The sequence below is a fragment of the Streptococcus sp. 449_SSPC genome (assembly GCF_001073005.1).
Classification (GTDB): Bacteria; Bacillota; Bacilli; order Lactobacillales; family Streptococcaceae; genus Streptococcus; species Streptococcus salivarius_F.
Window position 1 is genome coordinate 1 of record NZ_JVGR01000009.1, and the last position, 55,407, is coordinate 55,407.

Below are 55,407 nucleotides of genomic sequence, written 5' to 3' on the forward strand. Positions count from 1 at the left end.
CTAACTATTTATTGGGTACAAAAAAACAAGATCCAGAAAAGACCTTGTTCTTTTTTTCAACTAAGCTTTGTTTGCTGAACATAGTTGATTTATTCACCATACTTCCCATTACGCCGTAAAACGCTATATTTAAGATTTCAAACAACAATATTAATAGGAAGAGAACTTCATTATTCCTCTTAATTCTATAAAAAGTGTGGCTAATTTGAGGCAAAATATTAAATTGAATTTGCCACAAATTAATGGCTCCACTATTATTTTAAATCAAGAAGTAGTAAATAATCTTATTTTTTTACTACCAGACTGTCTTTAGATATTAGCTTTTCGTCACCCACTACAGTTGACATAGACCCACAAAAAACTCAAAAACCTTGTGATGTAAGACTGGCACGGAGAAGACCAATCTATCATCACAAGGTAAGAGTATTCAAATCTTATTGAAGACTCAAATAATAACAAATTTTAATTAAGGATAGTAATATCATAGATTTTTCTAGAAGTTTCTTGAGGTGAAATTTTCGTTACCTGTCTTTTATCTTCTAAGAAATTACCTTCTTCAAGTGAAGTGGAGAGACCACTCCAAGGTTCCAAAGCAATGAATGGACTTTTATTTGTTGTAGACCACAGAATCAAGTTCGGAAAATCATCAAAATCTACTCGAAGACCTTTACCAGACTTCCTTGACCGAAGCGTTACGCTACGAGACTTGAGCTGGTCAAGTGTAATGGCATCATGGGAAAAAAGTGAGTAGTCCAAATCGAGAATCTTTTGATTTTCCAAAAAAGGTGTCCGATCTTGCAAATCTAATAATCCTGTCTCAGGAAAACTCTTTGGTATCGAGCAAGACTCAACCTCACTAAATTCAATATAATAATCCTCATAGTTTTCACCTTCTACTAAAGGACAATTGAATGCTGGATGGGCTCCAATAAAGTAAGGCATTGTTTTTTCCATTTCCAAATTCGTTACCTGAAATTCGGTTCTAATTGATTTACCATTCAAGGTATAAACAACTCTTAGTTCAAACTGATAAAGGTAATTATCAAGCATCTCAGCATTTGGTTTAATACTGAAAGTCACGCTATTTTCATTAACTTCTTCAAGAGTAAATTCTTCTTTTCGAACAAAACCATGTCTACGAATTAGACCTGTAAAAAAGGGTCTTTCTTGAGGTCTATAAATAGCCCAATCATTACGTAAACTACCACAGATAGGAAATAGAATAGGTGCCTGCCCATTCCAATACTCTGGATCAGATTGCCAGAGATATTCTAACCCATCTTTGTCTTTAATCGAAGTCAGTTGACCACCAAGTGTTTTAAACTGAACCGTAAGATACTCGTTTTTTAATTCGATAGTCACAGTCAATTCCTTTCTTTTTGTTATTGGAAAGGCAAATAATCTACCTCGAAGTGAACAGTCTCACATATTGCTACATCGAGTAATTGTAAAACTTCCCATTCAAATTCGGATAATGCTAAATCAGAATGGCAAGTCCACTCTTTTCCAGGTGAAACATACCATTTACTACATTTTAGTAGTGAGGTAGCTTCAAGCTCAGGAATTATAGGACAATCTTCGAAATTAATAATATATACCTTTTCAAAGTCTGATCTAAAAATCGGATAACAATTATTACATTCTCAGGTGATATTACTCTATCACTTGAGTTTCTGATACTTTCTTATACCAATGTGCTGATTTCTTAGGATAGCGTTCTTGCGTATCAAAGTCCACATAGAACAATCCATAACGTTTTTCATAACCATTTGACCATGAGAAAACGTCCATAAGTGACCAAATGAAGTAACCTTTAACATTTGCACCATCCGCAATCGCGTCTGATAAAACTTCCAAGTGTTGCTTCACGTAATCAATACGACCATCATCATAAACAGTATTATCTACAAACTCATCTTTGTATCCAAGACCGTTTTCAGTGATATAAATCTTCTTGTAATTTGGATAATCATTTTTCACTCGCATGATTTGGTCATACAAACCTTCAGGATAAATAATCCAATCCCAGTCTGTACGTGGAACATAGTCAGGGGCTACTCGGCGACCAACACCTTTAATTTGGTACTTAGAGCTTCCTTTTTCACCCTTACCATTGTGAATGATTTCAGTTTCACCATCAAAGGCTTGCATCCAATCACTCATGTAATAGTTGATACCAAGGAAATCGTTCAAATCTTTAGCTGCTTCAAGTGCTTGGAAGTCTTCATCACGAAGATCAAGTTCTCCACCATTTTCAGCTAGAATATGGTTGACACCTTCCATCGTTTTATCTGAATAGCGTCCAAGGTATGTTGCATCCAAGATAAATTTGTTATGGATGATGTCTTCAAGTTCAGCAGCACGAACATCTGCTGGATTTTCCGGATCATAAGGGTATTTAGTTGGTAAAGCATGAACAACACCAATTTCACCTTTATAACCTTTATCCTTATACAATTTTACAGCACGTGCATGAGAGACCATCATGTTGTGGTGGGATTGGAAGACTTTGGCAAGATCATATTGAATGCCTGGAGGGAATTTACCAACCAAGTATTGACCATCACCAATTGGGCCAATTTCATTGAAAGTTGTCCAGTAGTTTACTTCTGGAAACTCTTCAAAACAGAAAGCGGCATAATCTACAAAGTGTTCAATATTTTCGCGGTTTAAGAAATCTCCATTAGAATGAAGAGCTTCTGGTGTGTCAAAATGATGCAAAGTCACAAATGGTTCAACATGACGCTTGTGGCATTCAGCAAATAGTTTATGGTAGAATTCAACACCTTTTTCGTTTACTTCGCCGTAGCCCGTTGGGAAAATACGAGACCAGGCAATAGAAATACGAATGCCATTAACACCATATTCTTCAGCTAATTCTAAATCAACTGGGTATTTATGGTAAAAATCACTTGCAGGCTCTGCTGTATACCAATAATTATCTTCAAGATACTTATCCCATGCTACTGGGCCCTTACCATCTGTGTGAGTTGCACCTTCTGCTTGATAAGCAGCTGTAGCACCACCAAAAATAAAATCTTTAGGAAGTGTTTTAGTCATAACTATAAATCCTTTCAAAAAAAGCATTTGAGACGATATTATGAGTTCCGAAAACCAAGGAAATGAAATGATATGGTTAACAATATTATAAGGAACTGAAAGAATGATCTCGTCTCAAATAACTTTTACAAATTTATTAATCAAACTGTTGTTGAACAAATGCAAGAGCACCTTGTCCATCACGTGTCAATTTGATATATTGAGCTCCTTCAGTTTTTGCAAGTTTAATGCCCAATTTATCTGTTTCAGCCTTCATATCATCGAAGTTTGAAGCGACCTGTGGAGCCAAGATAACCAAGTCAAACTCTGGCAACATTTCACGGTGAGCACCGTAACCACCCGCTGCCGCTTTGACTGGAACATTGTATTCTGCTGCTGCTTTGTTCAAGGCGTTGGCAAGCAATCCACTTGTACCTCCACCTGCACAAAGAACAAGGACATTAGTTTCTTTTGTGATATTATTGTTTGCTGCTACATCTTCTTTTTCAACACCAGCTTTTCCAAGAACGGCATCAGCTTTAGCAGTATTGAAGTTTGCAGCTACTTTTTCTTTAAGAGCATCGTTTGTTTTACCAGAACGTTCTTCTTCAAGAATTTGTTCATCGTATACCTTAACAAATGGGTAGTAAATAAGAGTATCAACAACTACCAAAAGTCCAGCTAAGATAAATGATAGAACTTGGAAGTTAGTACCGAGTACAATTCCCAACGGACCAGGAGTAACCCATGGAAGGTTGGCAGAGAATGAGTTCATGTTCAACGTATCAACGAAGAATTTGAAGATCCAAACATTTATAATTGGAGCGAAAATGAACGGTACGAAGAAAATCGGATTCAAAACGATTGGTGCACCAAACAAGATTGGCTCATTTACCCCAAAGAATGTTGGAACAACTGAGGCACGTCCGATAGCACGGTTACGTTCTGATTTACAAATCCACATGAACAAGAATGGAACAATCAATGTAGCCCCTGTACCACCCATGGTAACAATGAACATTTGAGTGCCAGAAGTGATAACTTTATCTGCATGTTGTCCAGCTTGGATAAGATGCAAGTTTGCATCGATATTGGCGTAAGTGATAGCGGCGATTGCTGGTTCAACGATTGAAGGACCGTGGATACCAACAAACCAGAAGAAAGCATAAGCACCAAAGATAAGAGTAATTCCAAGGTAACCATCTGCAGCTGAGAAAAGAGGAGCAAGAAGTGTACCAATTGATTCTGCAACAGTTACACCAAGAGTTCCCTTAACAAGGAGTTCAAGTCCATAAAGGAGAACAACTGAGACGGTGAACGGAATCAAGTCCTTAAATACTTGAGAGATATTTGGTGGAACCTCTTCAGGCATACGAATGGTAACATTATTTTTTACACAGACTTTATAAACATTAACTGTCACAAAGGCTGCGATAAATGCTGTCAAGAGACCTTTTGTACCCATGAAGGCTGTCAAGAAGCCTCCTTCTTTAGCAGGTTCAGCTGCCATCAAAAGGAAACCAACCATAGACGCTAGCATTGTAGACAAGAAGTTAATCTGATTAGTCGCAGGTAGGTCACGGTTCATCGAATCCGTCAAAGCTTTAGCGGTAGTACCACCAACAAAGAATGCTAGGATACCCATCGAATAGCTATAAGGAGTCATCAAGAAGGTCTCAATGTCTTTTGACCAGTGGAATCCCCAAGCATTTGGGACATAGGCAATAAGGATAAAGATAGATGAGAAAAGGATGACTGGCATACCAGCGATAAATCCATCACGAATAGCACGAAGATAGATGTTTCTAGAGATTTTCTCAAAGAATGGTTTCCCTTTCTCAATAAGTTCAATGAGTTTATGCATTATTTTGCTCCTCTTTTATAAAGTTCGATGAGGTGATGAATCACATCTTTTAATAAGACAGTAGTCATTAAGTGGTCCTGACCATGCATCATGGTAACGCTGTATGGAAGTTCCTCCCCAGAAGCTTCTCGAGCCAACATAGCTGTCTGAGAATTGTGAGCCTCTGCAATACAGCTTCCTGCTTCTACTACAAGACTATCTGCCTTAGCGAAATCACCATTTTCAGCTGCTTTAAGCGCTTCTAAAAGTTTAGAGCGAGCATCTCCAGCATAAGCAACAATTTCAAACCCTAAGAGAGTCATCTCTTCTCTGTTCATAACAATATCCTCCGTTTTATGTTTTTACTATACTTTATCAGTCCATGGACTAGCTGTTTTAACAAGAACTTTGTTAAGTTCATCAATATTTTCGAATCCAGTAGTACGCAACCATTCACGTGCTGCTTTTTCACCTTCTTTGATGTAAGGTTCTACAGATCCTGCCCAAGTAGCACGTCCACAAAGCACACCATTAAACTTGGCACCTGAGTCGTGAGCAAATTGCAATGTTTCTTGGAACAATTTAGCAGATACACCTGCACTTAGGTAGATGTATGGAAGGTTAGTCGCTTCTTCTTGTGCTTTAAAGAAGTCAGCAGCTTCAGCTTTACTGTAAACCACTTCACCATCAGCAAAACCTTCGACATATTTAACGTTAACTGGTACTTCTACTTTAAGAACATCAATGTTAAAGCGTGGATCAGAGAAAACTTTCATCGCTTCAATGACTTTGCGAGGTTTCACTTTTGCATATTCAACAGAACCTGCATCTGAGATTTCTTCATCATATGCAAGGATTTCCAAGAAGAAAGGAATATCTTCAGCAACACATTCAGAACCAACACGTTCAATATAAGCTTGTTTTTGTTGGTTAAGTTCATCTGAGCTGTCTACATCATAGTAAAGCAAGAACTTAACGGCATCAGCGCCTTGCTCTTTGATACGTTTTGCAGACCAAACATCCAAGCAGTCAGGCAAACGTTTTGTACTTGATGTATCATAACCTGTTTTTTCATAGGCAAGAAGAAGACCAGCTTCTTTATCCAATGCTTTTGTTGCTGGAAGTCCGTATTCAGGATCAAGCAACATTGATGATGCATATTTTGTAAGTTCATCAGCAACCAAAACCTTCAGTTCTTCCATTTGAGCTACAGTTGGCTCTGCATCTTGATATTGTGCCATCAAACGTTTCAAAGCACCACGTTGGTCAAATGCCAAAGCTGAGATAATACCATTTTCGTCTGAAAGCTTTTCCAAATACTTGCGTTTCTGTTCTGTAAGTCCCATTTTTTAAATACCTCTTTTATACTTTTCTTACTAAGTTCTTTTACAAGATGAATATCTCTAGTTAATACGTAAAAATTTTCAACTAATTATTTTATCTGATTACGAGATTTATAGATCTATTATCTAGTCGTGATACTCACCACGGTCCCATTTTTCAAGGAATTCTGTAAAGAAATCTTCATCTGCTTGATGTGCATTATGAGTTTCAACGTGTTCGATTTTTGCAATCAATTTTTTATTTTCTTCTGTTGGCTTGTACTCTGCTTCAATGAAAGCTTCAATGATGTCATTCATAAGAAGACCACCAGTAATCATTCCACCGAAACCGATAACATTCGCATTTAACTCTTCTTTTGCATATATAGCTGATGTCATATCACGAACCAACGCTGAGCGAACACCTGGAACTTTATTGACTGCATTGTTAATGCCGACACCTGTACCACAGATACATACTCCCAAGTCTGCTTGACCACTTACTACTGCTTCACCGACTTTTTTACCATAGATAGGGTAGTGAGTGCGTACGTGGTCATATGTCCCGAAATCAAGAACCTCATGTCCTTTTGATTTCAAGAATTCTGATACTGCCATTTTTTCATCTGTGACAATGTGGTCACATCCAATTGCGATTCTCATTCCTTAACTCCTTTTCTTAACACATCTTGTTAAGCATATCTACTCGGATTTGATGACGTCCGCCATCATATTTACCATTGACGAAACCTTTAGCGATGTTTTTAGCAAGCTCATCACCGACGATTTCAGCGCCAACCGTAATCATTCGTGAATTGTTATGTCCACGTGTCATATAAGCTGAGCGTTCATCTGAAACTTCTGCTGCAACCATACCTTTAATTTTAGTTGCTACCATGAATGGACCAGCTCCATAAGCATCAATTACAATACCTAAGTTTTGCTCATCTTTATTTACTTCAGAGGCAACTGCCAAGGTAACATCAACAAAATCTTGTCCGTCCTTAGTCACATCAATTACCTCAAAACCTTCTTCTACAAGAAAATTTTTCACAACATCTTTTAATCTCGTACCTTTGAGATCTGCACCAACAACAATAGCCATTTTGACTACCTCCTAAATTTTAGAAAGAAATGCTACGTAGAAGTAGAAAATATTTTGCAAAATGTTCGAAATAACGTTTTCATCATTTCTTTGTTTATATAATATCAAACATCTAAACAAAAAGCAACACTTTTTGTTTATTTTTTGTTTGTTTTTTGTTTGTTTTGTCTTGAAAAAATTGTCTTTTATGATACAATTAAAGGAGAATTATCTTTGGAAAAAAATTACTTTATGAAAGAAGAGTCTTCATATGAACAAAAAACGACGATTAGAAAAAATTTTAGATATGTTAAAGATTGACGGGACCATAACCATAAAAGAAATAATAGATGAACTAGATATTTCCGATATGACAGCCCGTAGAGACCTTGATGCTCTAGAAGCTGATGGACTTTTAACACGTACTCATGGTGGTGCACAACTGCTTTCCTCTAAAAAGCCACTTGAAAAGACACATATCGAGAAGAAAAGTCTAAATACAAAAGAAAAAATTGACATTGCTAAAAAAGCCTGCTCTTTAATCAAAGATGGCGATACTATTTTTATTGGACCCGGAACTACACTTGAACAACTGGCATTAGAATTGAAAGGTCGTAAAGGTTATAAAATTCGTGTCATTACAAATAGTCTCCCTGTGTTCTTGATTCTAAATGATAGCGAAACCATTGATTTATTGCTTCTTGGCGGTGAATATAGAGAAGTAACTGGAGCTTTTGTAGGTTCAATGGCTTCGACAAATTTAAAAGCAATGAGATTTGCCAAAGCTTTTGTTAGTGCAAATGCTGTTACCCACAATTCTATTGCTACATATAGTGACAAGGAAGGTGTGATTCAACAACTTGCCCTAAACAATGCTGTAGAAAAATTCTTATTAGTAGACAGTACTAAATTCGATCGATACGATTTCTTTAACTTCTATAATCTAGATCAACTCGATACCATCATTACAGATAATCAGATTAGCCCTCAACACTTAGAGGAATTTAGCCAGTACACTACTATTTTAAAAGCGGACTAGAATTATGACTTATAAAAATATTGTTTTTGACCTTGATGACACTCTTTATGACCATCAACTCCCCTTTAAACGTAGCGTTGAGAAATGTTTTCCAACGATTGATATCCAACAAATAGATAACATTTACAAACGTTTCAGATATTGGTCTGATGTTGCTTTTCCTAAATACACGAAAAAACTCATCAGTATTGAGGAGCTTAGAATTTTTCGCTGTCAGAAGACTATGGAAGAATTTGGCATCGATAGTATATCTAGGACAGAAGCTCTAGACTTCCAAGCTGACTATGAATATGAACTCGATCAGATTACGATGATTCCTGAAATACGTCAACTATTGCAGGCACTACATGAAAATCAGATCCCAATCGGTATCCTAACCAACGGTCCTGTTGACTTACAGAGTCGAAAACTTAAACTCATTGGTGCCTATCAATTTTTTAAAAAGGAAAATATCATTATTAGTCAGACCACAGGGTATAGCAAACCACAGCAAGAAATCTTTGACTATACTGCCAAAAAGTTAAATTTCTCACCTTCAGAAAGCCTATACATTGGGGATACCTTTATCAACGATATCGAAGGAAGTTATAACGCTGGATGGCACCCTATCTGGTTCAACCATCGAAACAGACAGATAGCAAAAGAGAAAGAAGAAATGCCTGCTTATGAGGTCTTTAGTGCAAGTGAACTTCGAGATTTAGTTCTTGGCCTATTTGATATTAATCATGACTTCAAATAGATCTAAGATTATGAAATATCATACTCCTTCATCTACTTAGGCAAAATAAGGGGCCATTTCGAATTAATACAAAAGAAAAAAACGCTGATTTCAAGCGTTTTTTTGCTAATCATATTAAAACTATGAGAGGAGAATACTGGCTTTCCCCTATTTTTATTTTCCTTCTAGGTTTAATAATAGTGACTATATTCAAATATCCCTACGTCTTTCATTTCTTTGCTTTACTCTAAAAATAAACTAATAACTTCTACTATCTTTAGTTGAATCCATAGTTATCTGCAAAAATACTATTTCAATATTTAAATCACTACGTTATTATAAAAGAGAACAGTCATCGAATCTAAAAACTATTTACCAAATGCTTTTTTTCGTTCTTCCATAAATTCAATTAACTCTTTTTTGAATATTTCTCTTTCTTCCTCCGTTAGACCTTTTGAATTCATACGAAAAAGAAGTTCTACATTATCTAAATCTTCATCATTCCCTGCAAGGTAGTCCATCGTAACTCCAAAAAAATTTGCGAATTTCTCTAAAGTTTCAGATGATGGTCTTCTTTTACCGCTCTCCCATTGCTGATAGTTAGGTTGTTTAATACCAAATTCTTCCGCAACTTCTTTTTGTGTTAATCCTTTTTTTAAACGTAGTTCTTTTAATCGCTCTGGAAATCCCATTTTGCTATCCTCAAAAAATCTAAAAATATTTTGCAACAATTTCTTGACAATATACTCATTCGAGTATATAATGTAAATATATTCAATAGAGTATACAACCTCTATAAATAATAACCTTATTTTAGAAGGTTTTGATCATTGACAACTAAACAAAAAGTGCGTCTGACAACCAGAGGACTGACTATCAAACTACACTAAACTTCGTACCTTTATTGTAATTGTTTTGATAAGTAAAGTCAAGTCCGTTGATGGTTGAAGTGAAGAGTTAAAATAAGTATTTTGTGGGCTTCCACGCATTTCGGACGATTAGCACTTTTGCCGAATAGTAAAGTGAACTGGTTGCGCAAGATTGCGTAAGAGAATCCCTAGGGTATGACAATGACTACCTAAAGAGATTGGCCGGGAAAGCGATGGTAATTAACGCAAAGCACCTTGCTAAACGTTACCACCGTGGAAAGAGGGATCTTTCCAACCAAACAACTTTTCTTTGCTGCTGTCTATCTTTTCTAGATGGACTTACTCTCAAGCTACTAAGTCTTCCTTATATCTTAGTAGCTTTTTTACGCTTACAATAAAGGAGAAATTATGACTAACTTTTTTCGCATTACAATGTAAACGCCTATACAATAACTATGAATTCACTTACGGTATGTTTAGCTACTCGCCTAAACTACAAGCTAAACTCTATACCCAAGCTCTTCTTGACCTAGATTATATAATCCAAGAAGCTCGTAAAAACAGCTATCCTAGCGGTGATATTCAATTCTATAGTCGACAGTTTAAACGTAAACTTTTCACACACTACTATTCAAGAGTGAAGCAACTGGCTTAACTCTTTTTCTTTTGCTTAAAATTAGAAAGGAAAATTCTATGATTCCAGAAACACTTGTCATGAAACCAGACTTTATTGGCCCTGCCTACTACGAAAAATTAGGGAATGCCCCTCGCTTTATCTTTGGAAAAGAAGGCAAATACCAACGCCATATTCTTAATAGCGAGAAGCACGGAGCTTTTCATGTTATTACCCCTGCTTCGACAACGGTCTTCCCAGAAGATGCTCTCGTAGAAGCTATCAACCCGATTTTTCTCTCAGATACAGCTCTAAACGGCAACTCCGTTGCCCCAGCCCTCAATGTCTTTGCGGAAAAGTTAGTACTTAAAAAATAAGAAAGTAAAGGAGAATAGACCTATGGCTAAAATTGGATTAAACTACGGAGAAAAACTACAAATTGCGGACAAGACCTATCGTGTCATTACAGATGGTCTAAACGTGCCAGAAGTCCTTGGAAAGCTATCTTTCCGTGGAATTGAAGGCCCTGATATCATCTATGAAGAAGATCGTACCCAACGAAACCCTGACGGCTCTTTCGTCCAAATCAATACAGGTGAAATCCGTGGGATTGTGGTGGCGATTCATTCTTCTGTCCAACATGAAACCCTCTTTTTCACCATTGCTGATATGGCTCAGTCTGAAATCGAAGACCTAGGGATTAAATACCGAGAAGAGGTAGAGCTAGAAGATATTGTCATCACCCACACTCACGTCAACCGAAATGATATTTACAAGCTATTTGCTTCTAAAATCAAGAAAAAAAGCGGAGGAACACCCATCAAGGAAAATAAACCTCTAGACAACAAGAAGGATAATTAGGGGAATCACCTGGTTTATCTGGTGGTTCCCTTCTTTGTTAGCGATTGGAAATTATTGCTATCTTAACCTAGAAGAATTTGAGGGCTTTGGAGAAGACCACCAACAACCAGAACCGATTGAACCAATAGAGGAGGAAGAAGCTCTAAACACTGAAGCCAATTTACGACCTCTCAAGGAATTTGCGGAGGAACAAGACTTCAAAATGGCGACACTTCGAAAGATCATTTATCTCTTACAAGAACAAGGGATTGTTTTTAAACGAACCGAATCTCCCATCCTAGTCGACCCTTTTCAAGAAGAACTTCTTCTTGAAATTCTCATCCACTTTGAGGAGGGAGGACGCAAATCTTATCCCAAAGCCGTTGAAGCGACGCTTGGTCATCATGGGCTAGGACAAGGGCAAGGGCAAGCCTGACCACAGGTCAGGCGCAGACCGTAGCCCGAAGTTCCTAGGCCATGATGAGACTTCAACCCCCGATTTCTAATAGGGGGGTTACATTTGGCAAAAGTGCCACGTCCACCCCTCCTCATTCCTTGTGGGAGTTGGGATTTCAGGATTTAGAAAGTGTGTCACTTTTGTCCAAAAAGTGTGTCACTTAGTCAAAAGGAGGTGTTCCCATGAATGACTAAAATGAGTCCCTTTCAGATCAAAAACTTCAGAAAACAAACAGGCCTCAACCAAAAAGCCTTTGCACAAGCCGTTAACTTACCCATAAGAACTTACCGCTCCTATGAATCAGGGGAAAGAGGCCTCACCATTGACAAGTTTCGAGAACTCAAAGAAAAACTTGGTTACTATCAAGAGTGTCACAAAAACAATCTCAGGGCTCACATCGACTACTTGCGACTAACCTTCCCTAGTTTGCGAGATTTAGAAGCTTTCTGTGAGAACTTTCTTTTTTGTCACTTAAGCGAATTTACTGACCAAGAAACACGGCTTATGAATTATACCCACTTGTGGCAACGGGGAAACATTTGGATTTTCGATTTCTTTGATAAGTCTGTGACTAATAACTACCAAACGTGTCTTCAACTCTCTGGTCAAGGCTGTCGGGAGATGGAACTCCTCTTAGAACACAAGGGAATTTCTTGGCAAACCTTTCTTCAAAACATTCTCTATGCCTACGAAGATGTCAGGGTAAAACGCCTTGATATCGCCCTAGACGAGCTCTATAAAGGCTATGGGCACGAGGATGAACATATCCAGATTCCCAAGCTCATTGGTAAGCTCTACGCCAAAGAAATTGTCCTAGATACCATTCGAAAATGGAATATCACAGGTGGGGGTTCCTTCACCGATAACGACGATATGGAAGCCAATCACGGTCTGTCCCTTTACTTTGGGAGCCGTCAAAGTCAGCTCTACTTCAACTTTTATGAAAAACGATACGAAATCGCTCGTATGGAAAATATCTCCTTGGAAGAGTCCTTGGAGATTTTTGGTATCTGGAACCGCTACGAGCTACGCTTTTCAGACCAAAAAGCCCAAGGGGTTGTGGAGGAATACATCAACGGTGTGGACCTCGGAGAAATCGCAAGAGGTATCGTGAACAAGGAAATCCAAGTCTATGATGGTGTCACTCGTTTTGGAGCCTATAAGCCTGATGAAAAATGGCAAAGTCTCTTTGGAGGGGTCGAACCCTTAAAACTCTCAACCAGTCCACAACCCTACAGTATCGAACGGACCATTCGCTGGTTAACCTATCAAGTCGCAAACTCTCTTGCACTCGTTTCTGAAGCAGACAAAATCATGCAAACAGAATACATGAAGATGATTCAAAATAGCGGTGAAATCACTGATCGTGGGAAGGCTATCTTAAGACTCCTCAAAACCAACAAACACTATGAACACTAGAAAGGAAAACTGATGATAAAATTAAAATATGTACCAGTTGAAAACTGTGAAGCTGAATGGGGAGATAAGTTAGCATTGATGAAAAGGTTTGAAGGATTAAAATTGAAGACTTTAAACAATCTGCTAACTGAGATGAGACTGAATCCCCAATTCAAAGTCTATGTGATTAATTCAGGTCATAGAACTGTTTGGATTAACTTTGAGGGGTTCTTAAATTTCCTACGTTATAGGCAAGATAAACGATTTAAGGAGTTTGGATAATGGAACAAGTAAAAATAGCTAACATTACTCAAAAATCAACGAGACTTGCTGATAAAACTGGATATATTGAAGTAAAATTTAGAACCTACTTCAATAACCCGTTAACAGATAAACGCAGAGAAATTCTATCTGATTGGTACACTATCGTCAATAAAAAGGATACCACAGGAAAAATAAAACTGTCTCCGCAAATTAAAGCTATTATCCATAAAGAACTTCAAGAGAAGGCCAATAAAGTTTATGAAGAGCTGACTAGAACAATTCTTCTAGAAAAATCAGATATCACGCTTGATGAGGTCTGGAACGAATGGCATAATGAACGAGTTGAAAGACAACTAGTTGCTCCTAAAACATTAGCAGGTGAAGATGGTAGATACCGTAACCATATTACTAAGCAAATCCCTAAGGATTCGATTTTAAAAAATATTCCATCTAGTTTAATAAAAAACTTACTTGATAATCTTTATCCTATAGGAAACCATAAAAGACTCGCACAAGGTGTGAAATCTGATTTAACATCAATCTATAAGTTTGCCATTCTTCATGATTATATTTCTCCTGACCAAAATCCCATGCCTTATATAACAATTGGTAAGAAAGGGCTTTCTGATGAATTAGAACGTTTAAAGAAATCGGATATAGAAGATCAATATCTTGAATCTTGGGAACTCAAAGAAGTATTATCCATTGTTCGTAAGTATAATGAACAGTATGCACGTATTTTTGAATTTCAAGCACTAACCGGAATGCGTATTGGTGAGGTACTCGGTTTAAAGGAGGAAGCTATTGATTTTAATAAAAATATAGCCTCAGTTATTAGAACTCGTGCTACTCATGGAGGGGCCTCAGAAGATAGCTATGAAGGTAATGTTAAAAACTTACAAAGTTACCGAAATGTCCAATTATCTAAAAGGGCTATAAAAATTCTTAAAGAGGAAATTGAGTTAAATCACCAACATATAAGATTCAATCCTGATTATAAAGATAATGGATGGATTTTCACCTCTAAGAGCATCCATAAACCTGATTACAATGGTACTCCTCTTCATTACAGTGTATTAAACAACTTCCTCAACTCTTCAGAAAATGGTAAACTAAACCGCAATGGAAACCCGAGACGGGCAGGAATCGATATTGACAATAAGCTTAGTTTCAAGAAACATATTACAACTCATATCTTCCGACACACGCATATCAGCTTCTTGGCTGAACAAGGAGTACCTTTAGAGGCTATTCAAGATCGTGTTGGACATTCTAGAGGTAGTCGAGTAACAGAAATTTATTTGCATATCACTAAAAAAACAAAGGATCAAATTATACCTATCCTTGATACCCTTACACAATAAGTGTGGCAAATATGTGGCAAAACATAAGAAAAAGGCTTGTCCATATTGGACAAACCCTTTATTTTCAAGCTTATATAGTCTAATTAAGCTTTGTTTGCTCCCAATCACAGATTGATTCGCAGACACTAACTATTTATTGGGTACAAAAAAACAAGATCCAGAAAAGACCTTGTTCTTTTTTTCAATTAAGCTTTGTTTGCTGAACCGAATACGTCGATACGTTCTTCAACAGCTTCTGTAATAGCTTCGAAACCTGGTTTCAAGAATTTACGTGGGTCGAAGAGTTTCTTCTTGTCGTATTCTGCTTCATTTGCTTCGTATTCAGCAACAAATTTACGTGTTGCGTTAGCAAATGCGATTTGACACTCAGTGTTAACGTTAACTTTAGCAACACCAAGTTTGATAGCTGCTTGGATTTGATCGTCAGGAATACCTGATCCACCGTGCAATACGATTGGGAAGTTAGGAACAGCTTCTGTCAATTTTTGCAAGTGGTCAAGGTGAAGTCCGCTCCAGTTTTCTGGGTAAGGACCGTGGATGTTACCGATACCTGCTGCAAGGAAGTCGATACCAGTTGCAACCATAGCTTTAGCATCTTCGATTGGTGCCAATTCACCATCACCGATGATACCATCTTCTTCACCACCGATTGTACCAACTTCAGCTTCAACTGATACACCGTTAGCGTGTGCAAATTCAACAACTTTAGCTGCTTTTTCAAGGTTTTCTTCAACTGGAAGGTGTGAACCGTCAAACATAACTGAAGTGTAACCTACACGGATACATTCCAAAGCATCATTGTAGTGACCGTGGTCAAGGTGAATAGCAACTGGTACAGTGATACCCATTGATTCAACCAATTCTTCGATGAGAACTTTACACAATTTGTAACCACCCATGTACTTAGCTGCACCCATAGAAGTTTGGATAAGTACTGGAGCTTGTTTAGCTTCTGCTGCACGCAAGATAGCTTGAGTCCACTCAAGGTTGTTTGTGTTAAATCCACCAACTGCGTAACCATTATCACGAGCTGCTTGGACAAATTTTTCTGCTGAAACGATTGCCATTATAAAGGCCTCCTATATTTTTTTGGGTTTGAACCCGTTTACAAGTTTATTCTATCACAATTAGACTCAAAAAACTAGCTTTTCTACAATTTGTAAGCGTTTTGATTTTTTAATACAAAAAAACCAGTCATCTGACTGGTTACTCTGCGGAAAGAGGGACTTGAACCCTCACGACCTAAAGCGGTCACAGGATCCTTAGTCCTGCGCGTCTGCCAATTCCGCCATTTCCGCTAACAACATTAGTTATTATATCAAGATTGACAACTTGTGTCAATACCTTTTTGAAAGTTTTTTTATAACTTTCTCTTGTCTCTTTCGAAACAACTACTATATAATACCATTTATTGTTTGCTGACGTCAATACTTTTTTGCCTTTTTTTAAATTTTTTAGCAAAAGTTATCTATTATATCTTATATCAAAGGTTAAACCAAACTCTTATTCAGCCTATCTAATCTCTCTCTAAGGGGCGCTAAGTAGACTTCTTCTCCAAAACCACGCGATTTTAAGCCATCCTCAGCACAAGACAATAGCGATTCTGTCAAAGGTAAAATCATTTTGAGGTCTGTATCAGAAATATCCTTTTTCGAATATAAACGACGAATTCTAGGAAAATCATAGTCAAATGCTTCAAAAAAAGGTGAGTCATTCAAAATATTTTCCAGATTTTCCAAATTGACTAAAAGACCAAGGTGAAAGGCTGCCGGAGCAAAGGTTGATGAGAAAGGTTGGGTACAAACACTGCGAAACTCAATAGTCCCTCGCGTCGTTAAATCTTGGAATTGATAAGAACGGTGAGTCTTAAAATCTTCCTCACTTGGCTCAATAGTGACTACTTCGCCATGAATAGAGTGTGCTTTGACAGATGGCGTACTTAGATAGTCTTTAGCACGTATTGGTTCAAAATAGTAGGTTTCATCACCACGCTTAGCAGTAAAAATAGCTGTCTCAGACAAGTAAGAAAAATAGTCATCTTCGCTCTTAAACATCTTGGGAAATACCCCTGCATTTTCCTCAAACACACCATGCATGGAATTCTCCCAGAAAACATCACGAGAAAGCGCTAAATCCCAATCAGAACCCCAAAAATCAGAGTTTGCCAATAAAACTGCCTTGGGTCCCTCTATTTGATTAAAAGCATTTAAGACCCTTAAATAGGACGTTTTTGAAACATCTAACTGTACCTGACTCCCACAGATGAAGGAACCATATTCTGGATAGTCATGAAAGAAAGGATCCTTCTTTGCTTTAGATAGCTCGAGAAAATCCATAAGCATCTCATAACGAGGAGATTTAACAGGTCTGTTATCATTTTTTGCCCAGTTCTGATTCACTCCCCAACCTTGCAACTCATGATTATGATTCTGCAGATAAGGTTGGATTATACCAAGGTAAGTATCCAAACGTTCCTCAACCTCAGAGATTCTTTCAGCCTTTGCAAAAGCAAACTCAATCGTATTGTAGGAGACTTCAAAAAGAATCATGTCTCCAGAAGCTTTATCGATAAGCTGAATAGGATTGTTATCAGAATCATACTTATCAGCTTGAAAATCAAAATTATCCAAGAGATAGAGTAGTAACTGTTTTGTAAGAGAGACATCTGTAGCATTACCACTCAAATTAACAACTGGGTATTCCAACTCAATCCCCACAAATAATTCCGGTTGCTCCTTAATTGGCTCATAATACCTTTGCTTAAGCAGTTCCTTGGCTGTTGTCAAAATAATGTCCCCCTTTTTGAAATAAGCTTATTTCATTATATCAAAATATTCAGACGATTTATAGCCCAAAAAAACGCCTGCTTACGAAAAATAACAGTATTACCTTTCGTAAACAAGCGTTACATGCTTATTTATTCCCATTTTTATGATGAGTGTTCCCGCTAGGCGTTTGCCCAGCGGTAGACCAGAGCTAGACTAAGAAAAGCTAAGCTATTCCATCATCATAACACTCAACAAAATTGATAAAAATTAAACAAGTTCGATGATTGCCATTGGGGCAGCATCGCCACGACGTGGTTCTGTTTTAAGGATACGAGTGTATCCACCGTTACGTTCAGCATAACGAGGTGCGATTTCTGAGAAAAGTTTTTGAAGAGCAGTTGTTGATGTATATTTATCAGTTGCTTCATCATAGCTTTCAGATGCAATTTCGTTACGTACAAATGCAGCTGCTTGACGACGTGCGTGCAAATCACCACGTTTACCAAGAGTGATCATTTTTTCAACTGTTTTACGGATTTCTTTAGCACGTGCTTCAGTTGTAACGATTGCTTCGTTAATGATAAGATCTGTAGTCAAATCACGAAGAACCGCTTTACGTTGTGAGCTTGTGCGTCCAAGTTTACGGTAAGCCATGTTATCCTCCTATATTATTATTTATCGTTTTTTAGTCCAAGTCCAAGATCAGCCAACTTAACTTTGACTTCTTCAAGAGATTTACGACCTAGGTTACGGACTTTCATCATTTCAGGCTCAGTTTTTTCTGTCAAATCATGGACGGTATTAATACCGGCACGTTTCAAACAGTTATATGAGCGTACAGACAAATCAAGTTCTTCGATGGTACGGTCAAGCACCTTTTCATCGTTCACTTTTTCAGTTTCTTTCATTACATCAGTAGCTTTAGCAACGTCAGTAAGGTCAGTAAACAAGTTCAAGTGTTCAATCAAAACGCGAGCCGAGAGACCGAGGGCATCTTCAGGGATGATTGTTCCGTTTGTCATGATTTCGATTGTCAATTTATCAAAACCATCGTTGCTACCTACACGGGCAGGTTCAACTTGATAATTGACTTTTTTCACTGGTGTGTAGATTGAATCTACAGCCAATGTTCCCACTGGTGCATCATCTTTCTTGTTTTCATCTGCTGGAACATAACCACGGTTTGTAGCTACTGTCATAGTCGCTTTCAAAGAAGCGCCGTCAGCGATAGTGAAAAGATAATGATCAGGGTTAACAATTTCAATGTCGCTATCAGTCAAGATGTCTCCAGCAGTAACTTCAGCTGGACCTTGGACATCAAGTTCAATTGTCTTTTCGTCTTCGACGTAAGATTTTACAGCAAGTCCTTTAATATTAAGGATGATTTGCATCACGTCTTCACGGACGCCTGGTACGGTATCAAATTCGTGGAGTACTCCATCAATCTTAATTGATGTTACGGCAGCACCTGGAAGTGATGACAAAAGTACACGACGAAGAGAGTTACCCAAAGTTGTACCATAACCACGTTCTAGTGGTTCGATGACAAATTTGCCGTAATCTTTATTTTCATCAATTTTTGTTATTATTGGTTTTTCAAACTCAATCATTTATTATACTCCCTCGAAACGAACCTTGTGTACTATTGTTATTAAAGATTACACACGACGACGTTTTGGAGGACGACAACCATTATGTGGTACAGGTGTTACATCACGGATTGCTGTTACTTCAAGACCTGCAGCAGCAAGAGCACGGATAGCAGACTCACGACCTGAACCAGGACCTTTAACAGTTACTTCAACTGTTTTAAGACCATGTTCTTGTGCAGATTTAGCAGCAGCTTCTGAAGCCATTTGTGCAGCAAATGGTGTAGATTTACGAGAACCTTTGAAACCAAGAGCACCAGCTGATGACCATGCTACAGCGTTACCATGCACATCTGTAATCATAACAATAGTGTTATTGAAAGTAGCGTGAATGTGAGCAATACCAGATTCGATATTCTTTTTCACACGACGTTTACGTGTTGGTTTAGCCAATGTTTTTACCTCCTATTTTATTTTAATTATTTTTTCTTACCTGCAATCGCAACAGCTTTACCTTTACGAGTGCGGGCATTGTTTTTAGTGTTTTGTCCACGGACAGGAAGTCCACGACGGTGACGGATACCACGGTATGAACCGATTTCCATCAAACGTTTGATGTTAAGGTTAACTTCACGACGAAGGTCACCTTCAACTTTGATTGCATCCACTTCGCGACGGATAGCGTCTTCTTGATCATTTGTCAAATCTTTAACGCGGATGTCTTCAGAAACGCCTGCAGCAGCCAAGATTTTCTTAGATGTTGCAAGTCCGATACCGTATACGTAAGTAAGTGAGATTACTACACGTTTATCGTTTGGAATGTCAACTCCAGCAATACGAGCCATGATTTCTCCTTTCTATATTATCCTTGACGTTGTTTGTGTTTTGGATTTGTTGGACAAATTACCATAACACGACCGTTACGACGAATAACTTTACAGTATTCGCAAATTGGTTTAACCGATGGTCTTACCTTCATGTTTCAATCCCTCCAATTATTTCGATTATTTAAAGCGGTATGTGATGCGTCCACGTGTCAAATCATAAGGACTCATTTCAACAGTCACACGGTCACCGACCAAAATACGAATGTAGTTTTTACGGATTTTACCAGAAACTGTCGCCAAAATTTGGTGTCCATTTTCCAATTCAACAGTAAACATAGCATTAGGCATAGTTTCTACAACTTTACCTTCAATTTCAATCACGTCTTCTTTTGCCACGCAAAAGTACCCCCTAAAATTTCGATTTGATTTCCTCTGAGCACAGAGGTAACAATTATAAGTCAGACTAAAGTATTATAACATGCTTAAGTCTGATACGCAAGTAAGATTATATAATTATTTAATTGCTGCAATCGCTTTTTTAACATCAGCGAATACATCGTCGATATCTTGGTTACCTTGAATATCTGATACAAGACCAAGCTCACGGTAATGTGCAATAATTGGCTCACCTTGAGCAATATTCACATCCAAGCGGCGTTTCACTGTTTCTGGTTTGTCATCTTCACGTTGGTAATAGTCTTCTTCCTTGTAGTCAGCTGGTGGGTTGAATACTTTATGGTAAGTTTCACCTGTTTCGCGGTGAATAATACGACCACTCAAGCGTTCAAGAAGGCAAGATGGATCCACTTCGATATTGATTACTCCCTCAAGCTCCAAACCAAGATCAACCAAGATTTGATCCAAGGCATGAGCTTGTTCGATCGTGCGAGGAAAACCATCCAAAAGGAATCCTTTTTCCTTAATGTCGTCTTGAGCCAAACGCTCTTTAACGATTCCGTTTGTTACTTCATCTGGTACCAATTCACCTTTATCGATGAATGATTTGGCCAAAACACCCATTTCAGTTTGGTTAGCCATAGCAGCACGGAACATATCACCAGTTGAGATGTGAGCTACACCAAATTCTTCAACAATTTTTGCAGCTTGAGTCCCTTTACCAGCACCTGGTAGACCCATAATTAAAAGATTCATCTTACGAACTCCTTATTTTTGTTTTCAAATAACTCTATCAAGGTTTTAACACATTGGTAGAGTTATCAAAAAACAAAAGAGAAGGGACAGAAAGTAACCTTTCTTTCCCTCTCAATTGTTCATGAGAAGACTTAGTCTTCAAGATTCATAAATCCAACGTACTGACGTTTCAATAGGTAACCTTCGAGTTGTTTCATACCTTCGATACCAGTTGAAATCAAGATCAAGAGAGATGTACCACCAAGCGCGATTGAGCTTGTAAGGTGCATAAACTGTTGAGCCGCAATTGGAGCCAATGAAATAAACGCGAGAAATACAGCCCCGATTGTTGCCAATCTCTTAAGCAATGAAGACATGTACTTTTCAGTCTCACGACCTGGACGAACACTAGGAATGTAAGACCCATTCTTTTGAAGATTTTCAGCCGTTTTTTCAGGATTTACTTGGACAAATGTGTAGAAGAATGAGAATAAGATAATCAATATCGCATAAGTAATCATTCCACTAGGTGTATTATACGAGAGTAGTCCTTGTAAGTGTGATAACCATGTAACCTTCGAGAAGAATGGAAGAATAGTACTAGGAATTGTTGTAATCGAGCTAGCAAAGATAACGGGAATAACACCAGCTGGATTTACTTTCAATGGAAGGTAAGAACTCGTTGGAGCCCCTTGAACCAATTTAGTATATTGAATTGGAATTTGATATTCTGCCTGTTGAACAAATGTCGTAAAGAAGACAATCGCCAAACCTACCACAATTAACAAAGCAACTATGATATATGAACGAGTCAATTCTCCTGAACGAACATTGACAAAGAAATCCTCGTAAATCGTTGAGAACATTTTTGGAATAGAAGCGATGATTCCTGAAAAGATAATCATTGACACACCATTACCAAAACCTTTATCTGTGATTTGTTCACCAAGCCATGTCACAATTATGCTACCAGCAGTTAGAATTGTCCCAATCAATAGGTAGGTTGAAACATTTGGTGTTTTAACCAATGAAATTGATGAGAGAGTATTAAAACTTGCTGTAATACCAATCGATTGAACAAAGGCTAAAACAAGAGTGATGTAGCGAGTCGCTTGGTTCAATTTACGACGACCAACTTCCCCTTGTTTGCCCCACTCCACAAATTTTGGATAGATATCCATCTGCAAAAGTTGGACAATGATTGATGCTGTAATGTAAGGACTAACCCCCATCGAGAAGATAGAGAAGTTATTCATGGCATTACCAGACACCAAGTTAAGCATGTTCAAGAAAGGTAAATCACTTAATTGTTTCAAACTTTCCGCATTGATACCAGGAACTGTTACATGAGTCCCTACACGAAAAACGAAAATAATGAAGATTGTAAATAAAATCTTATTACGAACGTTTTTGACTTTCAATGCGTCTTTTAATAGTTTAAAGAACATAATGAGTTACCCCTCATTAGATGACTTCGATTGAACCACCTTTAGCAGTGATAGCTGCTTCAGCAGATTTTGAGAATTTAGCTGCTTTAACAGTCAATTTCTTAGTCAATTCGCCGTTACCAAGAACTTTAACGCCTGATTTTTCAGCACGAACGATTCCAGCTTCTTTAAGAACTGCTGGAGTTACTTCTGTACCATCTTCAAAGACGTTCAATTGATCAAGGTTTACAAGTGCGTATTCTTTAGCGTTGATGTTAGTGAATCCGCGTTTTGGAAGACGACGGAACAATGGAGTTTGTCCACCTTCAAATCCTGGACGTACGCCACCACCGCTACGAGCTTTTTGACCTTTTTGACCACGGCCTGAAGTTTTACCGTTACCAGATGAAGTACCACGACCTACACGGTTGCGGACTTTACGAGAACCTTCAGCAGGTTTCAATTCATGAAGTTTCATTATTATTTTCTCCTCTTTTTGTAAAATGCTAGCGCCTCTAACCAAGTAAGGTAGCTTGATTAGAAACTCGCCTATACATGAAATTCAGTTTAAGTCGCAAGGTAACCCTCACGACTTAAATCAATTTTTATTTAACGTCTTCTACAGTTACCAAGTGAGATACTGCGTTGACCATACCACGGATAGCAGCGTTGTCTTCTTTAACAACTGAGCTATTCAATTTACCAAGTCCAAGAGCAACAACTGTTTTACGTTGTTCTGGTTTGCGTCCGATTGGAGACTTAGTCAAAGTAATTTTAATTTGAGCCATTGTTATCTCCTTTCTTATGCCAAGTCAGATACTGAGATGCCACGAAGAGCCGCAACTTCTTCAGCACGTTTAAGTTGTTTCAATCCTTCAACAGTCGCACGAACGATGTTGATTGGAGTGTTTGAACCGAGTGATTTAGATGTTACATCAGCAACACCAGCCAATTCGATGACGGCACGAACTGCACCACCAGCGGCAACCCCAGCCCCTTCAACAGCTGGTTTCAACAATACTTTCGCTCCACCAAATTCTGAACGAACTTCGTGAGGAATAGTTGTACCAACCATAGGAACTTCGATAAGGTTTTTCTTAGCTGCTTCAACTGCTTTACGGATAGCTTCTGGAACCTCTTGAGATTTACCAGTACCAAATCCTACGCGACCATTACGGTCACCAACAACAACAAGAGCAGCAAAACGCATGTTGCGTCCACCTTTTACAACTTTAGTAACACGGTTGATAGCAACTACGCGTTCTTCAAGTTCTACTGCATTATCTTTAAATGCCATTATTAAGTGTCCTCCCTATTAGAATTTCAATCCGTTTTCACGAGCTGAGTCAGCCAAAGCTTTAACACGTCCGTGATAGAGATATCCACCGCGGTCAAACACCACTTCAGAAATACCTTTAGCTACTGCGCGTTCAGCAACAAGTTTACCGACAACAACGGCTTGTTCTGTTTTAGTTCCTTTAGAAACTTCTTTATCAAGAGTTGATGCACTTGCGAGCGTTACACCCGCTACGTCATCAATAACTTGAGCGTAGATGCCTGTATTAGAACGGAAAATGTTCAAACGTGGGCGATCAGCAGTTCCAGAGAGTTTTCCGCGAACGCGACGGTGGCGTTTTTGGCGGAGTTTGTTTTTATCTGGTTTCGAAATCACAATTTTCACCTCTTAATTATAATGCTAGCTCATGAGAGCTTTTGGTAAAGAGACAATCCACAAAGAATTGCCATAAGGATAAAATCCTATTATTTACCAGTTTTACCTTCTTTACGACGTACGTATTCACCAACGTAACGGATACCTTTACCTTTGTAAGGTTCTGGTGAACGAAGGCTACGGATGTAAGCTGCTGTTTGACCAACAACTTCTTTGTTAATACCACTTACAACGATTGAAGTTGCAGATGGTACTTCAAAAGTAATACCTTCTGGAGCTTCAACTTCGTCTTGGTGAGATTTACCAACTGAAAGAACAAGTTTTGTTCCTTGGAGTTGCGCACGATATCCGACACCGCGCATTTCAAGTTCTTTTTTGAAACCTTCAGAAACACCAACAACCATGTTGTTCAAGTTTGCACGAGAAGTACCGTGGATTGTTTTGTTTTCTTTTGAGTCGTTTGGACGGTGAAGTGTAACTTCATTGCCTTCAACTTTGATTTCAATGTTTTTGTTAAACTCACGAGTGAGTTCGCCTTTAGGTCCTTTAACAGTAACAACGTTATCGTTGTTTGTTACTTCAACACCAGCAGGCAAAGTAATAACTTTATTACCAATACGTGACATAGTATTTAATTCTCCTGTTAGATTATCAAGCCACAAAGTGACTAGTTTTCACGGGGATGAGTTTCATAGAATATAATCAACGAAACTCGCACAAATCATTTGAGATAAGTGCTTAGTATCATCTTCTTACCAAACGTAAGCGATAACTTCTCCACCAACGTTCTTTTGACGAGCTTCTTTATCAGTCAAAAGACCCTCTGAAGTAGAGATGATCGCGATTCCAAGTCCGTTAAGAACTTTAGGAACATCTTCACGTTTAGAGTAAACACGAAGACCTGGTTTAGAAATACGTTTCAAGTTAGTGATAACACGTTCACCGTTTTGTCCGTATTTCAAGAATACGCGGATGATACCTTGTTTGTCATCTTCGATAACTTCAACATTTTTTACGAAACCTTCACGTTTAAGGATTTCAGCGATACCTTTTTTAATGTTTGATGCAGGTACTTCAAGTACTTCGTGTTTAGCTTGGTTAGCGTTACGAATACGTGTCAAGAAATCTGCAATTGGGTCAGTCATAACCATTTTATATTTTCTCCTCTTACTAGTAGTTTGAATAATTCACTTGCTAGTTAATGATTGAGCTAGGCTCAGATTGTGTTTAATACATTCAAATTAGGTGAAACTAACTTAAATGTACCATGTTTTTACCAAGAAGCTTTGGTAACACCTGGAATTTGACCTTTGTAAGCCAATTCACGGAAGCAAACACGGCAAAGTTTAAATTTGCGATAAACTGAGTGTGGACGTCCACAACGTTCGCAACGAGTGTAAGCTTGCGTAGAGAACTTCGCAGGGCGTTTGTTCTTAGCAATCATTGATTTTTTAGCCAATTTATTTACCTCCTAGATTATTTTGCAAAAGGCATTCCAAGGCCTTTAAGCAATTCACGACCTTCTTCGTCAGTGTTAGCAGTAGTTACGATAACGATATCCATACCACGTACTTTATCAACATCGTCGAAGTTGATTTCTGGGAAGATAAGTTGTTCTTTAACACCAAGTGTGTAGTTACCACGTCCATCAAATGATTTAGTTGGAACACCATGGAAGTCACGAACACGTGGAAGTGATACTGATACCAATTTATCCAAGAATTCGTACATGCGTTCACCACGAAGGGTAACTTTAGCACCGATCGCTACACCTTCACGAAGACGGAAGCCAGCGATTGATTTCTTAGCTTTAGTAATCAATGGTTTTTGACCTGAAATAAGTGCCAACTCAGCAGCAGCTTTTTCAAGAGTTTTAGCGTTGTTTACAGCTTCACCAACACCCATGTTGATAACGATCTTATCAACTTTTGGCACAGCCATAACTGAAGAATAATTGAATTTTTCAGTCAAAGCTGGAATTACTTCGTTAGTGTATTTTTCTTTAAGACGGTTAGCCATTTAATACTTTCTCCTTTCCTTCGTGATTAGTCAAGCACTTCGCCTGATTTTTTGTTGTAACGAACTTTTTTGCCGTCAACAACTTTGTAACCTACACGTCCAGCTACACCGTTCTTGTCAAGAACTTGAACGTTTGAAGCGTGGATTGGTGCTTCTTTTTCCACGATAGCACCTTGAGGGTTTTCAGCTGATGGTTTTTGGTGTTTTTTGATGATTGCAACACCTTCAACAACAACTTTGTTTACTTTTGGAAAAGCTTTAAGAACTACTGCTTCAGTTCCTTTGTCTTTACCAGCAATAACGCGAACTTTATCGCCTTTTTTTACAAACATTTGAGTATTTCTCCTATTATTTCTTACGCCCTAATGGGCACCCTGAACATTTCAGGGGACTAAGTTTGTGTTAATTCAGATTAAAGTACTTCTGGCGCCAAAGATACGATACGCATGTATCCACCTTCACGCAATTCACGTGCAACAGGGCCAAAGATACGAGTTCCACGAGGAGTTTTGTCATCGCGGATGATTACTGCAGCGTTATCATCAAACTTGATGTATGAACCGTCTGGACGGCGAGCACCAGTTTTTGTACGAACGATAACAGCTTTAACAACATCACCTTTTTTAACAGCTCCACCTGGTGTAGCTTGTTTAACAGTTGCAACGATAACGTCGCCGATGTTAGCGAATTTACGTCCTGAACCACCAAGAACTTTGATAGTCAAGATTTCACGAGCACCGCTATTATCAGCAACTTTTAAGCGACTTTCTTGTTGAATCATTTCAATTGTCTCCTTTTAGTTTTATTAGATAATAACAGCTTCTTCCACAACTTCTACAAGACGGAAGCGTTTTGTAGCTGAAAGTGGGCGAGTTTCCATGATACGAACGATATCGCCTTCTTTAGCAACGTTGTTTTCATCATGTGCTTTGTATTTTTTAGAATAGTTGATACGTTTACCATAGACTGGGTGGTTACGTTTAGTTTCAACTACAACTGTGATTGTTTTATCCATCTTGTCAGATACTACGCGTCCAACAAGGGTTTTACGTTGATTACGTTCCATTATTAGAATTGCTCCTTTCCCAATCTATTATTTGATTTCAGATTGCACAGTTTTAACACGTGCAATTTGTTTTTTCACTTCGTTCAAACGGGCAGTTTGATCAAGTTGACCTGCTGCAGCTTGGAAACGAAGGTCGAAAAGTTCTTTCTTAAGTTCGTTTTCTTTTTTAGCAAGCTCTTCTTGAGACAAGCCACGAAGCTCAGCAACAAACTTTTTGATTTCTTCAAGTTTCATGTCTTCTCCTTATTCTGCTTCACGTTTCACGAATTTACATTTAACTGGCAATTTGTGGCTAGCAAGACGAAGCGCTTCACGTGCAACTTCTTCAGAAACACCTGCGATTTCGAACATTACTTTACCACGTTTAACTGGTGCTACCCAACCTTCAGGTGCCCCTTTACCAGAACCCATACGTACACCGATAGCTTTAGCAGTGTATGATTTGTGTGGGAAGATCTTAATCCAAACCTTACCACCACGTTTCATGTAACGAGTCATGGCAATACGAGCAGCCTCGATTTGACGGTTTGTAATCCAGTGGCTAGTTGTAGCTTGAAGACCGTATTCACCGAATGATACTTCTTTACCACCTTTAGCCTCACCGCGCATTTTTCCACGGAATTCACGACGGTGTTTAACACGTTTAGGTACTAACATTTGTTATTTGCCTCCTTTAGTGTTTTTACGAGCTGGAAGAACTTCTCCACGGTAGATCCAAACTTTAACACCAAGTTTACCGTAAGTTGTGTCAGCTTCTTCCCAAGCGTAATCGATATCAGCGCGAAGTGTGTGAAGTGGAACTGTACCTTCAGAGTATCCTTCTGCACGGGCGATATCTGCACCATTCAAACGACCTGATACTTGAGTTTTGATTCCTTTAGCTCCAGCACGCATTGCACGTTGGATAGCTTGTTTTTGTGCACGACGGAAAGCAACACGTTGCTCAAGTTGGCGAGCAATTGTTTCACCAACAAGGTGAGCGTCCAAATCAGGTTTCTTGATTTCAACGATGTTGATGTGTACTTGTTTTCCAGTCAATTTGTTAAGTTGAGCGCGAAGAGCGTCAACGTTTGATCCACCTTTACCGATAACCATACCTGGTTTTGCAGTGTGAAGTGAAACAATAACTTTGTTTACAGCACGTTCGATTTCAATAGTTGAAACTGAAGCGTCTGCAAGTTCTTTTTGAATGAATTTGCGGATTGCCAAATCTTCGTGAAGGTAATCTGCGTATTCTTTTTCAGCATACCATTTCGCATCCCAGTCACGGATGATCCCGACACGCATACCAATTGGATGTACTTTTTGACCCACGAGTTTACCTCCTTATTTTTCTGACACAACTACTGTTACGTGAGTTGTGCGTTTGTTGATTGGTGAAGCTGAACCTTTCGCACGTGGACGGAAACGTTTCATTGTTGGTCCTTCGTTTGCGAATGTTTCAGATACTACCAAGTTAGCTTTTTCCAAACCAAAGTTGTTTTCTGCGTTAGCGATAGCAGAGTTAAGAGTTTTCTCAACAATGCGAGCTGCTTTGTTTGGAGTGAATTTCAAGATTGCGATTGCATCAGCAACGTTCTTACCACGGATAAGATCAAGAACAAGACGTGTTTTACGAGGTGAAACACGCACTGTACGAGCCATTGCTTTAGCTGAAGTAATTTCTGCCATTGTGTCCTCCTCCTATTAACGACGTGTTTTCTTATCGTCAGCTGCGTGACCTTTGTAAGTACGAGTTGGTGCAAATTCACCAAGTTTGTGACCTACCATGTCTTCTTGGATGTAAACAGGAACGTGTTTACGTCCATCATAAACTGCGATAGTGTATCCGATGAAACTTGGGAAAATCGTTGAACGACGTGACCAAGTTTTAATTACTTTTTTCTTTTCGTCATTTGCTTGAGCTTCAACTTTTTTCATCAAATGCTCATCGACGAAAGGTCCTTTTTTAAGACTACGTCCCATTTTGTAGTTTTCTCCTTTAAATTAAATGTACCACAGCGGCTTGCACTAAGAAGTGCTACCGAGTTGGCGGATGTTATGTGCTAAGCGACTAAATTATTTTTCGTTACGACGACGAACAATAAGTTTGTCAGATTTAGCTTTCTTGTTACGAGTTTTAAGACCAAGCGCAGGTTTACCCCATGGAGTAGATGGCGCTTTACGTCCAACTGGTGCTTTACCTTCACCACCACCGTGTGGGTGATCGTTAGGGTTCATTACAGAACCACGAACTGTTGGGCGAACACCTTTCCAGCGATTACGGCCGGCTTTACCAAGGTTGATAAGTGATTGTTGTTCGTTACCTACAGTACCGATAGTTGCACGACATGTACCAAGAACCATACGAACTTCGCCTGATTGAAGACGAACAAGTACGTATTTACCTTCTTGACCCAAAACTTGAGCAGATGCACCAGCAGCACGGATAAGTTCAGCACCTTTACCTGGTTGAAGCTCAATGTTGTGGATAACTGTACCAACTGGGATGTTTGCAAGTGGAAGAGCGTTACCAACTTTGATATCCGCATCTGGACCTGAAACGATACGTTGACCTACTTCAAGACCTTTAGGTGCGATGATGTAAGCTTTAACCCCGTCAGTGTAGTGTACAAGAGCGATGTTTGCAGTACGGTTTGGATCATACTCAATTGTTTTAACAACTGCTTCAACGCCATCTTTGTTACGTTTGAAGTCAATCAAACGGTAGTGACGTTTGTGTCCGCCACCTTGGTGACGTACAGTGATACGACCGTTGTTGTTACGACCAGCTTTGTTCTTAAGAGAAACAAGCAATGATTTTTCAGGAGTGCTTGTAGTGATTTCTGCGAAATCCAAAGAAGTCATGTTACGACGGCCATTTGTCGTTGGTTTATAAACTTTAATACCCACGTTAATTTCTCCTTTGATTATTCAGCTTCAGCTGCAAACAACTCGATTGCTTTAGAATCAGCTGTAAGAGTGATGATAGCTTTTTTAGTTTTTGAAGTGAAACCAGTGTAACGTCCAACACGTTTTTGTTTTGGTTTAACAGTTACAGTGTTCACGCTAGCAACTTTAACACCTTCAAATGCAGCTTCAACTGCTTGTTTGATCAAGAGTTTGTGTGCACGTGTATCAACTTCGAAAGTGTATTTTCCTGCTTCAAGAGCAACCATAGATTTCTCAGTGATAACAGGTTTTTTGATTACGTCATACAAATTCATTATGCAAGAACCTCCTCGATTGATGAGATAGCTTCTTTAGTAACAAGAAGTTTATCTGCGTTTACGATGTCAAGTACACTTGCAGTTGCAGGAGTTGCAACAGTTACGTTTGCAAGGTTACGTGCTGAGAGTTCAGCGAATTTGTTTCCTTCTTCAACGATAACAAGTACTTTAGAATCGATGCTAAGAGCTGAAAGAACGTTTGCGAATTCAGCAGTTTTTGGAGCTGCAAATGAAAGAGCTTCAACCGCTACAAATTTATCTTCTGCAACTTTAGCTGAGTAAACAGATTTCAATGCAAGGCGACGAACTTTTTGAGGAAGTTTGTATCCGTATGAACGTGGAGTTGGTCCGAAGACAACACCACCACCACGCCATTGTGGTGAGCGGATAGAACCTTGACGAGCACGTCCAGTTCCTTTTTGACGCCATGGTTTACGTCCACCACCTGATACTGCTGAACGGTTTTTAACCGCGTGAGTACCTTGGCGAAGGCTAGCACGTTGGCTGATTACGACATCAAATACTACTGATTCGTTTGGTTCGATACCGAAGATAGCGTCGTTAAGTTCAACTGTGCTAACTTCTTTACCAGTTTGGTCAAATAGTTTTACGTTTGCCATTTTTAACTGATTTCTCCTTTCTTATTATTTAGCAGCTTTAACTGCTGATTTGATAGTGATAAGAGATTTCTTAGCACCTGGTACGTTACCTTTGATAAGGATAACGTTTTTCTCTGGGATAACTTGTACAACTTCAAGGTTTTGAATTGTCACACGGTTGCCACCCATACGTCCTGCCAAGTGTTTGTTTTTGAAAACACGGTTAGGCGCAACAGGTCCCATTGAACCTGGACGACGGTGGTAACGAGAACCGTGAGCCATAGGTCCGCGTGATTGACCGTGGCGTTTGATAACACCTTGGAAACCTTTACCTTTTGAAGTACCAGTTACGTCAACAACATCTCCAGCTTCGAATGTGTCAACAGTGATTTCTGATCCAACTTCCAAGCCTTCAATGTTTTTGAATTCACGAATGAAGCGCTTAGGAGCTGTGTTAGCTTTCGCTACGTGGCCTTTGGCAGGTTTGTTGCTCAATACTTCGCGTTTGTCGTCAAAACCAACTTGAACTGCTTCGTAACCGTCTGTTTCAACAGTTTTAACTTGAAGCACAACGTTTGGAGTAGCTTCGATGACAGTAACAGGGATAAATTCACCTGCTTCAGTGAAGATTTGAGTCATTCCCACTTTTTTCCCTAAGATTCCTTTTGTCATGAGAAAATATTTCCTTTACTTTATTGTTTTTTCAAAAAGTTTTTTATGAGCGTTTTTTATGCTCAAAAAAGTTTTTAACGAGCGTTTTTTATGCTCAATGAATCAAGCTTTTAATTAAAGTTTGATTTCTACGTTCACACCACTTGGAAGATCAAGTTTCATCAAAGCGTCAACTGTTTTTTGAGTTGGGTTGATGATGTCGATAAGACGTTTGTGTGTACGCATTTCGAATTGTTCGCGAGAATCTTTATATTTGTGAGTCGCACGAATAATTGTGTAGAGACTACGTTCAGTTGGAAGTGGAACTGGCCCAGCAACTGTCGCACCTGTGCGAGTTGCAGTTTCTACGATTTTTTCAGCCGCTGTATCAAGCGTACGGTGTTCGTAAGCTTTCAAACGGATACGGATTTTTTTGTTTGCCATTTTTTCTCCTCTTTCGTCTATTTAAGATAATAGGCTAGCTCCTCAAGAAAACCAACACGGATTGCGTGGCAGTGCAACCAGGCGTGTCGCAACCTCTTGTATCATAGCTAAGCGCTGTATTTACAGCACCATAATATAATAACAAAAGAACCTACTCATTGCAAGGGATTTTTTAAGTTTTTTTCTTTTTCTTTATTTTCTTTTTTGCCTAAACAAAAAAATCCATCTTCGATGGATTTTTTATCAACTTTCTTGAGTGTAGTCGTACCCCATGTGTTCATAGGCTTTAACCGTTGCAACACGTCCTGTTCGTGTTCGCATAATAAATCCCTTTTGAATTAGATAGGGTTCATACATATCTTCTACCGTTTCTCGCTCTTCAGCAATATTAACTGACAAGGTACCTAGACCAACTGGTCCCCCACCATACATTTCAATCATGGTGCGGAGAATTTTTTGGTCGACATAATCTAGTCCTTCATGGTCCACATCCAACATAGTCAACGCCTTGTCTGCAATCTTATCATCAATGATGCCATCACCCATAATTTGTGCATAGTCTCTCACGCGCTTAAGTAGGCGGTTAGCAATACGAGGCGTCCCACGGCTACGACGTGCTAGCTCTAGAGCAGCTTCAGGTGTTATAGTCATGTCAAAGATTTCTGAAGTACGTTCAATAATTTCCTTCAAATCTGGTAGCTCATAATATTCCATATGACCATTAATCCCAAAGCGAGCCCTCAATGGATTTGACAACATACCTGCTCGAGTAGTTGCACCTACTAATGTGAAAGGTGGTAACTCTAGATGGACACTTCGACTTGTTTCGCCCGCACCAATCATGATATCGATGTAGTAATCTTCCATAGCACTATAAAGAACTTCTTCCACTGCCATTGGCATCCGGTGAATCTCATCAATAAATAAGATATCACCTGGCTCCAAGTCATTGAGTATAGCAACTAAATCACCAGCCTTTTCAATTGCTGGCCCAGACGTCTGCTTTAAATTGACGCCCATCTCATTAGCTATCACAAAAGCCATAGTTGTTTTCCCCAAACCTGGAGGACCAAACAAAAGAGTATGATCTAGGGCTTCATCACGAAGTTTAGCTGCCTCTATAAAAATCTTTAATTGGTCTTTAACCTTATCTTGACCAATGTATTCCTTAAAGTACTGTGGACGAAGGGTACGCTCAACATACTCTTCATCTCCTAGTAAATCATTATCTAATATTCTTGCCATAGGCTTATTTTAGCACAAAACAAAAAATGCAGTCAAAATTTGTCCATAAAAAAGAAGACAAGACTTGTCTTCTCTCTTAATTATTTCTTACCACCCTTAACTGGTGCCTTATCAGCTTTCTCTATAGCTTCTTTAATTGTCTTAGTATAGAGTTTAGCGCCACGGTTAATTGAGTCGCTATCAGATCCAAAGTGAACCCCATCTGTACCATTCCAGATAGAAATATTTTCTTTAGCCACTTGATACCAGTCAGCAACTGTCACAAAGTCATATTTCTCCGCCATCTCTAACTCATACTTACGTAACTGAAGCAAAGATTGAGCCTCGTTACCAGATTTACTTCCATTATATGGTGTTACAAAGATAATATGGTGACCCTTAGGTAAATTCTTGATGATTTTATTAATAACGCCTTTATAGTCGTCAATCTCATTAACACCACCAGCAATGACAACATCCTTAGCAAGAGCATTACTATCCGCGTAATCTTTAAGCAAATCGTTGATTGTTGATAGGTTACGACTGACTACTGCATCTATAGCGACATTATCAATACTTGATTCCAGCTGATCTTTTGATCTAAGAGCTACGGAGTCCCCTAAAACTGTCACTCCCTTATTCACACCAAATGAAGTAGCCTGACTGTTCTCCGCATTTGTACGAGTTAATTTCATTTTAGTCTGAGCTTGCGACAACCCATTAGCTTCTAAATCTTTCTCAAAGTTCCCTACAGCCGGCGCAAAGAGAGAAATAAGCACTGTAATTAAGGTAAGACCACTAAATACATAAAGCACAATATGTCGGTACGGCGTCAAGTCTAAGTCTATTCCAAAGAGACTGGCCTTTCTTCCTGCAATAAATGGCTCTATTATATAGTAGGAAAGTGTCGCAAAAACAATTGACAGAATCGTTGTCAGAATGACTGCAATAATATTATTGGTCAATTGACTAAAGATAATATATAGTGGCCAGTGAAAAAGATAGACACTATAGCTGATTTCTGCCAGATAACTAATAAGAGCAGGCTCTGATTTTCCAGGCAATTTCTCATGGAGGACACGGGCAGAGTAAATCATAACAGCCGTGAACAAACTAGCCAAAACAAAACCAAATAGGTAGGTGATGCGTTCCTCAAAATGAAGGACTAAGCCCAACAATACGAGCAAGGCAAAACTTCCTGCCATATAAAGGACTGTCTTTTTCAGAGTCCAAAGACGTATATTTTTCTTGAACCTAGCGGTCGTTTCATACACACCTGAAAGTGTCGCAAAGAGTGAACCCAAGAAGAAAGGATAGGCATGCGTAATTGATGAGAAATACAAACGAGAAAAACCATCAACAAAGAAGGCACCAATAAACATTGATAAGAAGCTTACCACAAAGCAAGCTAGCGATACCATAAAGACTAGGCTTCTAAATTGATTTTGATGTTTGACACGCTTAGCTAAGAACCACAGCAAAGCCCCCCAGAGAATGTAATAATGGACCTCAATAGCCAAACTCCATGTGTGGAGGTAAATATGCTGGTTAAACTGGTTCTCGTAATTACCACCGGTCAAAATCTCATAATAGTTAGTTACAAAACCGATAACAGAGGTAATTTGACGTCCAATACCTGCAATAAAATCATTTCGCACTAAGAGTGCCAAAGGGGTACAGATAAGCACCATCAACACAAGTGGTGGTACTATCCGGTAAAATCGTCGTCGCATAAATCCAAGGTAATCAATGCGATGCGTCCTAGATACCTCATCAATCAAAAGTGCTGTAATCAAATACCCTGAAAAGGTAAAGAAGACATCAACACCAATAAATCCCCCAGGAAGAATACTTGGGAAGAAATGATAGATCAGAACCAACAGTAGCCCTGTCACACGAATATAAGAAAACCAGTTAATTCTCATCCTTTAAAAATCCCCTGTTTAAATTTTCCTTTATAGGTAACCTTTTTTTCGGTTGTCAATTTTCCTTGACCGTCTGCTTGACCAGACTTGAATTCTCCGACATAAGTCCAACCTTTATGAGATTTGAAAGTTCCTTGACCATTAAAAGAACCGTTTTTAAATTCTCCCGTATAGGTATCACCATTATCATAGGTCAAAGTTCCCTGACCATTCAAACGATGGTTCTGCATCTGACCCTTATAAGTAATCTTAGTCCCGTCAATCTTGATGGAATGTTGCGTTTTTATAGTCACCAAAAACAAGGAAAGAGCGCACAAAATAATAATACCTACAGTGATACGCTCAAATTGATTACGATCAATCTCAATATTTTTAAAATCAAAATCCTTTAGTTGTTTAAAATTCATTGTCTATCCTTAATCCACTGTAACCACTCTTGGCAACCTTCCGTTACCAATTTGTATGTTTCTTCAAAGTCACCTGTGTACCATGGGTCCGGCACTCCACCAGGTCTGAAAAGCTTGATTTTATCGTCATAATGCCCTGCAGATATCTGTAGAAGATCCTCAACATTTGACTCATCCATTCCCACAACTAGATCAAAGAACTCAAAATCAGCCTGACTAATCTGCTGTGAGCCCTTGGAAGAGTCAAAAGAAATAGCATATTTCCTTAAAATCTTTTGGGTACCTTGATGAACTGGATTTCCATGCTCCCATGAAGATGTCGCGCGACTTTCGATATGCAAAGACTTTCCTTGGTCCAGCTCTTTCATCACAAATTCTGCCATTGGGCTACGACAAATATTCCCCAGACAAACAAATACAATCTTCTTCATTATTCACCTCTTGCCCAAAGCTATTAAGAGATATGCTCACTTATTTTCTTTGTCAAAATTACGAACACACTTTTAAATCATGAAAGTAGGTTCTCATTAATTTTCATTTAATCAATCCATATTATACCGAAAAACTAATCAAATAGAAAGGTTTCTCTCCTAATCATATCGAAAAATTAGTAACCTTTTTTAATAGTTGCAACATTCATATTAATCCATAAGTTTAAGGCGTGAGAAAAGAGAACCTAGTTTCCTGGATTCTCCTTTTGTTGGCTTTAGATATTTGACCAAACACTTTCAAGAATGTTTGTTTGTTCACGTCCTGGTCCTACAGAGAAAGTAGAGATACGTACACCTACCAATTCACCAACACGACGAACATAATTACGAGCATTTTCAGGAAGCTCATCTAAACTACGGCAACCTGTGATGTCTTCTTCCCAACCTGGCAATTCTTCATAGATTGGTTTACAGCGTTTCAATTGCTCAAGACTAGCTGGGTAGTAATCAATACGCTCACCATCAAGATCATAAGCTACACAAATTTTTACAGTGTCAAGACCTGAGAGAACATCGATACAGTTCAAGCTGAGGTTTGTGATACCTGATACACGACGGCTATGGCGCATCACCACTGAGTCAAACCATCCCACACGACGTGGACGTCCAGTTGTTGTTCCATATTCATGACCAACTTCACGGATACGTTCACCTACTTCATCAAATAACTCAGTTGGGAAAGGACCATCACCAACACGACTCGTATAGGCCTTACATACACCAACGACCTTGTTGATTTTAGATGGACCAACACCTGAACCGATTGTAACACCACCCGCAACTGGGTTTGATGACGTTACAAATGGGTAAGTACCTTGGTCAATATCAAGCATAACCCCTTGAGCTCCTTCAAAGAGGACACGTTTGCCTGCATCAAGAGCGTCGTTCAAGATTACAGATGTATCTGTGACATATTGCTTAATTTGTTGTCCATAAGCATAGTACTCTTCAAAAATCTCTTCGAATGATAATTCTTCAGATTCATACATCTTATTGAAAAGACGGTTTTTCTCAGCTAAGTTTGTTTTCAAACGATCAGCAAAGATTTCTTTGTCCAAAAGGTCTGCAATACGGATACCTACACGCGCAGCCTTATCCATATAGGCAGGACCAATACCTTTGTTAGTTGTACCAATCTTATTATCACCTTTAGCAGCTTCTTGCAGTTGATCAAGTTTAATATGGTACGGCAAGATAACGTGCGCACGGTCAGAAATACGAAGGCTCTCTGTTGACACACCTTCGGCATGAAGATATTCCAACTCTTTGACAAGTGATTTAGGATTGACCACTACACCGTTCCCGATAACAGAGATTTTCTCTGGGAAGAAAATACCTGATGGAATCAAGTGCAATTTAAATTTCTTACCATCGATAACAATCGTGTGACCTGCATTGTCTCCACCTTGATAACGTGCGATCACTTCGGCATCTTGACTTAGGAAATCTGTAATTTTCCCTTTACCTTCATCACCCCACTGGGTACCCACAACAACTACTGATGTCATATTATTTTGATAACGGACAGCTCCACCTTTACGAGGCTGTCCCCACCTTTCTTGAAAAACTTCACGGTGGGAATTTCACCCACAAGTTTCGCGTTACAGTTTATTATAGCAGAAAAAAGGCTATTTGTTCAACGTTGAAAGCGCTTCTTACAAAATATTCTGACAGTTATAGCTAAGATTGCAACTCGTTATTTACGATCTCTTTTTTATCCTTACATCTTATATAGAACTACCAGCTATTTTATGACTAAATAATTCTACTAGCTATTTAACCTGCTTCATATAATGATTTAACTGCCTTTGATTCTTTAAAATAATTGTCTTGTCAGAATAATTTTTAATAACTACATTATATTGCTCGACATATTTTTTAGAACGTCCGTCTAATAAAATCCATTTCACAAATGCAAAATCAAATTTTTCATTACAGTCTTCTGCCATGCTAGGACGTGTCTTTCCCCTATATGTTAAATAGCGCCTAAATGCCCGATAGAGACAATTAACTCTGTTAAAGTTGAAATAGACAATACAGTCAGCTTCCCTCATGCGTTCTTCATAAAGACAGGCCGAGTAATTCCCTTCAATAATCCAATCACGTTGTAGCATAAATGTTGATATATCGTCAGTCATTTCATCAACTGTTCGCTCTTGCCAATTTGATGTGAAATGAATTTTATCTAAATGAAGAACCTCACAATTGTAGTGTTGACCTAAAAAGTTTGCCAAAGTAGACTTTCCAGAGCCGCTATAGCCAATGATTGCAATTTTCAATACAGGTCTCCTTTTTCAATTCTGTTTCCTGACTAATATCATAACACAAAGCATATATCTTAGAAGGAATTATCATTTGGAACAACTCTCGTTTGGACAAACAAGCACGTAAAGTTCTGTTTAAAGTGAGTTCTTTCTTAGAAAAATAAAAAAAAGAGACCTACAATCAAGTCTCTTTTCGATATTAAACTGCCCCCTACATGAATTTGTAAGAACTTTTCATATTGAAAATAAACAAAAATGTTGAAATATAGCTGATTTTAGGGAAATACTTTTAGGTATTTTCAATGTCAGGATTTAAAAATGGGGCAAAAGTGGGGCAAAAACAAATTAACGAAAAAAATATCGAGTTCGTGCATCAAGTAAATGATAAATTGCAAGAATAAGTGCAACATTTACTCGAACTCATCCTCTAGAGCTTCACTAGCAGTTCTGTAAGCTAAACATTTTCGTGGTCGGTGATTGATATCATATAAAGCCTTGGTTCCCAAAGCTTTTTTATGTTATAAACTCATTAAAAGAACCCCCAGTTAGATTTGGAATATTTTTTATTCTGTGTCACATAAAAATAAATAAAATGAATGGCTATAGCTAGAGCTAAAATGGTTGTTATACTCACTACTATTATAGGATTAGAAGCAAAGATTAAAGAGAGAATCAAGGCAGCCAGATAGAGTGTCGCTTGGACACAGTAGTAACTTTTCGAATAGCTAAGATAGTGTTTGTTACAGGGCCCATTTACTAGGACAGCAGCTTGAAAGAGGCCAAATCCGATATAAGAGAAGCTGGTTGCAAAGAGACGATTAGCTTCAGGATTCAGAAGAAAACTCATCGAAACGGTCATCATAATAAGTCCAATGAAAATAGGATAGTGACTGTAAATTAGAAATAGTCCCTTTTGATCAGATTTTTCATCAATAGCATGGTCGAATTGACCAAAATAAAACAAGAACAGAGAAAGCATAATAATGAAATAAAGAACCGAATAAATCGAGAAATTCTCGATTGTAAAGAAGTTAGCTAGCTCCATAATCATCTCTCCAAACATAATAATGACAAGAAGGGAGATGCGCTCGATTAAATGGGGGAGATTTACCTGGTAATGCTTATCTTTACTAAGCAAGATAATTGGCATAATAAATGTTAGCAGAATACTAGCAAATAAGATAGGGACTCCAACGTAAATAGGAAGAGGAGCTGCTAGATAGACTCCTAAACTTCCTAGACCTGTTATCCATAGAAAACCTTTGATACTTTCCCGATTAACATTATCGGTTGATTTTCTAAAAAATTCAACCAAATATTGTAAAAATAAGGTAAAGGTTAATGTACCAATAGCCCAACAGAGATAATGAAAATATTGTTGCCAATCAGGTCCAATCATATTGGCTATAAAGAGTAAAAGTCCCATTTTGATAAACATGATTACCATGTTAAATAAAGAGTTCTTTCCATAGCGATTGGTATAGATGGTTTGAATCATCCAGGAATCGGTGAGAACCAAGACAGCTATGAAAAAATCAAAGAAAGAATTCCAAGTCAAAATACCATTATGAAGATGGTCAATTAAAGTAGTTACTTTTGAAATTGCAAAAACAAACACTAGGTCATAAAATAGTTCTGAAAATTCTACACGTTTATGCTTAATAAGAGTTGCCATCTTAAGACCTTTCTATTCTAGAAGTACAATTTATTATAACAGAAAATGGTAATGAGAGAAAAGGAGATGCTTAAATAACTTCATGTGACGCGAATTGTCAAAACCTTGGAGCACATTTACCTCATGTACCAACTCACAGGCAGAGTGTTTGATGATTGGTAATAAAGAATGGGTAATGAAAAAATTATCGAAATGGATAGGGAATATCCCTTTTTATTTTGCTTTAAATCAGATTTTTGGATGGAATAGTAGATGATAAGACAAAATATCTTTGAAGATACAAAAAGACAAACGCCAAAAATGACGTTTGTCTACGTTCTGAGGTAGCCTTTAGGCTCCCTTTTTTCTTAGAAAATACCGATGAGTAATTGCATGCCAAGACTAGTCAGGATGATAGCGATCCAGCAAAGGGCTCCAAGAAGAATGGATTTTCCACTGGATTTGATCATAGCAACGAGGTTAGTTTTGAGACCAATAGCACTCATAGCCATGATGATGAGGAATTTGGAGAGCTGTTTGAGAGGTGAAAAGAAGCTATTGCTAACACCAAAAGAAGTAAGGACGGTGGTTAGCAGAGAAGCTAGGATGAAGTAGAGAATGAAAACGGGGAAGATTTTTTTAAGCTTTACTCCTTGGTTGTTGTCTTGTTGACGGCTTTGCCAATAGGAGAGGAAGAGAGTAATAGGGATAATAGCTAAGGTACGAGTCAGTTTGACAATGGTTGCAGATTCTAGAGTATTGGTATGATACAGACTATCCCAGGCGCTAGCTGTGGCTGTTACAGAGGAAGTATCGTTGACCGCAGTACCCGCAAAGAGAGCAAAACCTTCGTTGGAGAGATGGAGCCAAGAACCTAGAGTTGGAAAGATAAGAGCTGCCAAGACATTGAAGAAAAAGATAACAGAAATGGCTTGGGCTACTTCTTTTTCCTTGGCGTGAATAACAGGAGCAGTCGCTGCAATGGCAGAACCGCCACAGATAGAAGAGCCTACCCCAATCAAGGTAGCTAGCTTTGTATCCATGTTAAAAAATCGTTGGAAAAAGAAAGCAATAATTAAAGCGATAGAAATAGTCGAAAGGATGACAGGAAGGGAAGATTTTCCAACTGCGAAAACTTGAGAGATATTGAGTCCAAAACCAAGTAAGATAACAGCATACTGAAGCAATTTTTTGGAGCTATAAGTCAAACCAGCATCCAGTTGTTTATAGGGAGTGAGAAAGGGGTAGAGAATCATTCCGATAAAAATGGCGAAAACAGGTGCTCCCACAACAGGCAGAAAGCCTCCTAAAACCCAAGAGATGATAGAAATGATCAGACAGACTAACAGTCCTGCCCAATTTTTTGATAGAAATGACATAAAAACCTCCGAAAATAAATACTCCTTATTATAATCTTATCTGTCAGAAAAGTAAAATAAACAGTAGGAATAAGGTTGTAAATTAACGGAATTTTGCGGTCAGAGAGCTTTTGTAGTTTAATAGATATATGTTCTTTGATCAATAAGGATGCAAATGTGGCATATGTTATTGAAAAAAATGAATTTGATGAGCCTGGATATGTGAAGTAATTATGTGAGATAAGAAAATAAATAAGAGAGTTGAAAATGTACTGCACCCCAAAAGTTAGACAGAAAAAATCTAACTTTTGGGATCAGTACAAACAGTGCTTTTTTTGTTGAAATCGCAAAGAATCTAAGCTTTCTTTTTGCAGATAACATTCGCTCTTTTATTTTCGGTATGATTGAGTCAATGCCCCGTTCTCGACCGGTTATTATTGCAACTTATCGAATGCTAGAGCACTATGCCATCACTTTTTGGAAGAATACTTGGAGCAATTCTACGCAGAATGGAATGCGAAAAAGTGATAATTAAAGAGACAAAAAAGCTGAGAATATGATTTCCCAGCTTTTTTGAATGCGATAGAAATAGCAACTAGACTATTTACGAAAGACCTCAATAATGTAGGTGAAGCCAGTAACTAAAAATGCAAAGGCAATGACATAAACGACAAAGACACCTGTAGCCACTGGATTGAACAGAATCACTAGACCTAGTAAAAATTCAAGCAAGGCTACCCACGTGATATTGCTACCAATAATAGGGAAAATCAATCCTAGACGTTTGCCTTTAAAGAAAGCAATAATGGCTTCTACAATTAACCAAATTCCTACAATGGTCGGAATGACGACCGGCAGGGTCACAAAGCCATAAGCAACGAGGTAAAGAGCTAAGAGAAGACTAACAAACCCTTGGAAAAGATAAACAGGTGAGCGAAGCTCTTTTGGTGCAGAGAAATAGCCTAAAATAGCTGCTATAGAAGAAACCAGTAAATCAAATGCAATCCACCAGCTGTAAGCAACAAGATTAGCTACTGGGTTTGTAAATAGGAAAAGTCCTAAAAGGACAAAAACAACTCCTGCAAGGAATAGCAGTAAACGATTAGAAAATTTCATTTCAATACCCCCTATATAGTATAGTCTGATAATTAAACTATTATACTTATTTTTATAGAAAATGTCAATAAAATAAATAAACAATTTGGAAGTTTCAGTCTGACTTACAAAAAGAAAAGGAGTTTCCACTCCTTTTCACAGATTGAAGACAAAGTCCTTATAAAAGTGTCTTCTAAAGATTTTAACTTCAATCTGAAGCGAGGTTATCCTCGCTTTTTCTATTTATCAAACAATTCCTTATTTTCAATTAAGAGTTCTAGTGGAGATTTATCCCTTGCTACAATAAAACCAGGTTCATATTGGTTATGAAGTGTTCTTTTCTGAGAAGTTGGATCAATATACAACTCATCTCCATCTTCTGTGTATAGTTGGTTGCCTCTTGTTAGGTAAAGTAAATCCTCTAAGTACTGTCCATCAGTTTCTAGAAAATCTTCGATGTATTTGACAGCTTTTAAAATCTCACTTACTTTATCAGAGTATTCATTAGATTCAAGAACACTCTTTTCTAACTCAATCTCTTTACTAGTTCCAAAGAGTTGGGTTGGAGTTGCATTAAAATATTCTGCTATCTTATCCAAATTTGCAAAGGTAGGATAGCTTTTTTGTTTTTCGTAATCAGAGATGGACTGTTTACCGATTCCTAAATCTTCAGCTAGTTGAGTTTGGCTTACTCCTTTTTCTATGCGTAGTCGTGCCAAATTGGGTCCAAAATTTTGAATAATAAAGGTCATGGGAAACTCCTATTTTTATTTTTAACTTATTTTATCACCTATAAACTTACAAATCAAGTTTTTAGTTGACTAATTAAAATATTTTTTATAAAATATATTTATAACTTATAAATAAGTTATAAATAATACAAAATAGCTCGTAAGTTTAGGATTGGTGAGTGGGGAGGAAGTTGAGGACAAGACGATGACTTATGACTATTCGAAGCCTTGGAGCTAGAAATTGTGTGGACAAGGACAAGGGACGAGCCTGACGGGAAGTCAGGCGAAGTCCTGCAGACTGCCGTCCAGACAATTTCTAGCCAAGCAAAAGCTGGCTATTCTAACAGCCAGCAAAAAGGTACACTTAGGGCAACGCCCAAAGAACGACGGAACGAGCGAACGTTGATTTGACGGTGTTTCTGAGACCTAAAAAATCAAAAAGAAGGGGGGACAATTTTGTTGGTTTCTATACAAGATTTAAGAAGCATTCAAGAACGATGTGATGTAGGAGAATTAGTACAGCGACTAGATGTCAGTATTGATAGATTAACGGTTATCTGGGATACAGACACTGGTTCCCTAAGACGAATTTTCAAAAATCTGAAACAGGCAATAAGTACAAGAGTTGACTCATTTGAAATATATGATAATGTTCGAGATGATGTCTTTACTTTAGCTAAAGTTTTTAATGAGTATGATTCGATCAATATTATATTTTTCCAATTATCCACTTATGGAGGTGAACAATTGATTCGAATTGATTTCAATCCTAATACTTTAAAAGAATTTGATGGAATGAAAGTTTGGAGGCAATTAATGTACTTTGCCAGATTGAATTCATTGACGGTACGTTTGTCTCGTTTTGATTTGGCATTTGACATTTTCAACAGGCCTGAAATCGTTAATTTGCAACATATTAAAGGTGGTGTTACCCATAAGGTCTTCTATGGTCGAGGGGGCGAATTAGAGACGAAATATTGGGGTTCTAGCGGTAGTAATGTACAAGTTAGGTTATATGATAAGAACAAAGAAATCATTGCTCACAAGCGCGAAGAGAAGCTAGATTTGGGTGTAAATCCGTTTTGGTGGAGATTGGAGTTCCAACTCAGAACCAAAGCGATTGGTGAGGAGATGGTCCAAGATATTATGAATCGACTTGATAATTTCGGATTTTATAAGCTAGATCATATTCGAGTGGAGCAAAGAGCATTTACAATTATCTTTGTCAACAATCCTGAACTGTTGTCATTGGCTTTTCCAAATTTAAAATCAGATAGCATCAAAAAGAAAAAAACAAGAGTCCGCAAACTATTGAGAGAAGAAACGAACCAATTTGCGGAAGAATTAAAAGAAGTATTAATACAGAATCTCCCTAAATTAAATACAGAATTACAACTACTTGTAGGTGAGTTTCTGACTTTAGAAAATCAATAAGGAGGATAACTATGGATCATAATTTAATTAGCAACAAAGAATTAATTGAAATGGGCTATCGCCCTCACACTGCAAATGATATCATCCATCAGGCAAGAGAATTACTTGTCTCACGAGGCTATACATTTTATAATCGCAAACGTTTGATGGTTGTTCCAAAAAGTGTTGTAAATGAGATTCTAGGAACTGAGGTGGCGTAATATGGCAAGTGTTCGTTATCGAAAGCGAGGAGATAGTAATTTATGGACCTATGAAATTCGTAGCGAAGGGAAAACTGTTGTTCATAATAGCGGTTTTAAAACAAAAAAACTTGCAGAGTCAGAAGCTGAACCGATTCTGCAAGAACTTCGTTTAGGAAAAAGAATTTCTAGAGATATTTCTCTTGTAGATCTGTATCAAGAATGGCTTGAACTAAAAATTCTACCGAGTAGTAGGTCGGAAGAGACAAAGAAAAAATATCTTCTCCGTAAAAACACAATTGAAAGATTATTTGGAAATAAAAAAGTCACTCAAATTCGTGCGAGTGAATACCAAAGAATTATGAATAAGTATGGACAAACAGTTGGTAGAAATTTTCTTGGTAGATTGAATACTGGGATTCATCAGAGCATCCAAATGGCAATTGCCGACAAAGTTCTAATTGATGATTTTACACAACATGTCGAGTTATTTTCATCCAAAGAACAACAGATGACAGAAGAGAAATATTTACATACAGAAAGGGACTATCTGGATTTACTTTTAGCAGTAAAGAAAAAATTTGATTACCAACGTTCAATTGTTCCTTATATCATCTATTTTCTATTAAAAACAGGCATGAGGTTTGGAGAGTTAATAGCGTTAACTTGGAATGAAGTTGACTTTGACAGAGGACTGCTAAAAACATATAGGAGGTTTAATACCCTTTCTCATAAATTTGTCCCTCCAAAAAACAAAACGTCTATTCGGATGGTACCGATAGACGAAGAATGTATTAAGATATTACAAGACCTAAAAATTGAACAGGAGAAGGCTAATAAAGAGCTAGGAATCAAGAATAGGTATAAAATGATTTTTCAGCATTATGGATATATTCACTTGGTACCAGATATTGCAAGTGTCAATAAAGCTTTGAGTGTTCTTTTAAATGAATTAGATATTTATCCAATTATCACGACAAAAGGAGCACGTCATACCTATGGAAGCTACCTCTGGCACAAAGGATTTGACCTTGGAGTTATTGCAAAAATTCTAGGGCATAAAGATATTTCAATGTTAGTAGAAGTATATGGACACACTTTAGAAGAGAAAATTTTTGAAGAATTTAATCAAATTAGAGATGTCTGGAAAGATTGCTCATAAAAAAATGTGGGGCAAATGATGGGGCAAATCAGTTATAGACAAGCAAAAAAGCCTTATAAATCAAGGCTTTTTCCTGTTGATTTAGATGCCCCCTACAGGGCTCGAACCTGTGACCCATGGATTAAGAGTCCACTGCTCTACCAACTGAGCTAAGGAGGCTGGATGCTGTATTGGTACCGATGATCCACCGTTTGTATTGAACCCGCGACGTAAAAAAGCAGGTGGGCGACTCGCTACTAACTTCAGTTGCTTCTGGGTGAGCCAGCCTGCACACTGTTAATAGACCTCTGTCTCCCGATAATACAAAAATTAGTCGGTCAACACTTATATGTGGATTCGTATACCACAGCAATTTCTATGTTTTTATAATACCACTTTTGAAAATTATTGCAAGAGGAAAAATCAATTTTATTGCAATCGTTTTCGTTGATTCCTCTCGTATTACCTAGATAACTTATCGATCCGTTCTTTATTAGCTCCAAGAGCTCTTTCATATTTCCCGGTTTCATTGGGTTGGAAATAATTCACACCTCTTAATTTATCCGGAAGATATTGTTGTTTGACCCACTTTTCAGGATAAGCATGGGGATACTTGTAATCTTGTGCATTGCCCAGTTCCTTGCTTCCAGCATAGTGTCCATCTCTCAAATGACGAGGAATAGGTAAATTCCCTGATTTTCTAAGGTCTGCCAAGGCAGCATCCATAGCCATATAAGCCGAATTCGACTTAGGAGATAAAGCTAAGTCAACAACTACATTGGCAATCAAAATACGCGCCTCTGGGAAACCTACTTTCTGTGCAGCTTCCAAAGCTGTAACCGTGTGAACTTGCGCATCAGGATTAGCTAAACCAATATCCTCGTACGCAATCACAGTCAAGCGTCGTGCTAGACTAGGGAGATCTCCTGCTTCAACCAAACGTGCTGCATAGTGAAGACTGGCATTAACATCAGAGCCTCGAATAGATTTTTGCAAAGCAGAAAGTACATCATAGTGTCCATCACCGTCTTTATCCATGGTGATATAGCTACGTTGTAAACTATTTTCCACTGTATCTAAAGTAATATGGCGAAGCCCATCTTCTGAAGCTGGCGTCGACATGACAGCTAAATCTAAGGAATTATAAGCCGAACGTAAATCACCATTAGTAGCCGTAGCAATAAAATCTAGAGCATCCTCATCTAACTGGACATCAAAGTCAAAGCCACGCTCCTTGTCCTCTAGAACACCTAGTATAGCTTCCTTAATATCCTCGTTAGAGAGTGGTTCCAACTCAAATATTTGTACACGACTACGGATGGCTGGTGTGACAGAAAAAAACGGATTCTCCGTTGTAGCCCCAATCATGATAATATTACCATTCTCTAAGAGTGGCAATAAAAAGTCTTGTTTAGCTTTATCCAAACGATGAATCTCATCTAGAAGCAGAACTAAGCCACCTGAAAATTTAGCCTCTTCCGCAATTTCCTGTAGGCGTTTCTTGCTATCAACAGTAGCATTAAAGGTTCTAAAAGCAAATTTTGTTGTTCCTGCAATAGCACTAGCTATTGAGGTCTTCCCGATTCCTGGTGGCCCGTAGAGAATCATTGACGACAGCATATTCGCTTCTACCATACGGCGAATAATTTTACCTTCACCAACCAAATGCTTCTGACCAATCACCTCTGAAATTGTACGTGGACGCATGCGTAGAGCAAGATTATCTGGCATCTTCTCTCCTTTTTTAACTGATTTTTTCTTATTATAATAAGCATATACTATTTTGTTATAAAAAGAAATTATAAATAGTTCTTGTCAAACCTAAATTCTTATGATAGAATGTTTTGGTATGTGGTGCTAGCACATCCGTAATAAATTCTACCTAGGAGGAAAACACGAAATGGCTAAAGTATGTTACTTTACAGGACGTAAAACTGTTTCTGGAAACAACCGTTCACACGCTATGAACAAAACTAAACGTGCCGTTAAACCTAACCTTCAAAAAGTTACTATCCTTGTTGATGGTAAACCTAAAAAAGTTTGGGCTTCAGCTCGTGCGCTTAAATCTGGTAAAGTTGAACGCGTTTAATCTTATTGGATATTAAGAGAGATGGCTTCAGTCGTCTCTTTTTTTGTTCATCGTCTTTCCCTTTTGGCTATACTTATGTTATAATAAAGAACTAACAGATAATTCTTATAGAAAGAAGGTGTCAGTATGGGATTTACAGATGAAACTGTTCGTTTCAACCTAGACGACGGTAGCAAAGATGAAATCAGTAATACTTTGACAAATGTTTACCGTTCGTTGGCTGAGAAAGGTTACAATCCTATCAACCAAATCGTCGGTTATGTTCTGAGCGGTGACCCTGCTTATGTTCCGCGTTATAATGACGCCCGTAACCAGATTCGTAAATACGAACGTGATGAAATCGTTGAAGAACTCGTTCGCTATTATCTTAAAGGAAATGGAATTGACCTCTAATGCGAGTAATGGGACTTGATGTTGGCTCAAAAACAGTAGGAGTTGCGATTAGTGATCCCCTCGGTTTTACAGCCCAAGGCGTTGAAATTATCAAAATTGACGAGGAGGCTGAAGAGTTTGGTTTCGACCGACTAGGCGAGCTCGTTAAAGAATATAAGGTAGAAAAATTTGTTGTTGGTCTTCCTAAAAATATGAATAACACTGAAGGACCACGTGTTGAGGCAAGCAAAGCCTATGGTGACAAAATCAAGGAAATCTTTGGAATTCCTGTAGATTACCAAGACGAACGCTTGACAACTGTTCAAGCCGAGCGTATGTTGGTTGAACAAGCAGATGTCAGCCGTGGTAAACGTAAAAAAGTTATTGATAAATTAGCTGCCCAACTTATTCTACAAAACTACCTCGATCGAATGTTTTAAGAAAGTGTAATAGAGACCTAATAGTCAAGTGACAATCTAGTAAACTGCCAAGCAAATCTACTAGATTTCCTCACTATTCAGTGCTCTCTACAAAAAGGAGAACAATATGTCACACAATCACGGCCACAACCATGATCATGAAGTCATCACTTTAGTAGACGAACAAGGAAATGAAACACTTTTTGAAATCTTGTTGACTATTGATGGACGCGAAGAATTTGGTAAAAACTATGTTCTTTTGGTACCAGCTGGTGCTGAAGAAGATGCTAACGGAGAAATTGAAATCCAAGCATACTCATTCACTGAAAATGAAGACGGTACTGAAGGCGACCTTCAACCAATCCCTGAAGATTCAGATGCTGAATGGGATATGATTGAAGAAGTTTTCAATAGCTTCATCGACGAAAACTAAAAATATTCAATGCCATAGGCAAAGAAATGACTTGTTAAAAAGAGATTGGGATATTGTATCTCAGTCTCTTTTTTAGATATTATTTTCTTAAATGTAAGAAATTAGAGGAAAATTGACTAAATGGTATTATCTGATATACTTTAAATAAGACAATTAGGGGATAAGACCCTTTTATTTATAACTTTCCAAATGTCAACAAAGGAGTTTAATTGTGAGTCCATATAACGAAGACAATACTTTAGATTCAAGTGGCTACCAAGGTTATCATCGAAGCCACCATCGCTCTCATACACAAGATAATCAATCCGAAAAGATTGAAGTGACAATTCAGGGACATACAGAAGAATCAAATTCGTCTCAAATAGAGAAAAAAACTAAAATTTCACTTCCATGGAAGCATAAAGGCCATATCCTGATTCTCAGTTTGATTTTGAGTATTTTTAGTATATCAGTGCCCTGCTTTACAGACTTTGCCAATAATATACAGTCTCAAAACCTTTACATTGCAAAAATGTTTGCCAATGGTAGCTTACCCTACTCTGACTTTTTTGCGACAGGCGGCTTCTTTTATTACTTACTAGTTTCTCTGGCTTTCCGTTTAGGATCAACTCTTTGGCTGATTCCTATTCAATTCCTTAGCTACTATCTTTCTGGAAGTTACCTTTACAAGACTGTCATGCACATGACAAATAAGAAGGAAATTGCCACTCTAATTAGTATTATTTTCTATGTTACTAATGGAACACTTGGTTTTGGAGGGCTCTACCCTATCCAATTTGCTATGCCTTTTGTCCTAGGTGCCATCTTCTTCTTAACTCGTTACTTTGCGGGTCACAGTCGTGATGAAGCCTTTATTCTTTACGGCTTCGCTGGCACTGCGGGAGCTCTTTTTGAAGCTCGAACTCTTATTTTCTGGATATTGTCACTTGTGACAATCTTCGTTTACAACCTTGTCAACAAGCACTTTGCTCGTGGTTTTTATCAAGTTCTTTGTATTATTTTTGGTAACATTCTAGTATTGTATCTATGTCTTTACTTTATCCTAAATTTACAAATTACATCGGACTATATTAACCAAGTTTTGGTTTACAACTTTACACAACTTGCTGTAGAAAAAAATGACTTTCTACTTACGTTAGCTTACCAAAGTTTTGCTGTTATAGGCTCTGGATTACTTATTGGTGCACTGACTACAAGCAACCACCTTCTTGGCGATGCTAAAGATAAGAGTATCAAGTGGGTACTACTCCTTAGTTTTATCTTTACAGTGGTTTACAGCTTGTTCTCTCAAAGTTTTGGGCTTTACAGTATTCTCAACATCGTACCTTATGGTCTAGTCTTGACAGCACTTTCTTTAGATGATGCTATTAAAAAGAGAGCAGAGCGAACTTCTCACCGACGTCGTAATGGTAACCAGATTCACACACTTAAAGTTTTTGGTATATTCCTTAGTCGTAATTACTTCTTACCTATTGCAGTCTTTGCATTTGCTTTCGCGATGCCAATCATTATGTTCCTATTTAATTTAGGAAATAATACTGAACGTAGTACTGTTGCAAATTACCTCGCTAAAAATACTAAGAAGGATGAAACTATCTACGTTTACGATTCATCAGCAAAAATTTATTTGGAAAGCGGTCGTAAAGCAGTCTCACAATTTGTTATTCCAGAACTTAACACAGCTAAATCTAGTCATCAGAAAGCTCTCTCAGATACTATTATCCAAGATTCAGCACAATATATCGTTGTCCAACAAGATACACAACTACCTTCTGATGTTAAATCTACACTTTCAAAAAACTATAAAAAAGCCCCTGTAAAAGGCGTTGAACGATACACTGTTTACGTCCTAAAATAGGTCGAAAAATCAATATATAGTGGTTGAGATAAAAATATACCACAATATATTGATTTTTTTTTGCCTAGTGCTATAATTAGTAGCGAGGTGATTTTTAGATGATTACATTAGAAAAAGAAAAGGTTACAATCAACCCTGATATCAAAGTCATCAAACGTGATGGTCGTATGGTTGTCTTTGATTCAAGTAAAATATATGAGGCTATCCTAAAAGCAAGTGAGGCTATTACACCTATCACACCCTTGATTGAAGCAAAGTTGGAGGGAATTGCCAACCGTATTGTTGCTGAAATCAATGACCGCTTCACTCAAAATATCAAAATATATGAAATCCAAAGCATAGTAGAGCACGAGTTACTCGAAGCTAACGAATATGCTATCGCTCAAGAATATATCAACTATCGTACCAAACGTGATTTTGAACGTTCTCAGGCTACTGACATCAATTTCACCATTAGTAAACTTGTTAATAAAGACCAGGCTGTTGTTCATGAAAATGCTAATAAAGATAGCGATCTTTACAATACACAACGTGATTTAACCGCAGGAATTGTCGGAAAATCTGTAGGACTTAAGATGCTTCCTCCACACGTGGCAAATGCTCATCAAAAGGGAGATATCCATTTCCACGATTTAGACTACAGCCCTTACACACCTATGACCAACTGTTGTTTGATTGACTTCAAAGGCATGTTGGCAAATGGTTTTAAAATTGGTAACGCTGAAGTTGAAAGTCCTAAATCCATTCAAACTGCAACAGCACAAATTTCACAAATCATCGCAAATGTTGCCTCTAGTCAATATGGTGGCTGTACTGCAGACCGTATCGATGAGTTTTTAGCTCCTTACGCAGAACTTAACTACAAAAAACACTTAGCTGATGCTAAAGAGTGGGTAGCTGAAGAAAAACGTGAAGACTATGCACGCGCCAAAACGCGTAAAGATATCTACGATGCTATGCAATCTCTTGAATACGAGATTAATACGCTTTTCACTTCGAACGGACAAACTCCCTTTACCTCTCTCGGTTTCGGTTTAGGGACAAACTGGTTTGAGCGTGAAATCCAAAAGGCTATCCTACAAGTTCGTATTTTAGGACTTGGCTCCGAACACCGTACAGCCATTTTCCCTAAACTCATTTTTACCTTAAAACGTGGACTTAACTTAGAGCCTAGCTCACCTAACTACGATATTAAGCAACTAGCTCTTGAATGTGCAACAAAGCGTATGTATCCAGATGTCTTATCATATGACAAAATCGTTGAATTGACAGGTTCCTTTAAGGCTCCTATGGGATGTCGTTCCTTCCTACAAGGGTGGAAGGATGAAGATGGTGTTGAAGTTAATTCTGGACGAATGAATCTGGGTGTTGTAACCCTTAATCTTCCTCGAATTGCCCTAGAATCTAAGGGAGACCAAGATAAATTTTGGGAAATTTTTGAAGAAAGAATGGGAATTGCCAAAGATGCACTCGTCTACCGAGTTGAACGTGTCAAAGAAGCTACACCTGCTAATGCACCTATCCTTTATCAGTACGGGGCCTTTGGCCAACGTCTAGGTAAATTCGATAATGTAGATCAACTCTTCAAACATCGTCGTGCAACTGTATCACTTGGTTATATTGGGCTTTATGAAGTAGCATCCGTTTTTTATGGTAGTGACTGGGAGACTAATCCAGAAGCCAAAGCGTTCACGTTAGATATCGTTAAATCTATGAAAAATGCTTGTGAAAGTTGGTCTGACGAATATGATTATCATTTCTCTGTTTATTCAACACCATCAGAGAGTTTGACGGATCGTTTCTGTCGTTTGGATACTGAAAAGTTCGGTGTCGTGACTGATATCACAGATAAAGAGTATTACACCAACTCTTTCCACTACGATGTTCGTAAAAATCCAACACCATTTGAAAAATTAGAATTCGAAAAAGCATACCCAGAAGCTGGCGCAACTGGTGGATTCATCCATTACTGCGAATATCCAGTCCTCCAGCAAAATCCAAAGGCACTCGAAGCTGTCTGGGACTTTGCTTATGACCGTGTCGGTTACCTCGGAACGAATACTCCAATTGATAAATGCTACAAGTGTGATTTTGAAGGGGACTTCACCCCAACAGAACGTGGATTCATGTGCCCTAACTGTGGCAACACAGATCCTAAAACAGTTGATGTTGTCAAACGTACTTGCGGCTATCTAGGAAACCCACAGGCACGCCCAATGGTTAAAGGACGCCACAAAGAAATCTCTGCTCGAGTCAAACACATGAACGGTTCAACCATAAAATATGAAGGAAAACACCTTTAATAAGACCTAGAATACATTATAATAAACTAGAAGCAGCTGGATGGTACCTTCCAACTGCTTTGCTTATTTCATTTTTAGAAAGGAATATAATGGGAAAATATCAATTAGATTATAAAGGTATGCAACAAGTGGAACGTTACCACGAAAAAAATGCAACCGTCAAAAACGATAAAAAAGCACGTGTCCAAGCCCTTTTGAAAAAAGCTGGAAAGAAGAAATAATATGATCTTACGCCGACCGAGTCAAACAGATAAAGAAGCTATCTTAGAGATGATGGCTGAATTTGAAAGGGAGCAATCTGCTAATGATGGTGGATTTTGGAACCCCGACAATTTTGTTTATGAAGAGTGGCTGGAAGAAAATATTCAATCGGAAGCGGGACTCAATATTCCTGAAAACTGGGTTCCTGCTATCCAGCTGGTTAGTTTTGACGAAGCGGATCATGCTCTTGGTTTCCTCAACCTTCGTCTCCGATTAAATGACTACTTACTAGAAAAAGGGGGCCATATTGGCTACTCTATCCGTCCATCCGAACGAGGAAAGGGTTATGCGAAAGAATCACTCCGTCAAGGCTTACAAGTAGCTAAAGACAAGAATATTCATCGTGCTCTGGTCACTTGTAGTATCAAGAATCCTGCTAGTCGAGCTGTTATATTAGCCAACGGTGGCCAGTTGGAGGACATTCGCCATGAAACTGAGCGCTATTGGATAGATTTGGAGTAGAATCATGACATGGAATACACCAAAACCACAGGAATGGAAGTCTGAAGAACTTAGCCAAGGACGTATTATTGACTACAAAGCTTTTAATTTCGTTGATGGTGAAGGCGTGCGTAACTCCCTTTACGTCTCTGGTTGCATGTTTCATTGCGAGGGATGCTATAACGCTGCCACCTGGTCCTTTAAGGCAGGAATTCCCTATACTAAAGAACTTGAAGAACAAATCATGAGGGATCTAGCTCAACCTTACGTACAAGGTCTCACGCTACTTGGTGGTGAACCCTTCCTAAACACAGGAATTCTCATTCCCCTAGTCAAACGCATTCGTGAGGAACTCCCGGAAAAAGATATCTGGTCTTGGACTGGTTATACTTGGGAGGAGTTGATGCTTGAAACTCCTGATAAACTAGAACTTCTTCAACTCGTTGACATTCTCGTTGACGGCCGCTTTGACATCACTAAAAAGAACCTTATGCTCCAGTTTCGAGGATCATCTAATCAACGTATTATTGATGTCAAAAAATCTCTTAATCAAGGAGAAGTCGTTATTTGGGACAAGCTAAATGACGGTCAAACGAACTATGAACAAGTCGATCGTAAAGATATGCTATAAAAAAGTCTGAGCTTATAACTCAGACTTTTTTATGCAATTTTAACAAAAACTAGCTCATTATTAGAGGATAAATCCTCACGATAATTAAACTCATCAAAAGACAATTTTCGTAAATCATTAATCGTTTGACAATTCTCCTCCATAACAGCTGTCAAAAAAGCCCCTCTTGCCTTTTTGGAAATCGTAGAGTGAGTCTTAAGAACCCCATTGCGGTCTTCCATAAAACTAACCGTGAATAACTGCTTACGAAGAGTTGGACTAAAAACATCCTCGAATTCACTCGAAAGCAAAGAAACAACTGGAACTTGACTCTCCTCTAAAAATTGGTCATATTCGGCACGCCAATAGTTTTTTAAGGACTGACCATCAACCTTTATCTTCGTATGAAAGTCATGACGATGTTCTTGAATAGGGTAAAAAGCGGGAATGATTCCATAAAAAGAAG

General features: G+C 38.2%; 72 protein-coding genes, 2 tRNA genes, 1 other RNA gene and 1 pseudogene (1 of these 76 only partly in view). 21 read left to right on the forward strand and 55 right to left on the reverse strand.

Translation table 11 applies throughout. The features are described from left to right. Positions 1-462: 462 nt before the first annotated feature. From ADH51_RS01780 to lacA, 8 genes are all read right to left on the reverse strand, one after another. Complete coding sequence (locus ADH51_RS01780; RefSeq protein WP_048674077.1) at positions 463-1,362, reverse strand: aldose 1-epimerase family protein; 900 nt, start codon at positions 1,360-1,362, stop codon at positions 463-465. A gap of 20 nt (positions 1,363-1,382) precedes the next feature. Then, positions 1,383-1,622 (reverse strand): DUF3884 family protein, encoded by a 240-nt coding sequence (locus ADH51_RS09745; protein WP_082160347.1) that lies wholly within the window; start codon positions 1,620-1,622, stop codon positions 1,383-1,385. A gap of 31 nt (positions 1,623-1,653) precedes the next feature. Next, positions 1,654-3,060: a 6-phospho-beta-galactosidase gene (lacG, locus tag ADH51_RS01785; RefSeq protein ID WP_048674079.1), complete on the reverse strand. Its 1,407-nt coding sequence runs from the start codon at positions 3,058-3,060 to the stop codon at positions 1,654-1,656. A gap of 136 nt (positions 3,061-3,196) precedes the next feature. Continuing rightward, positions 3,197-4,903: a lactose-specific PTS transporter subunit EIIC gene (locus tag ADH51_RS01790; protein WP_048674081.1), complete on the reverse strand. Its 1,707-nt coding sequence runs from the start codon at positions 4,901-4,903 to the stop codon at positions 3,197-3,199. Further along, positions 4,903-5,220, reverse strand: coding sequence for a PTS lactose/cellobiose transporter subunit IIA (locus ADH51_RS01795; RefSeq protein WP_002290550.1), 318 nt, complete (start codon positions 5,218-5,220; stop codon positions 4,903-4,905). The genes ADH51_RS01790 and ADH51_RS01795 overlap by 1 nt, the downstream gene beginning before the upstream one ends. Before the next feature lie 27 nt (positions 5,221-5,247). After that, on the reverse strand, positions 5,248-6,228 hold the full coding sequence (gene lacD / locus ADH51_RS01800; protein ID WP_048674083.1) for a tagatose-bisphosphate aldolase: 981 nt from the start codon (positions 6,226-6,228) through the stop codon (positions 5,248-5,250). Between the two features lie 123 nt (positions 6,229-6,351). Continuing rightward, a complete protein-coding gene (gene lacB, locus ADH51_RS01805) occupies positions 6,352-6,867 on the reverse strand; it encodes a galactose-6-phosphate isomerase subunit LacB (protein WP_002889666.1) in 516 nt (171 codons plus the stop codon). 16 nt (positions 6,868-6,883) lie between these two features. Further along, a complete protein-coding gene (gene lacA / locus ADH51_RS01810; RefSeq protein WP_002290555.1) occupies positions 6,884-7,309 on the reverse strand; it encodes a galactose-6-phosphate isomerase subunit LacA in 426 nt (141 codons plus the stop codon). A 250-nt stretch (positions 7,310-7,559) separates the two neighbouring features. On the opposite strand from lacA, the gene ADH51_RS01815 reads away from it, so the two are divergent. Together ADH51_RS01815 and ADH51_RS01820 are read left to right on the forward strand one after the other, a co-directional pair. Next, a complete protein-coding gene (locus tag ADH51_RS01815; RefSeq protein WP_048674085.1) occupies positions 7,560-8,327 on the forward strand; it encodes a DeoR/GlpR family DNA-binding transcription regulator in 768 nt (255 codons plus the stop codon). A gap of 4 nt (positions 8,328-8,331) precedes the next feature. Then, the gene (locus tag ADH51_RS01820) at positions 8,332-9,066 is read left to right on the forward strand and encodes an HAD family hydrolase (RefSeq protein ID WP_048674087.1); all 735 of its coding nucleotides are present in this window, start codon (positions 8,332-8,334) and stop codon (positions 9,064-9,066) included. Positions 9,067-9,413: 347 nt separating this feature from the next. Here ADH51_RS01820 and ADH51_RS01825 read toward each other — a convergent pair whose 3' ends face one another. Next, a complete protein-coding gene (locus ADH51_RS01825; RefSeq protein WP_048674089.1) occupies positions 9,414-9,737 on the reverse strand; it encodes a helix-turn-helix domain-containing protein in 324 nt (107 codons plus the stop codon). Positions 9,738-10,607: 870 nt separating this feature from the next. Between ADH51_RS01825 and ADH51_RS01830 the strand changes: the two genes are divergently transcribed. The 6 genes and pseudogenes from ADH51_RS01830 (at position 10,608) to ADH51_RS10195 (ending at position 14,850) form a co-directional block, all read left to right on the forward strand. Continuing rightward, a complete protein-coding gene (locus ADH51_RS01830; RefSeq protein WP_002948327.1) occupies positions 10,608-10,904 on the forward strand; it encodes a hypothetical protein in 297 nt (98 codons plus the stop codon). Positions 10,905-10,926: 22 nt separating this feature from the next. Then, positions 10,927-11,388, forward strand: a complete 462-nt coding sequence (locus tag ADH51_RS01835) for a hypothetical protein (protein WP_048674092.1) — start codon at positions 10,927-10,929, stop codon at positions 11,386-11,388. A 70-nt stretch (positions 11,389-11,458) separates the two neighbouring features. Next, positions 11,459-11,803, forward strand: a pseudogene (locus ADH51_RS01840) (cell division protein FtsK); the annotation flags it as partial. Positions 11,804-12,010: 207 nt separating this feature from the next. Continuing rightward, the gene (locus ADH51_RS01845) at positions 12,011-13,243 is read left to right on the forward strand and encodes a replication initiation factor domain-containing protein (RefSeq protein WP_048674096.1); all 1,233 of its coding nucleotides are present in this window, start codon (positions 12,011-12,013) and stop codon (positions 13,241-13,243) included. Between the two features lie 12 nt (positions 13,244-13,255). Further along, the gene (locus ADH51_RS01850) at positions 13,256-13,504 is read left to right on the forward strand and encodes a DNA-binding protein (RefSeq protein WP_392391878.1); all 249 of its coding nucleotides are present in this window, start codon (positions 13,256-13,258) and stop codon (positions 13,502-13,504) included. Beyond that, complete coding sequence (locus ADH51_RS10195; protein ID WP_048674098.1) at positions 13,504-14,850, forward strand: tyrosine-type recombinase/integrase; 1,347 nt, start codon at positions 13,504-13,506, stop codon at positions 14,848-14,850. The genes ADH51_RS01850 and ADH51_RS10195 overlap by 1 nt, the downstream gene beginning before the upstream one ends. 185 nt (positions 14,851-15,035) lie before the next feature. Here the strand turns inward: ADH51_RS10195 and ADH51_RS01860 are convergent, their stop codons facing one another. The 42 genes from ADH51_RS01860 to ADH51_RS02060 all read right to left on the reverse strand — a co-directional run bounded on the left by ADH51_RS01860 (position 15,036) and on the right by ADH51_RS02060 (position 43,422). Then, positions 15,036-15,917: a class II fructose-bisphosphate aldolase gene (locus ADH51_RS01860; RefSeq protein ID WP_002887043.1), complete on the reverse strand. Its 882-nt coding sequence runs from the start codon at positions 15,915-15,917 to the stop codon at positions 15,036-15,038. Positions 15,918-16,062: 145 nt separating this feature from the next. Next, a tRNA-Leu gene (locus ADH51_RS01865) sits at positions 16,063-16,148 on the reverse strand. A 192-nt stretch (positions 16,149-16,340) separates the two neighbouring features. Then, positions 16,341-17,636: a glutamyl-tRNA synthetase gene (locus ADH51_RS01870; RefSeq protein WP_048674100.1), complete on the reverse strand. Its 1,296-nt coding sequence runs from the start codon at positions 17,634-17,636 to the stop codon at positions 16,341-16,343. Between the two features lie 249 nt (positions 17,637-17,885). After that, on the reverse strand, positions 17,886-18,272 hold the full coding sequence (rplQ, locus tag ADH51_RS01875; RefSeq protein WP_002885709.1) for a 50S ribosomal protein L17: 387 nt from the start codon (positions 18,270-18,272) through the stop codon (positions 17,886-17,888). A gap of 17 nt (positions 18,273-18,289) precedes the next feature. Next, positions 18,290-19,228, reverse strand: a complete 939-nt coding sequence (locus tag ADH51_RS01880; protein WP_002885793.1) for a DNA-directed RNA polymerase subunit alpha — start codon at positions 19,226-19,228, stop codon at positions 18,290-18,292. A 48-nt stretch (positions 19,229-19,276) separates the two neighbouring features. Continuing rightward, positions 19,277-19,660 (reverse strand): 30S ribosomal protein S11, encoded by a 384-nt coding sequence (rpsK, locus tag ADH51_RS01885; RefSeq protein WP_002885718.1) that lies wholly within the window; start codon positions 19,658-19,660, stop codon positions 19,277-19,279. Positions 19,661-19,686: 26 nt separating this feature from the next. Further along, positions 19,687-20,052 carry a 30S ribosomal protein S13 gene (rpsM, locus tag ADH51_RS01890; protein ID WP_002885820.1) on the reverse strand — a complete coding sequence of 122 codons (366 nt, stop codon included), beginning with the start codon at positions 20,050-20,052 and terminating at the stop codon, positions 19,687-19,689. A gap of 17 nt (positions 20,053-20,069) precedes the next feature. Then, the gene (rpmJ, locus tag ADH51_RS09765; protein ID WP_000868345.1) at positions 20,070-20,186 is read right to left on the reverse strand and encodes a 50S ribosomal protein L36; all 117 of its coding nucleotides are present in this window, start codon (positions 20,184-20,186) and stop codon (positions 20,070-20,072) included. Positions 20,187-20,211: 25 nt separating this feature from the next. Further along, complete coding sequence (gene infA, locus ADH51_RS01895; RefSeq protein WP_001040189.1) at positions 20,212-20,430, reverse strand: translation initiation factor IF-1; 219 nt, start codon at positions 20,428-20,430, stop codon at positions 20,212-20,214. A gap of 117 nt (positions 20,431-20,547) precedes the next feature. Continuing rightward, the gene (locus ADH51_RS01900; RefSeq protein ID WP_002887048.1) at positions 20,548-21,186 is read right to left on the reverse strand and encodes an adenylate kinase; all 639 of its coding nucleotides are present in this window, start codon (positions 21,184-21,186) and stop codon (positions 20,548-20,550) included. Between the two features lie 131 nt (positions 21,187-21,317). Beyond that, on the reverse strand, positions 21,318-22,613 hold the full coding sequence (gene secY / locus ADH51_RS01905) for a preprotein translocase subunit SecY (protein ID WP_002892081.1): 1,296 nt from the start codon (positions 22,611-22,613) through the stop codon (positions 21,318-21,320). Positions 22,614-22,629: 16 nt separating this feature from the next. Further along, complete coding sequence (rplO, locus tag ADH51_RS01910; RefSeq protein ID WP_002885849.1) at positions 22,630-23,070, reverse strand: 50S ribosomal protein L15; 441 nt, start codon at positions 23,068-23,070, stop codon at positions 22,630-22,632. A gap of 127 nt (positions 23,071-23,197) precedes the next feature. Then, positions 23,198-23,380 (reverse strand): 50S ribosomal protein L30, encoded by a 183-nt coding sequence (gene rpmD / locus ADH51_RS01915; protein ID WP_002885773.1) that lies wholly within the window; start codon positions 23,378-23,380, stop codon positions 23,198-23,200. 14 nt (positions 23,381-23,394) lie between these two features. Then, positions 23,395-23,889, reverse strand: a complete 495-nt coding sequence (gene rpsE, locus ADH51_RS01920) for a 30S ribosomal protein S5 (RefSeq protein ID WP_002885626.1) — start codon at positions 23,887-23,889, stop codon at positions 23,395-23,397. Positions 23,890-23,907: 18 nt separating this feature from the next. Then, positions 23,908-24,264 (reverse strand): 50S ribosomal protein L18, encoded by a 357-nt coding sequence (rplR, locus tag ADH51_RS01925; protein WP_002885810.1) that lies wholly within the window; start codon positions 24,262-24,264, stop codon positions 23,908-23,910. A gap of 89 nt (positions 24,265-24,353) precedes the next feature. Then, entirely contained in the window at positions 24,354-24,890 is a 537-nt protein-coding gene (gene rplF, locus ADH51_RS01930; protein WP_002887056.1) for a 50S ribosomal protein L6, read from the reverse strand. Between the two features lie 126 nt (positions 24,891-25,016). Beyond that, on the reverse strand, positions 25,017-25,415 hold the full coding sequence (gene rpsH, locus ADH51_RS01935) for a 30S ribosomal protein S8 (protein WP_002885642.1): 399 nt from the start codon (positions 25,413-25,415) through the stop codon (positions 25,017-25,019). Positions 25,416-25,537: 122 nt separating this feature from the next. Beyond that, positions 25,538-25,723 carry a type Z 30S ribosomal protein S14 gene (locus ADH51_RS01940; protein ID WP_001085699.1) on the reverse strand — a complete coding sequence of 62 codons (186 nt, stop codon included), beginning with the start codon at positions 25,721-25,723 and terminating at the stop codon, positions 25,538-25,540. 17 nt (positions 25,724-25,740) lie between these two features. Next, positions 25,741-26,283 (reverse strand): 50S ribosomal protein L5, encoded by a 543-nt coding sequence (gene rplE / locus ADH51_RS01945; RefSeq protein ID WP_002887058.1) that lies wholly within the window; start codon positions 26,281-26,283, stop codon positions 25,741-25,743. Between the two features lie 26 nt (positions 26,284-26,309). Continuing rightward, complete coding sequence (gene rplX / locus ADH51_RS01950) at positions 26,310-26,615, reverse strand: 50S ribosomal protein L24 (RefSeq protein WP_048674103.1); 306 nt, start codon at positions 26,613-26,615, stop codon at positions 26,310-26,312. A gap of 80 nt (positions 26,616-26,695) precedes the next feature. Next, a complete protein-coding gene (gene rplN, locus ADH51_RS01955) occupies positions 26,696-27,064 on the reverse strand; it encodes a 50S ribosomal protein L14 (protein WP_002885711.1) in 369 nt (122 codons plus the stop codon). A gap of 24 nt (positions 27,065-27,088) precedes the next feature. After that, positions 27,089-27,349, reverse strand: a complete 261-nt coding sequence (rpsQ, locus tag ADH51_RS01960; RefSeq protein WP_002885836.1) for a 30S ribosomal protein S17 — start codon at positions 27,347-27,349, stop codon at positions 27,089-27,091. A gap of 27 nt (positions 27,350-27,376) precedes the next feature. Continuing rightward, complete coding sequence (rpmC, locus tag ADH51_RS01965; RefSeq protein ID WP_002885754.1) at positions 27,377-27,583, reverse strand: 50S ribosomal protein L29; 207 nt, start codon at positions 27,581-27,583, stop codon at positions 27,377-27,379. Positions 27,584-27,592: 9 nt separating this feature from the next. Next, entirely contained in the window at positions 27,593-28,006 is a 414-nt protein-coding gene (rplP, locus tag ADH51_RS01970) for a 50S ribosomal protein L16 (protein WP_000960950.1), read from the reverse strand. A gap of 3 nt (positions 28,007-28,009) precedes the next feature. After that, complete coding sequence (rpsC, locus tag ADH51_RS01975) at positions 28,010-28,663, reverse strand: 30S ribosomal protein S3 (RefSeq protein WP_002885727.1); 654 nt, start codon at positions 28,661-28,663, stop codon at positions 28,010-28,012. A gap of 12 nt (positions 28,664-28,675) precedes the next feature. Continuing rightward, on the reverse strand, positions 28,676-29,020 hold the full coding sequence (gene rplV, locus ADH51_RS01980; protein ID WP_002887063.1) for a 50S ribosomal protein L22: 345 nt from the start codon (positions 29,018-29,020) through the stop codon (positions 28,676-28,678). Positions 29,021-29,035: 15 nt separating this feature from the next. Beyond that, positions 29,036-29,314: a 30S ribosomal protein S19 gene (gene rpsS, locus ADH51_RS01985; protein ID WP_000533765.1), complete on the reverse strand. Its 279-nt coding sequence runs from the start codon at positions 29,312-29,314 to the stop codon at positions 29,036-29,038. 93 nt (positions 29,315-29,407) lie between these two features. After that, a complete protein-coding gene (rplB, locus tag ADH51_RS01990; RefSeq protein ID WP_002885867.1) occupies positions 29,408-30,241 on the reverse strand; it encodes a 50S ribosomal protein L2 in 834 nt (277 codons plus the stop codon). A gap of 17 nt (positions 30,242-30,258) precedes the next feature. Next, positions 30,259-30,555 carry a 50S ribosomal protein L23 gene (locus tag ADH51_RS01995; RefSeq protein ID WP_002885771.1) on the reverse strand — a complete coding sequence of 99 codons (297 nt, stop codon included), beginning with the start codon at positions 30,553-30,555 and terminating at the stop codon, positions 30,259-30,261. Next, the gene (gene rplD / locus ADH51_RS02000) at positions 30,555-31,178 is read right to left on the reverse strand and encodes a 50S ribosomal protein L4 (protein ID WP_002885795.1); all 624 of its coding nucleotides are present in this window, start codon (positions 31,176-31,178) and stop codon (positions 30,555-30,557) included. Before rplD ends, ADH51_RS01995 begins: the two co-directional genes overlap by 1 nt. A gap of 24 nt (positions 31,179-31,202) precedes the next feature. Continuing rightward, the gene (gene rplC / locus ADH51_RS02005) at positions 31,203-31,829 is read right to left on the reverse strand and encodes a 50S ribosomal protein L3 (protein WP_002885755.1); all 627 of its coding nucleotides are present in this window, start codon (positions 31,827-31,829) and stop codon (positions 31,203-31,205) included. A gap of 114 nt (positions 31,830-31,943) precedes the next feature. Next, positions 31,944-32,252 (reverse strand): 30S ribosomal protein S10, encoded by a 309-nt coding sequence (gene rpsJ, locus ADH51_RS02010; RefSeq protein ID WP_002885653.1) that lies wholly within the window; start codon positions 32,250-32,252, stop codon positions 31,944-31,946. Between the two features lie 243 nt (positions 32,253-32,495). After that, complete coding sequence (gene ruvB, locus ADH51_RS02015; RefSeq protein ID WP_002887068.1) at positions 32,496-33,497, reverse strand: Holliday junction branch migration DNA helicase RuvB; 1,002 nt, start codon at positions 33,495-33,497, stop codon at positions 32,496-32,498. 80 nt (positions 33,498-33,577) lie between these two features. Further along, on the reverse strand, positions 33,578-35,401 hold the full coding sequence (locus ADH51_RS02020; protein ID WP_048674106.1) for an acyltransferase family protein: 1,824 nt from the start codon (positions 35,399-35,401) through the stop codon (positions 33,578-33,580). Beyond that, positions 35,398-35,808, reverse strand: a complete 411-nt coding sequence (locus ADH51_RS02025; protein WP_048674108.1) for a membrane protein — start codon at positions 35,806-35,808, stop codon at positions 35,398-35,400. The genes ADH51_RS02020 and ADH51_RS02025 overlap by 4 nt, the downstream gene beginning before the upstream one ends. Continuing rightward, positions 35,805-36,239, reverse strand: a complete 435-nt coding sequence (locus ADH51_RS02030; protein ID WP_048674110.1) for a low molecular weight protein-tyrosine-phosphatase — start codon at positions 36,237-36,239, stop codon at positions 35,805-35,807. Before ADH51_RS02030 ends, ADH51_RS02025 begins: the two co-directional genes overlap by 4 nt. 275 nt (positions 36,240-36,514) lie before the next feature. After that, entirely contained in the window at positions 36,515-37,807 is a 1,293-nt protein-coding gene (locus ADH51_RS02035) for an adenylosuccinate synthase (protein WP_048674112.1), read from the reverse strand. Positions 37,808-38,071: 264 nt separating this feature from the next. After that, a complete protein-coding gene (locus ADH51_RS02040) occupies positions 38,072-38,578 on the reverse strand; it encodes a DNA topology modulation protein (RefSeq protein WP_022495839.1) in 507 nt (168 codons plus the stop codon). Between the two features lie 514 nt (positions 38,579-39,092). Continuing rightward, positions 39,093-40,238: a low temperature requirement protein A gene (locus tag ADH51_RS02045; protein WP_048674114.1), complete on the reverse strand. Its 1,146-nt coding sequence runs from the start codon at positions 40,236-40,238 to the stop codon at positions 39,093-39,095. A gap of 347 nt (positions 40,239-40,585) precedes the next feature. Then, positions 40,586-41,596 (reverse strand): YeiH family protein, encoded by a 1,011-nt coding sequence (locus ADH51_RS02050; protein WP_003009857.1) that lies wholly within the window; start codon positions 41,594-41,596, stop codon positions 40,586-40,588. Between the two features lie 579 nt (positions 41,597-42,175). Beyond that, entirely contained in the window at positions 42,176-42,691 is a 516-nt protein-coding gene (locus ADH51_RS02055; RefSeq protein ID WP_048674117.1) for a DUF308 domain-containing protein, read from the reverse strand. Between the two features lie 218 nt (positions 42,692-42,909). Next, positions 42,910-43,422 (reverse strand): helix-turn-helix domain-containing protein, encoded by a 513-nt coding sequence (locus tag ADH51_RS02060; protein WP_002919839.1) that lies wholly within the window; start codon positions 43,420-43,422, stop codon positions 42,910-42,912. A gap of 207 nt (positions 43,423-43,629) precedes the next feature. On the opposite strand from ADH51_RS02060, the gene ADH51_RS10295 reads away from it, so the two are divergent. The 4 genes from ADH51_RS10295 to ADH51_RS02080 are packed head-to-tail and all read left to right on the forward strand — an operon-like array spanning position 43,630 to position 46,176. Further along, a complete protein-coding gene (locus ADH51_RS10295; RefSeq protein WP_003095815.1) occupies positions 43,630-43,812 on the forward strand; it encodes a hypothetical protein in 183 nt (60 codons plus the stop codon). A gap of 45 nt (positions 43,813-43,857) precedes the next feature. Further along, complete coding sequence (locus ADH51_RS02070; protein WP_048674119.1) at positions 43,858-44,835, forward strand: replication initiation protein; 978 nt, start codon at positions 43,858-43,860, stop codon at positions 44,833-44,835. 11 nt (positions 44,836-44,846) lie between these two features. Continuing rightward, complete coding sequence (locus ADH51_RS02075) at positions 44,847-45,035, forward strand: DUF3173 domain-containing protein (protein ID WP_002903611.1); 189 nt, start codon at positions 44,847-44,849, stop codon at positions 45,033-45,035. Between the two features lies 1 nt (position 45,036). Beyond that, positions 45,037-46,176 (forward strand): site-specific integrase, encoded by a 1,140-nt coding sequence (locus ADH51_RS02080; RefSeq protein WP_014635152.1) that lies wholly within the window; start codon positions 45,037-45,039, stop codon positions 46,174-46,176. Positions 46,177-46,262: 86 nt separating this feature from the next. Here the strand turns inward: ADH51_RS02080 and ADH51_RS02085 are convergent. The 3 genes from ADH51_RS02085 to ADH51_RS02090 form a co-directional block, all read right to left on the reverse strand. Next, a tRNA-Lys gene (locus tag ADH51_RS02085) sits at positions 46,263-46,335 on the reverse strand. Position 46,336: 1 nt separating this feature from the next. Beyond that, positions 46,337-46,531: non-coding RNA, 6S RNA (ssrS, locus tag ADH51_RS09685), on the reverse strand. Between the two features lie 86 nt (positions 46,532-46,617). Beyond that, complete coding sequence (locus ADH51_RS02090) at positions 46,618-47,886, reverse strand: replication-associated recombination protein A (RefSeq protein ID WP_002885641.1); 1,269 nt, start codon at positions 47,884-47,886, stop codon at positions 46,618-46,620. Between the two features lie 169 nt (positions 47,887-48,055). On the opposite strand from ADH51_RS02090, the gene rpmB reads away from it, so the two are divergent. The 9 genes from rpmB to nrdG all read left to right on the forward strand — a co-directional run bounded on the left by rpmB (position 48,056) and on the right by nrdG (position 54,962). Beyond that, complete coding sequence (gene rpmB / locus ADH51_RS02095) at positions 48,056-48,244, forward strand: 50S ribosomal protein L28 (RefSeq protein ID WP_002885786.1); 189 nt, start codon at positions 48,056-48,058, stop codon at positions 48,242-48,244. Positions 48,245-48,370: 126 nt separating this feature from the next. Beyond that, complete coding sequence (locus tag ADH51_RS02100; RefSeq protein WP_002885737.1) at positions 48,371-48,637, forward strand: IreB family regulatory phosphoprotein; 267 nt, start codon at positions 48,371-48,373, stop codon at positions 48,635-48,637. Beyond that, the gene (gene ruvX, locus ADH51_RS02105; RefSeq protein ID WP_002887078.1) at positions 48,637-49,056 is read left to right on the forward strand and encodes a Holliday junction resolvase RuvX; all 420 of its coding nucleotides are present in this window, start codon (positions 48,637-48,639) and stop codon (positions 49,054-49,056) included. The genes ADH51_RS02100 and ruvX overlap by 1 nt, the downstream gene beginning before the upstream one ends. Before the next feature lie 106 nt (positions 49,057-49,162). Then, positions 49,163-49,468 carry a DUF1292 domain-containing protein gene (locus ADH51_RS02110; RefSeq protein ID WP_048674122.1) on the forward strand — a complete coding sequence of 102 codons (306 nt, stop codon included), beginning with the start codon at positions 49,163-49,165 and terminating at the stop codon, positions 49,466-49,468. A 211-nt stretch (positions 49,469-49,679) separates the two neighbouring features. Beyond that, positions 49,680-51,326: a membrane protein gene (locus ADH51_RS02115; RefSeq protein WP_048674124.1), complete on the forward strand. Its 1,647-nt coding sequence runs from the start codon at positions 49,680-49,682 to the stop codon at positions 51,324-51,326. 98 nt (positions 51,327-51,424) lie between these two features. After that, complete coding sequence (nrdD, locus tag ADH51_RS02120; RefSeq protein ID WP_014635154.1) at positions 51,425-53,629, forward strand: anaerobic ribonucleoside-triphosphate reductase; 2,205 nt, start codon at positions 51,425-51,427, stop codon at positions 53,627-53,629. A gap of 89 nt (positions 53,630-53,718) precedes the next feature. After that, entirely contained in the window at positions 53,719-53,850 is a 132-nt protein-coding gene (locus ADH51_RS10245; protein ID WP_002885877.1) for a hypothetical protein, read from the forward strand. A 1-nt stretch (position 53,851) separates the two neighbouring features. Then, on the forward strand, positions 53,852-54,352 hold the full coding sequence (locus ADH51_RS02125; RefSeq protein ID WP_048674126.1) for a GNAT family N-acetyltransferase: 501 nt from the start codon (positions 53,852-53,854) through the stop codon (positions 54,350-54,352). Between the two features lie 4 nt (positions 54,353-54,356). Then, on the forward strand, positions 54,357-54,962 hold the full coding sequence (nrdG, locus tag ADH51_RS02130; RefSeq protein WP_002885801.1) for an anaerobic ribonucleoside-triphosphate reductase activating protein: 606 nt from the start codon (positions 54,357-54,359) through the stop codon (positions 54,960-54,962). A 29-nt stretch (positions 54,963-54,991) separates the two neighbouring features. On the opposite strand, the gene yaaA is transcribed toward nrdG, so the two are convergent. After that, positions 54,992-55,407: the 3' portion of a peroxide stress protein YaaA gene (gene yaaA / locus ADH51_RS02135; RefSeq protein ID WP_041826714.1), read on the reverse strand. 316 nt of this gene lie beyond the right edge of the window; only the last 416 of its 732 coding nucleotides appear in the window; its start codon lies off the right edge, out of view; the stop codon is at positions 54,992-54,994.

Excerpts from the sequence above, each read along its gene's own strand:
- ADH51_RS01815 (WP_048674085.1), top strand. The coding sequence starts at position 7,560 with ATGAACAAAAAACGACGATTAGAAAAAATTTTAGATATGTTAAAGATT.
- rplE (WP_002887058.1), bottom strand. The coding sequence starts at position 26,283 with ATGGCTAACCGTCTTAAAGAAAAATACACTAACGAAGTAATTCCAGCT.
- rpmD (WP_002885773.1), bottom strand. The coding sequence starts at position 23,380 with ATGGCTCAAATTAAAATTACTTTGACTAAGTCTCCAATCGGACGCAAA.
- ADH51_RS01795 (WP_002290550.1), bottom strand. The coding sequence starts at position 5,220 with ATGAACAGAGAAGAGATGACTCTCTTAGGGTTTGAAATTGTTGCTTAT.
- ADH51_RS02100 (WP_002885737.1), top strand. The coding sequence starts at position 48,371 with ATGGGATTTACAGATGAAACTGTTCGTTTCAACCTAGACGACGGTAGC.
- rpmJ (WP_000868345.1), bottom strand. The coding sequence starts at position 20,186 with ATGAAGGTAAGACCATCGGTTAAACCAATTTGCGAATACTGTAAAGTT.
- rpsM (WP_002885820.1), bottom strand. The coding sequence starts at position 20,052 with ATGGCTCGTATTGCTGGAGTTGACATTCCAAACGATAAACGTGTAGTA.
- secY (WP_002892081.1), bottom strand. The coding sequence starts at position 22,613 with ATGTTCTTTAAACTATTAAAAGACGCATTGAAAGTCAAAAACGTTCGT.
- ADH51_RS02060 (WP_002919839.1), bottom strand. The coding sequence starts at position 43,422 with ATGACCTTTATTATTCAAAATTTTGGACCCAATTTGGCACGACTACGC.
- ADH51_RS01830 (WP_002948327.1), top strand. The coding sequence starts at position 10,608 with ATGATTCCAGAAACACTTGTCATGAAACCAGACTTTATTGGCCCTGCC.
- rplO (WP_002885849.1), bottom strand. The coding sequence starts at position 23,070 with ATGAAACTTCATGAATTGAAACCTGCTGAAGGTTCTCGTAAAGTCCGC.
- rplC (WP_002885755.1), bottom strand. The coding sequence starts at position 31,829 with ATGACAAAAGGAATCTTAGGGAAAAAAGTGGGAATGACTCAAATCTTC.
- ADH51_RS02090 (WP_002885641.1), bottom strand. The coding sequence starts at position 47,886 with ATGCCAGATAATCTTGCTCTACGCATGCGTCCACGTACAATTTCAGAG.
- ADH51_RS02125 (WP_048674126.1), top strand. The coding sequence starts at position 53,852 with ATGATCTTACGCCGACCGAGTCAAACAGATAAAGAAGCTATCTTAGAG.
- lacB (WP_002889666.1), bottom strand. The coding sequence starts at position 6,867 with ATGAGAATCGCAATTGGATGTGACCACATTGTCACAGATGAAAAAATG.
- ADH51_RS02055 (WP_048674117.1), bottom strand. The coding sequence starts at position 42,691 with ATGAAATTTTCTAATCGTTTACTGCTATTCCTTGCAGGAGTTGTTTTT.
- ADH51_RS10245 (WP_002885877.1), top strand. The coding sequence starts at position 53,719 with ATGGGAAAATATCAATTAGATTATAAAGGTATGCAACAAGTGGAACGT.
- rplP (WP_000960950.1), bottom strand. The coding sequence starts at position 28,006 with ATGTTAGTACCTAAACGTGTTAAACACCGTCGTGAATTCCGTGGAAAA.
- rplD (WP_002885795.1), bottom strand. The coding sequence starts at position 31,178 with ATGGCAAACGTAAAACTATTTGACCAAACTGGTAAAGAAGTTAGCACA.
- ADH51_RS02075 (WP_002903611.1), top strand. The coding sequence starts at position 44,847 with ATGGATCATAATTTAATTAGCAACAAAGAATTAATTGAAATGGGCTAT.
- ADH51_RS02080 (WP_014635152.1), top strand. The coding sequence starts at position 45,037 with ATGGCAAGTGTTCGTTATCGAAAGCGAGGAGATAGTAATTTATGGACC.
- nrdD (WP_014635154.1), top strand. The coding sequence starts at position 51,425 with ATGATTACATTAGAAAAAGAAAAGGTTACAATCAACCCTGATATCAAA.
- rplQ (WP_002885709.1), bottom strand. The coding sequence starts at position 18,272 with ATGGCTTACCGTAAACTTGGACGCACAAGCTCACAACGTAAAGCGGTT.
- ADH51_RS01790 (WP_048674081.1), bottom strand. The coding sequence starts at position 4,903 with ATGCATAAACTCATTGAACTTATTGAGAAAGGGAAACCATTCTTTGAG.
- ADH51_RS01900 (WP_002887048.1), bottom strand. The coding sequence starts at position 21,186 with ATGAATCTTTTAATTATGGGTCTACCAGGTGCTGGTAAAGGGACTCAA.
- lacG (WP_048674079.1), bottom strand. The coding sequence starts at position 3,060 with ATGACTAAAACACTTCCTAAAGATTTTATTTTTGGTGGTGCTACAGCT.
- rplF (WP_002887056.1), bottom strand. The coding sequence starts at position 24,890 with ATGTCACGTATTGGTAATAAAGTTATTACTTTGCCTGCTGGTGTTGAA.
- rpsJ (WP_002885653.1), bottom strand. The coding sequence starts at position 32,252 with ATGGCAAACAAAAAAATCCGTATCCGTTTGAAAGCTTACGAACACCGT.
- rpsH (WP_002885642.1), bottom strand. The coding sequence starts at position 25,415 with ATGGTTATGACTGACCCAATTGCAGATTTCTTGACACGTATTCGTAAC.
- ADH51_RS01860 (WP_002887043.1), bottom strand. The coding sequence starts at position 15,917 with ATGGCAATCGTTTCAGCAGAAAAATTTGTCCAAGCAGCTCGTGATAAT.
- ADH51_RS01845 (WP_048674096.1), top strand. The coding sequence starts at position 12,011 with ATGACTAAAATGAGTCCCTTTCAGATCAAAAACTTCAGAAAACAAACA.
- ADH51_RS01995 (WP_002885771.1), bottom strand. The coding sequence starts at position 30,555 with ATGAATTTGTATGACGTAATCAAAAAACCTGTTATCACTGAGAAATCT.
- ADH51_RS02045 (WP_048674114.1), bottom strand. The coding sequence starts at position 40,238 with ATGGCAACTCTTATTAAGCATAAACGTGTAGAATTTTCAGAACTATTT.
- rpsQ (WP_002885836.1), bottom strand. The coding sequence starts at position 27,349 with ATGGAACGTAATCAACGTAAAACCCTTGTTGGACGCGTAGTATCTGAC.
- ADH51_RS01880 (WP_002885793.1), bottom strand. The coding sequence starts at position 19,228 with ATGATTGAGTTTGAAAAACCAATAATAACAAAAATTGATGAAAATAAA.
- nrdG (WP_002885801.1), top strand. The coding sequence starts at position 54,357 with ATGACATGGAATACACCAAAACCACAGGAATGGAAGTCTGAAGAACTT.
- ADH51_RS02030 (WP_048674110.1), bottom strand. The coding sequence starts at position 36,239 with ATGAAGAAGATTGTATTTGTTTGTCTGGGGAATATTTGTCGTAGCCCA.
- rplX (WP_048674103.1), bottom strand. The coding sequence starts at position 26,615 with ATGTTTGTAAAAAAAGGCGATAAAGTTCGCGTTATTGCTGGTAAAGAC.
- ADH51_RS01850 (WP_392391878.1), top strand. The coding sequence starts at position 13,256 with ATGATAAAATTAAAATATGTACCAGTTGAAAACTGTGAAGCTGAATGG.
- ADH51_RS10195 (WP_048674098.1), top strand. The coding sequence starts at position 13,504 with ATGGAACAAGTAAAAATAGCTAACATTACTCAAAAATCAACGAGACTT.
- rplN (WP_002885711.1), bottom strand. The coding sequence starts at position 27,064 with ATGATTCAACAAGAAAGTCGCTTAAAAGTTGCTGATAATAGCGGTGCT.
- ADH51_RS02020 (WP_048674106.1), bottom strand. The coding sequence starts at position 35,401 with ATGAGAATTAACTGGTTTTCTTATATTCGTGTGACAGGGCTACTGTTG.
- ADH51_RS02050 (WP_003009857.1), bottom strand. The coding sequence starts at position 41,596 with ATGTCATTTCTATCAAAAAATTGGGCAGGACTGTTAGTCTGTCTGATC.
- rpsS (WP_000533765.1), bottom strand. The coding sequence starts at position 29,314 with ATGGGACGTAGTCTTAAAAAAGGACCTTTCGTCGATGAGCATTTGATG.
- rplV (WP_002887063.1), bottom strand. The coding sequence starts at position 29,020 with ATGGCAGAAATTACTTCAGCTAAAGCAATGGCTCGTACAGTGCGTGTT.
- ADH51_RS01825 (WP_048674089.1), bottom strand. The coding sequence starts at position 9,737 with ATGGGATTTCCAGAGCGATTAAAAGAACTACGTTTAAAAAAAGGATTA.
- ADH51_RS01835 (WP_048674092.1), top strand. The coding sequence starts at position 10,927 with ATGGCTAAAATTGGATTAAACTACGGAGAAAAACTACAAATTGCGGAC.
- ruvX (WP_002887078.1), top strand. The coding sequence starts at position 48,637 with ATGCGAGTAATGGGACTTGATGTTGGCTCAAAAACAGTAGGAGTTGCG.
- ADH51_RS02035 (WP_048674112.1), bottom strand. The coding sequence starts at position 37,807 with ATGACATCAGTAGTTGTTGTGGGTACCCAGTGGGGTGATGAAGGTAAA.
- lacD (WP_048674083.1), bottom strand. The coding sequence starts at position 6,228 with ATGGGACTTACAGAACAGAAACGCAAGTATTTGGAAAAGCTTTCAGAC.
- lacA (WP_002290555.1), bottom strand. The coding sequence starts at position 7,309 with ATGGCTATTGTTGTTGGTGCAGATCTCAAAGGTACGAGATTAAAAGAT.
- rpsE (WP_002885626.1), bottom strand. The coding sequence starts at position 23,889 with ATGGCATTTAAAGATAATGCAGTAGAACTTGAAGAACGCGTAGTTGCT.
- ADH51_RS02110 (WP_048674122.1), top strand. The coding sequence starts at position 49,163 with ATGTCACACAATCACGGCCACAACCATGATCATGAAGTCATCACTTTA.
- ruvB (WP_002887068.1), bottom strand. The coding sequence starts at position 33,497 with ATGGCAAGAATATTAGATAATGATTTACTAGGAGATGAAGAGTATGTT.
- ADH51_RS01820 (WP_048674087.1), top strand. The coding sequence starts at position 8,332 with ATGACTTATAAAAATATTGTTTTTGACCTTGATGACACTCTTTATGAC.
- rpmB (WP_002885786.1), top strand. The coding sequence starts at position 48,056 with ATGGCTAAAGTATGTTACTTTACAGGACGTAAAACTGTTTCTGGAAAC.
- ADH51_RS02025 (WP_048674108.1), bottom strand. The coding sequence starts at position 35,808 with ATGAATTTTAAACAACTAAAGGATTTTGATTTTAAAAATATTGAGATT.
- rpmC (WP_002885754.1), bottom strand. The coding sequence starts at position 27,583 with ATGAAACTTGAAGAAATCAAAAAGTTTGTTGCTGAGCTTCGTGGCTTG.